The sequence below is a fragment of the Collinsella sp. AF15-51 genome (assembly GCF_003462845.1).
Classification (GTDB): Bacteria; Actinomycetota; Coriobacteriia; order Coriobacteriales; family Coriobacteriaceae; genus Collinsella.
In genome coordinates, this window is the sequence record NZ_QRYG01000005.1 from 1 (window position 1) to 57,671 (window position 57,671).

General features: G+C 60.1%; 46 protein-coding genes, 4 tRNA genes and 2 pseudogenes (1 of these 52 running past the window's edge). 8 read left to right on the forward strand and 44 right to left on the reverse strand.

The genetic code is table 11. The annotated features are described in order from the left end of the window. Positions 1 to 425: 425 nt before the first annotated feature. On the forward strand, positions 426 to 1,499 hold the full coding sequence (locus DWW51_RS03760; RefSeq protein WP_117773576.1) for a hypothetical protein: 1,074 nt from the start codon (positions 426 to 428) through the stop codon (positions 1,497 to 1,499). 33 nt (positions 1,500 to 1,532) lie between these two features. Then, positions 1,533 to 1,949: a hypothetical protein gene (locus tag DWW51_RS03765; protein WP_117773577.1), complete on the forward strand. Its 417-nt coding sequence runs from the start codon at positions 1,533 to 1,535 to the stop codon at positions 1,947 to 1,949. 1,001 nt (positions 1,950 to 2,950) lie between these two features. Here the strand turns inward: DWW51_RS03765 and DWW51_RS10475 are convergent. The 16 genes and pseudogenes from DWW51_RS10475 to DWW51_RS03850 form a co-directional block, all read right to left on the reverse strand. Further along, positions 2,951 to 3,055 (reverse strand): annotated as a pseudogene (locus DWW51_RS10475) (DapH/DapD/GlmU-related protein); the annotation flags it as partial. Positions 3,056 to 3,403: 348 nt separating this feature from the next. Continuing rightward, positions 3,404 to 4,558 carry a Coenzyme F420 hydrogenase/dehydrogenase, beta subunit C-terminal domain gene (locus DWW51_RS03780; protein WP_117773580.1) on the reverse strand — a complete coding sequence of 385 codons (1,155 nt, stop codon included), beginning with the start codon at positions 4,556 to 4,558 and terminating at the stop codon, positions 3,404 to 3,406. Beyond that, on the reverse strand, positions 4,539 to 5,882 hold the full coding sequence (locus tag DWW51_RS03785) for an O-antigen ligase (protein ID WP_117773581.1): 1,344 nt from the start codon (positions 5,880 to 5,882) through the stop codon (positions 4,539 to 4,541). The genes DWW51_RS03780 and DWW51_RS03785 overlap by 20 nt, the downstream gene beginning before the upstream one ends. Before the next feature lies 1 nt (position 5,883). Then, a complete protein-coding gene (locus DWW51_RS03790; protein WP_117773582.1) occupies positions 5,884 to 7,374 on the reverse strand; it encodes a lipopolysaccharide biosynthesis protein in 1,491 nt (496 codons plus the stop codon). 16 nt (positions 7,375 to 7,390) lie between these two features. After that, positions 7,391 to 8,476, reverse strand: coding sequence for a polysaccharide pyruvyl transferase family protein (locus DWW51_RS03795; protein WP_158549245.1), 1,086 nt, complete (start codon positions 8,474 to 8,476; stop codon positions 7,391 to 7,393). Positions 8,477 to 8,506: 30 nt separating this feature from the next. After that, a complete protein-coding gene (locus DWW51_RS03800) occupies positions 8,507 to 9,037 on the reverse strand; it encodes a serine O-acetyltransferase (RefSeq protein ID WP_197032159.1) in 531 nt (176 codons plus the stop codon). Between the two features lies 1 nt (position 9,038). Continuing rightward, positions 9,039 to 9,839, reverse strand: coding sequence for a glycosyltransferase family 32 protein (locus DWW51_RS03805; RefSeq protein ID WP_117773583.1), 801 nt, complete (start codon positions 9,837 to 9,839; stop codon positions 9,039 to 9,041). A 79-nt stretch (positions 9,840 to 9,918) separates the two neighbouring features. Continuing rightward, positions 9,919 to 10,974: a glycosyltransferase family 4 protein gene (locus DWW51_RS03810; protein ID WP_117773584.1), complete on the reverse strand. Its 1,056-nt coding sequence runs from the start codon at positions 10,972 to 10,974 to the stop codon at positions 9,919 to 9,921. Beyond that, on the reverse strand, positions 10,967 to 11,920 hold the full coding sequence (locus tag DWW51_RS03815; protein ID WP_117773585.1) for an ATP-grasp fold amidoligase family protein: 954 nt from the start codon (positions 11,918 to 11,920) through the stop codon (positions 10,967 to 10,969). The genes DWW51_RS03810 and DWW51_RS03815 overlap by 8 nt, the downstream gene beginning before the upstream one ends. Then, the gene (gene wecB, locus DWW51_RS03820; protein WP_117773586.1) at positions 11,920 to 13,017 is read right to left on the reverse strand and encodes a non-hydrolyzing UDP-N-acetylglucosamine 2-epimerase; all 1,098 of its coding nucleotides are present in this window, start codon (positions 13,015 to 13,017) and stop codon (positions 11,920 to 11,922) included. The genes DWW51_RS03815 and wecB overlap by 1 nt, the downstream gene beginning before the upstream one ends. Before the next feature lie 29 nt (positions 13,018 to 13,046). Next, positions 13,047 to 14,264, reverse strand: coding sequence for a nucleotide sugar dehydrogenase (locus DWW51_RS03825; protein WP_117773587.1), 1,218 nt, complete (start codon positions 14,262 to 14,264; stop codon positions 13,047 to 13,049). Positions 14,265 to 14,266: 2 nt separating this feature from the next. Continuing rightward, entirely contained in the window at positions 14,267 to 15,019 is a 753-nt protein-coding gene (locus DWW51_RS03830) for a WecB/TagA/CpsF family glycosyltransferase (protein WP_231501565.1), read from the reverse strand. Continuing rightward, complete coding sequence (locus tag DWW51_RS03835) at positions 15,019 to 15,753, reverse strand: sugar transferase (protein ID WP_231501566.1); 735 nt, start codon at positions 15,751 to 15,753, stop codon at positions 15,019 to 15,021. The genes DWW51_RS03830 and DWW51_RS03835 overlap by 1 nt, the downstream gene beginning before the upstream one ends. Positions 15,754 to 15,855: 102 nt before the next feature. Beyond that, positions 15,856 to 16,446 carry a hypothetical protein gene (locus DWW51_RS03840; RefSeq protein ID WP_117773590.1) on the reverse strand — a complete coding sequence of 197 codons (591 nt, stop codon included), beginning with the start codon at positions 16,444 to 16,446 and terminating at the stop codon, positions 15,856 to 15,858. Between the two features lie 326 nt (positions 16,447 to 16,772). Next, positions 16,773 to 18,536 carry a threonine--tRNA ligase gene (gene thrS / locus DWW51_RS03845; protein WP_117773591.1) on the reverse strand — a complete coding sequence of 588 codons (1,764 nt, stop codon included), beginning with the start codon at positions 18,534 to 18,536 and terminating at the stop codon, positions 16,773 to 16,775. A 227-nt stretch (positions 18,537 to 18,763) separates the two neighbouring features. Beyond that, positions 18,764 to 19,195, reverse strand: coding sequence for a zinc ribbon domain-containing protein (locus DWW51_RS03850; protein WP_035138069.1), 432 nt, complete (start codon positions 19,193 to 19,195; stop codon positions 18,764 to 18,766). A 404-nt stretch (positions 19,196 to 19,599) separates the two neighbouring features. On the opposite strand from DWW51_RS03850, the gene DWW51_RS03855 reads away from it, so the two are divergent. The 4 genes from DWW51_RS03855 to DWW51_RS03870 all read left to right on the forward strand — a co-directional run bounded on the left by DWW51_RS03855 (position 19,600) and on the right by DWW51_RS03870 (position 24,064). Further along, the gene (locus tag DWW51_RS03855) at positions 19,600 to 21,054 is read left to right on the forward strand and encodes an NAD(P)/FAD-dependent oxidoreductase (RefSeq protein ID WP_117773592.1); all 1,455 of its coding nucleotides are present in this window, start codon (positions 19,600 to 19,602) and stop codon (positions 21,052 to 21,054) included. A 16-nt stretch (positions 21,055 to 21,070) separates the two neighbouring features. After that, positions 21,071 to 22,408: an NAD(P)/FAD-dependent oxidoreductase gene (locus DWW51_RS03860; RefSeq protein ID WP_369832561.1), complete on the forward strand. Its 1,338-nt coding sequence runs from the start codon at positions 21,071 to 21,073 to the stop codon at positions 22,406 to 22,408. Positions 22,409 to 22,412: 4 nt separating this feature from the next. Further along, positions 22,413 to 22,811 (forward strand): DUF1667 domain-containing protein, encoded by a 399-nt coding sequence (locus DWW51_RS03865; protein ID WP_117773594.1) that lies wholly within the window; start codon positions 22,413 to 22,415, stop codon positions 22,809 to 22,811. Between the two features lie 164 nt (positions 22,812 to 22,975). Then, positions 22,976 to 24,064 (forward strand): Xaa-Pro peptidase family protein, encoded by a 1,089-nt coding sequence (locus tag DWW51_RS03870; RefSeq protein ID WP_117773595.1) that lies wholly within the window; start codon positions 22,976 to 22,978, stop codon positions 24,062 to 24,064. Positions 24,065 to 24,169: 105 nt separating this feature from the next. On the opposite strand, the gene DWW51_RS03875 is transcribed toward DWW51_RS03870, so the two are convergent. The 28 genes and pseudogenes from DWW51_RS03875 to glp form a co-directional block, all read right to left on the reverse strand. Then, a complete protein-coding gene (locus tag DWW51_RS03875; RefSeq protein WP_117773596.1) occupies positions 24,170 to 25,513 on the reverse strand; it encodes a folylpolyglutamate synthase/dihydrofolate synthase family protein in 1,344 nt (447 codons plus the stop codon). A 280-nt stretch (positions 25,514 to 25,793) separates the two neighbouring features. Beyond that, a complete protein-coding gene (locus tag DWW51_RS03880; RefSeq protein ID WP_117773597.1) occupies positions 25,794 to 28,490 on the reverse strand; it encodes a valine--tRNA ligase in 2,697 nt (898 codons plus the stop codon). Positions 28,491 to 28,777: 287 nt separating this feature from the next. Further along, on the reverse strand, positions 28,778 to 30,184 hold the full coding sequence (gene clpX / locus DWW51_RS03885) for an ATP-dependent Clp protease ATP-binding subunit ClpX (RefSeq protein WP_117773598.1): 1,407 nt from the start codon (positions 30,182 to 30,184) through the stop codon (positions 28,778 to 28,780). A gap of 1 nt (position 30,185) precedes the next feature. Continuing rightward, complete coding sequence (locus tag DWW51_RS03890) at positions 30,186 to 30,806, reverse strand: ATP-dependent Clp protease proteolytic subunit (RefSeq protein WP_022095182.1); 621 nt, start codon at positions 30,804 to 30,806, stop codon at positions 30,186 to 30,188. A gap of 162 nt (positions 30,807 to 30,968) precedes the next feature. Then, complete coding sequence (gene tig, locus DWW51_RS03895; RefSeq protein WP_231501567.1) at positions 30,969 to 32,270, reverse strand: trigger factor; 1,302 nt, start codon at positions 32,268 to 32,270, stop codon at positions 30,969 to 30,971. An 88-nt stretch (positions 32,271 to 32,358) separates the two neighbouring features. Continuing rightward, positions 32,359 to 32,442: transfer RNA gene (locus DWW51_RS03900), tRNA-Leu, on the reverse strand. A gap of 140 nt (positions 32,443 to 32,582) precedes the next feature. Beyond that, positions 32,583 to 34,793: a xanthine dehydrogenase family protein molybdopterin-binding subunit gene (locus DWW51_RS03905; protein ID WP_369832562.1), complete on the reverse strand. Its 2,211-nt coding sequence runs from the start codon at positions 34,791 to 34,793 to the stop codon at positions 32,583 to 32,585. A gap of 177 nt (positions 34,794 to 34,970) precedes the next feature. Beyond that, positions 34,971 to 35,414 (reverse strand): annotated as a pseudogene (locus DWW51_RS10480) ((2Fe-2S)-binding protein); the annotation flags it as partial. Continuing rightward, positions 35,414 to 36,316, reverse strand: a complete 903-nt coding sequence (locus tag DWW51_RS03910) for a xanthine dehydrogenase family protein subunit M (protein WP_197032160.1) — start codon at positions 36,314 to 36,316, stop codon at positions 35,414 to 35,416. The gene DWW51_RS03910 and the pseudogene DWW51_RS10480, both read right to left, overlap by 1 nt. A 132-nt stretch (positions 36,317 to 36,448) precedes the next feature. After that, the gene (gdhA, locus tag DWW51_RS03915; RefSeq protein ID WP_117773601.1) at positions 36,449 to 37,804 is read right to left on the reverse strand and encodes an NADP-specific glutamate dehydrogenase; all 1,356 of its coding nucleotides are present in this window, start codon (positions 37,802 to 37,804) and stop codon (positions 36,449 to 36,451) included. A 264-nt stretch (positions 37,805 to 38,068) separates the two neighbouring features. After that, positions 38,069 to 38,165 (reverse strand) — tRNA-Sec (locus DWW51_RS10225). 214 nt (positions 38,166 to 38,379) lie between these two features. Beyond that, entirely contained in the window at positions 38,380 to 40,350 is a 1,971-nt protein-coding gene (selB, locus tag DWW51_RS03920; protein ID WP_117773602.1) for a selenocysteine-specific translation elongation factor, read from the reverse strand. Then, the gene (gene selA, locus DWW51_RS03925; protein WP_197032161.1) at positions 40,347 to 41,804 is read right to left on the reverse strand and encodes an L-seryl-tRNA(Sec) selenium transferase; all 1,458 of its coding nucleotides are present in this window, start codon (positions 41,802 to 41,804) and stop codon (positions 40,347 to 40,349) included. The genes selB and selA overlap by 4 nt, the downstream gene beginning before the upstream one ends. A gap of 184 nt (positions 41,805 to 41,988) precedes the next feature. After that, entirely contained in the window at positions 41,989 to 42,825 is an 837-nt protein-coding gene (locus DWW51_RS03930; protein ID WP_117773604.1) for a formate/nitrite transporter family protein, read from the reverse strand. 116 nt (positions 42,826 to 42,941) lie between these two features. Then, a tRNA-Gly gene (locus tag DWW51_RS03935) sits at positions 42,942 to 43,015 on the reverse strand. A gap of 6 nt (positions 43,016 to 43,021) precedes the next feature. After that, a tRNA-Pro gene (locus tag DWW51_RS03940) sits at positions 43,022 to 43,098 on the reverse strand. Between the two features lie 91 nt (positions 43,099 to 43,189). Then, positions 43,190 to 44,548, reverse strand: coding sequence for a branched-chain amino acid transport system II carrier protein (gene brnQ / locus DWW51_RS03945; RefSeq protein ID WP_117773605.1), 1,359 nt, complete (start codon positions 44,546 to 44,548; stop codon positions 43,190 to 43,192). 66 nt (positions 44,549 to 44,614) lie between these two features. Further along, positions 44,615 to 45,754, reverse strand: a complete 1,140-nt coding sequence (locus tag DWW51_RS03950) for an aminotransferase class V-fold PLP-dependent enzyme (RefSeq protein ID WP_117773606.1) — start codon at positions 45,752 to 45,754, stop codon at positions 44,615 to 44,617. Next, entirely contained in the window at positions 45,751 to 46,002 is a 252-nt protein-coding gene (locus tag DWW51_RS03955; RefSeq protein WP_117773607.1) for a DUF3343 domain-containing protein, read from the reverse strand. Before DWW51_RS03955 ends, DWW51_RS03950 begins: the two co-directional genes overlap by 4 nt. Positions 46,003 to 46,021: 19 nt before the next feature. Beyond that, positions 46,022 to 46,648, reverse strand: coding sequence for a sulfurtransferase-like selenium metabolism protein YedF (gene yedF, locus DWW51_RS03960; RefSeq protein ID WP_117773608.1), 627 nt, complete (start codon positions 46,646 to 46,648; stop codon positions 46,022 to 46,024). Positions 46,649 to 46,709: 61 nt separating this feature from the next. After that, entirely contained in the window at positions 46,710 to 47,759 is a 1,050-nt protein-coding gene (selD, locus tag DWW51_RS03965; protein WP_117773609.1) for a selenide, water dikinase SelD, read from the reverse strand. 82 nt (positions 47,760 to 47,841) lie between these two features. After that, positions 47,842 to 48,606 (reverse strand): acyl-CoA dehydratase activase, encoded by a 765-nt coding sequence (locus DWW51_RS03970; RefSeq protein WP_117773610.1) that lies wholly within the window; start codon positions 48,604 to 48,606, stop codon positions 47,842 to 47,844. Between the two features lie 159 nt (positions 48,607 to 48,765). Next, complete coding sequence (locus DWW51_RS03975) at positions 48,766 to 49,932, reverse strand: double-cubane-cluster-containing anaerobic reductase (protein WP_197032163.1); 1,167 nt, start codon at positions 49,930 to 49,932, stop codon at positions 48,766 to 48,768. Between the two features lie 462 nt (positions 49,933 to 50,394). Then, positions 50,395 to 51,465, reverse strand: coding sequence for a sulfate/molybdate ABC transporter ATP-binding protein (locus DWW51_RS03980; protein WP_117757034.1), 1,071 nt, complete (start codon positions 51,463 to 51,465; stop codon positions 50,395 to 50,397). 3 nt (positions 51,466 to 51,468) lie between these two features. After that, positions 51,469 to 52,911, reverse strand: a complete 1,443-nt coding sequence (modB, locus tag DWW51_RS03985; RefSeq protein WP_231501568.1) for a molybdate ABC transporter permease subunit — start codon at positions 52,909 to 52,911, stop codon at positions 51,469 to 51,471. Between the two features lie 68 nt (positions 52,912 to 52,979). Then, a complete protein-coding gene (modA, locus tag DWW51_RS03990; protein ID WP_117773612.1) occupies positions 52,980 to 53,852 on the reverse strand; it encodes a molybdate ABC transporter substrate-binding protein in 873 nt (290 codons plus the stop codon). A 204-nt stretch (positions 53,853 to 54,056) separates the two neighbouring features. Then, a complete protein-coding gene (locus tag DWW51_RS03995; RefSeq protein ID WP_117773613.1) occupies positions 54,057 to 54,536 on the reverse strand; it encodes a molybdenum cofactor biosynthesis protein B in 480 nt (159 codons plus the stop codon). A 10-nt stretch (positions 54,537 to 54,546) separates the two neighbouring features. Further along, a complete protein-coding gene (gene glp, locus DWW51_RS04000) occupies positions 54,547 to 55,809 on the reverse strand; it encodes a gephyrin-like molybdotransferase Glp (protein ID WP_117773638.1) in 1,263 nt (420 codons plus the stop codon). 211 nt (positions 55,810 to 56,020) lie between these two features. On the opposite strand from glp, the gene DWW51_RS04005 reads away from it, so the two are divergent. Together DWW51_RS04005 and DWW51_RS04010 are read left to right on the forward strand one after the other, a co-directional pair. Next, a complete protein-coding gene (locus tag DWW51_RS04005; protein ID WP_197032164.1) occupies positions 56,021 to 57,442 on the forward strand; it encodes a chloride channel protein in 1,422 nt (473 codons plus the stop codon). A gap of 86 nt (positions 57,443 to 57,528) precedes the next feature. Beyond that, positions 57,529 to 57,671 carry the 5' portion of a diacylglycerol kinase family protein gene (locus DWW51_RS04010; protein ID WP_117773614.1) on the forward strand. 820 nt of this gene lie beyond the right edge of the window, so only the first 143 of its 963 coding nucleotides appear in the window; the start codon lies at positions 57,529 to 57,531; the stop codon falls past the right edge of the window.

Here is a 57,671-nt window from a genome sequence, read left to right on the forward strand (position 1 = left end):
TGATTGGTTATTGAGCGTTGGTCAAAATGGTTGTTTTTACAGTAGCGCTAACAGCCGGTCCCCCGCACATAAGCCGATCACCCCGGAAGCGGTTCGATCCGAAGCCGTTGAGGCGAACCTCAGGTCCCTTTTCTGCGAGCGCCCAGGGCGCCACACGCGTGCACAGACTGTCGGTTCGACGTAGAAGCCTCAGCCGTAGCAACGGATTGCCCAGCGAGAGATCGCCACGGGCGGATATTAAACTGCAAAGACGAGCGTCGGTAAGACACGCCGAGGTCGCCGCGGACGGGTTGATATAGGGAGAGGGCCTGACCCCATATCGTTGGGGCCAGGCCCGATTTTGCCTCTTGACAATGTCCTGCTCATATTAAATGCCGGTACGCTTGCAGAATCGTACCTGTTCCGATTACAGAAAAGGGGCCGTCATGCGTAAGCCTGCCTCCTGCGTCCTTTCCATCGCGCTCTCGCTCGTAATGACGGTTGGTTTTATCCCGTCACCCGCGCTTGCCGAAATCGCCAGTGCGCCAGAACCCGCCGCGCAAAGCGCCGGCAAACCTAACGAGAGCCCAGCCGAAACCACGTCGGGCCAAGCCCGGGCAAACGATCAAATCAGCGCCGCCTCCGGCACCAATGTAACGGCCAACGCAACGCAGCCGATCGACGCCAGCATGTTCAGTATCGAGGACACCGACATTCGCTACACGGGCAATCCCGTGATGCCCACCGTCACGTCGTCGACCGTGCCGAGCGACCAGTACACTGTCGCCTACGAGAACAACGTAGCCATCGGTCAGGCGACCGCCGTTGTGACCGCCGACGACCAGAACTACAGCGGCACCTGCGCGATCCCATTTGAAATCAAACCGGCGAACGCGGCCGCGAACTACCAGCACAGCACCACCGCGCAAAGCGGCGACATCACGCTCACCGTCCAATGGAACGACCCGAGGCTCGGCCAGGAGACCACGTTCCATGTGACTGCGACGGGCGGAAGCGGTGCGTACCAATTCCGCATGGACGCACCGACGTATATGGATCCCGACGGTAGCAGCGAAAGCGTTGCCGACCCCAGCCGTAACCAGTGGCAGCAATACACCGGCGAATGCACATCGCACGACTACCAGTTCGAAATGACCGCTAGCGGCACCTATTACCTGCGCTTTTACCTGATGGATAAGGCGGCCGGCGTGTACTATCTGCGCTCAAACGTGTTTGCGAGCGCGAACGACGACGCCTATCCGGCGGTCAGCGCCATCGTGAAGTCCGCAGTCGACAAATGCAGCGCCGATACCGACGGGTCCGACTACGCCCGCGCCCTGTGGCTCCACGACTGGACGCTCGACCAGCTGGAGTACGACCACAGCCTCAACTGGTGCTCGGCCGAAAGCGGCCTCACGCGCCACCAGGGCACCTGCGAGAGCTACCAGCGCATCTACTCCAAGCTCCTTGACGCCGCGGGCATCGCCAACGGCCGCATCACCGGCAACGGCCACACCTGAAACGCCGTAAAGATCGACGGCAAATGGTGCCAGATGGACCTAACCTGGGACGACACCAGCGACAACTGGTACGGAGACCTGGACCAGCGCCATCTGTACTTTGGCCTGACCGACGAGCTCATGGCAATCGCCCACTCCGACCACGCGGCAAACTACAAGAAGGACGGCTACGCCTACCGATCGACCGACCTGTCCAACAATTACTTTATGCGAAATGGCAAGGCCGATGAATGGGCAGAGAAATATGCCGACCGCATTCAACAGCACCTGGACGCCAAAGAAGAGAGCTTTTCCATTGATGCTGACAACCAGTCTTTCCCGCCTAGTATCTCGGGAATTCAGAATGGGATTGTTGCTTATGCGATGAATCAAATAGACCGGAAGACCGCTGGAAACAAAGACTATCTATCTGCCGAGTCGAAGGTCGAGATGACGTCGAGCAGCAGCTGAACCGCGGCAGGGGCTCGACACCTGCTCGGTGGATGCCGTCCCCCAGGCGGTGAAGGTGAGGGGGATCCAGCCCGAGGGGATGTAGGAATGCGATAGGAAAGTCATAGATGCGGGCGTGCTGGCTAAAATGGGTCGGCCGGGATTGGTCAATCTCGGCCGACTATATTTGGCTAAATTATTCCATCGCTAACACAGAAAGCTCGCTGATGTTTACTGGTGTTTCCGAAAACCCCAACAAATATGCGCGGCATGCTAGCCCGGTGCTTCTTTTGGACCCTATCGCCTGCTCCCAGAGAGGCTCCGCTACGCCCCCCCATCGCCCACCATGTGCAATCGCGCGCATGTCCATGGCAAACGCACCAATACCCATGGCGGTCATCGCAGAAGCCATGCGGCCTCAAGCAACAGCCGCGCAACAGGCACAAACTAAGACAGCAATAAGCGATACTGACAAGGCCGAAGGGACCACAAGCTCAAACACCACCGACTCAAGTGATTCCGCAGTAGATGTCAAAAGAGACAACAACGCCGCCCCCGTCAGCGCGACCAGCGCAACCGACAGCACCATCCCCCATTAGCTTCCTCATCGAGCAGCGCGCTGGGCGCCTCCTCGATGGTCTTCCTCGGAGGAGTCTTCATTTCCTTGCACAGCAGTTCCTCGTCGACCGTACGATGTTCGCAAATTCGGCACGTATCCCATTCGTCTGTGATTCGCTGCTTAGCCGCCAGAGACCACATGACAGAGCGCGGACCGTGCTCCGTCATGTGGTTGTCAATTTCCAAAAAACTTGACGTTACCAGTGATGCGGTTTCAAACCGGTAAAAAAGGGGTATCGACCCAAGCCGATACCCCTAATGCAAGCACGCTTTAATCCAATTAAGCCATTATCAATACTGCTTTATCGGATCAGCGTACATCGTGAATTGAAAGCCAATCCAGCAACCTATCGAAGCTCTCTGTAAACTAGATCCCGTTTTTCGTGAAATAGCATATTCGCGGGTACATCTTTAGAAACAACGCTATTCGCAGCGATGACCGCATTATCGCCAATGGCTACACCTTTAAGCACCACGACATTCGCGCCAAGCCAGACGTTGTCGCCAATATGCACGGGCGCTGTCGTAGTCGACTGGTCCCGATACATGATCCCATCCTGCGACATACCGTGGTCGAAGTCATACACATGGACGTTTGGACCAAATAGGCAGCCTCTACCAATCTCAATTCGTTCATGAGCAATTAGGACGCAACCGTAATTGAAAGACGTTCGTTCACCGACGCTAATAAAGCCTTTATCCGATACGCGACAATAAAACGGTCGCCTGAAAGCCTTCGTCATGGTTATCTGGCCAGGGAATCTTCCTGCAAGAAACGCCAACTTACCCCGGACATAAATCCAGGTCGCCACATGCTCAACAAAGTCCATTAAATTCAAGAGAAACGCCCCTAGTAACTATTTCCTTTTAATAAGCTGTTTCACAAGAGTCTTGAGAGATTTCACGAAGCCGTAGGCGCCAACAAACCGAGCAGTGCCCTCGAACCCCTTATGCTCATAAGCCTTCCAGAAACCATCAACGTTACCCTGCGGAGAGGACGACCTCTCCAGCATCGGATTACCGGGCAGCACCTCTTCAAGAGATATATCTGTTACGCCGGGCTCAAATACACCAGATGCGACAATACGCTCGGCTAGCTCACTATTAACCATAACAACAGAAAGTCCCTTATGATCATTAAAACCTTTGCGAACTCGATCGACGCCAAGAAAATCAGCAAGAGTAAAGTCGGAAACCCTGTTGACGTCGGTATAGGCGCAGTTATAACAGCTGGAATTTAAAGCGTTATTGCTATAGAACACATCTCGCCAAGTATTAGATTCAATCGTGTCATAGAGAGCAGTGCCGTCGTCCAAGAGAGCCTTCTCGACATGGACTCCCCAACCTCTGTCCTTGGGGCGATGAAAAAATTTGATGACCTTCTTTCCGGACTTTTTTTCCAAAAAGGAAATGTATTCGCGGAACATACGGTTACTAGGTGTGCCATGGCAAATTAAATCGCAGGTAACCAACTGTCCGGAATAGTTTTTCTTAGACAGAAAACTCCTAAGACCCGCAATTTGGCATGGGGTTCCGCTGTAGAGCACGTCAAGACCTTGTTTCAAGTCGTTATATGCTTCGACATATGAAGAGCCAACGAAGCCCTGTGAGTATTTTGAGCCTCGACAAGATTGCGCGTCGTCAACAGAGGCACAACGCCGCTGAACAACGCGGAAATCTTCATCGAAGCAAGCGCCGTAAACGACGCCGCCATTATTTAGGACGTAAGTAGCCAAGGTCCAAAACGCGGCACCCGAGGAACTTTTTGCGCGTTCGGCGTCGTCAGCCTGATAAGCCAATACCCGACGAGAGTTCATCTTCAGATCGTCGCTCGTCAAACCATTAGCCGGACATACCCTCTGGCACAAACCGCACTCAACACATTTTGATTCGTCAATCTTCGGACGGTAAAACCCATGAGAGTCTTCTACAATCTGAATCGCCGATCGAGGACACACAGACAGACACGCAGAGCACCCGGTACAGCGTTGACTATCTTTGCAGATATCCATGGAATCCCTCCCTATCGTTAAGAATCATCTTGTCTGAGCCGCAAATAGCAAACGCCGCCACACATGAAATGAAATACGGTATGTAGCACTGCGGATCGTATAAAGGGTTGCCTGAAAAGCAATAAATTAGAAAGAAAATCTGAACACCCAAACAGGCCCACAAGCAAAAGGAGTCCCCATAAGGACCTTCCTCTAAAAGAGATTCAGATCGATGCATGGCTGCAAGGATGGAGAGAAACGCAGGCACAACAAAAGCCGCAAGGCCAATCACACCCGTCTCGGCAAGCAACTGAAGGTATACGTTGTGAGCACTCATCGACGAAAAGCCAAGATTGCTGTACATTGCACCAAGGGAGGTAGTGGCAACATACTTGGAATAAGTCCCCCAACCACAACCAAGTAAGGGTTTTGCATAAAACATACTCCAAGCGCAATCGTACAAATAACTTCTGCCATTGCCCGTTTCATCATCTGAAAGCTCAATAAACCTCTCAAGAGTCGCCTGAACAGCGGGAACAAACGTAGCAAGAACGCCGACAGCTATTACAGCGATTGCAGCAACAACCAAGGTCTTGAGCATCGTCCCGGTAAGCTTCTTTCTATTTACGAACAGATACGAGATGACGATAGCAGCAACGGATGCAACCAAAGGACCCCGCTTAGTAGTCAGAAAAAGCGCAAGCAAGAGCATCAGGCTCAGCATCAAATCTTTAATCCGAACCTTTTCCCTGCTACCAGCAAGACCACAGGCCCAAGAGACGAGACCCAAACTCAAATAAATCGAATTAGTGCTGTAGTGCGCCGTGAAGCCAGAGCGATAGTCCCTAGCCATATAGCTACCTGAAAAGAAGGCAGATTTAACTGGCAGATAAAGTGCGGGGACTAGCCAGAAGACGATGGTGCAGAACGCATGAAATGCTGCAAAGGCGACAAGAACCCTAAGGCATGAAGTGACCCAGGATCGCTCGCCTGCCGCAACATACATGCACAGAAATAGAAGCGTATAAACTACGAGCAGGGTTAAATTAGCCACACCGTATATCAAACTATGAATAGAGAACAGCACAAAGAAAGGTGCCCAAGCCAGCTCAAGGCCAAATCTTTTGCAAGCAAATCTTCTGTTAGTCACAAAATGCAGGAGAAACGCCGTAGCAGATAGCAGGAGGCAGACATCGAGTGCAAGCGCAGAAGCAGCGAGCGATTGGCAGAAAAAGGCGTAAAAGAGCAGTGGAATGAACACCATGGACCCATCATTTAGGGAAAAGCGTCGCTCTAACTCAGAGCAAGACTCAACACCGGCCCTAGACGCGCTGAAATAATTCATCCTATTTAATCCTCATAAAACGACCAATAATCGAACTATAGCTAGGCCTGTCGAAGAAATAGAGCGTCGCGCATGCGGCGACTGCGCCCCAAATGACAAGACCGATGGCGACCGCAATCCATCCTGTCCAACTACCAGCGAAGCAAGACAGTAGATAGCCAGGCATGGCCACGAGAACGGTCTGTAATACATACACGCCAAACGACCAAAACGAACTCGAAAGAGAGTCCTTCGAGATTTTACGAGGCTCGTAGAGCAAAAGGTCAATCACGCGGTATAGATTGGATACGCAGGACGCAGCAATTGTGCCGACGACCCCAAAACGCATTGTGAGTGGGATACCCAAGACGATAATGATTGCAGCCTGCAAGCAGGTCTGCGCCCTAGTCTCACGGTACATGCCAGTAGCAATTACAAGTAGGCCCTGGGACGACTTGCCATGATAGAGAAAAACATTTAGGACGACGAGGAAACCGAGCAGGACATTGTGGTAATTTGCATCGTGAAACCCGCCTGCATACAAATCAACAAACGGCATAATCAATGAAAAAGCACATCCGCATGCCACAGCGGAGACTGCGTACACAAGCGCTCGATATGGCTTATAGGAAGACCGAAGACCCTCGTAGTCTCCCTCAGCAATCTGTCGACCAAAGAGCGCCTGAAGCCCTGTACCAAGGACATTCGGAATCATCTGTAGCCCCGTAGATACGAGCATATAAACAGCAAGAACGCTAACTTCACTCATGCTCCCACAGAGGAAGGTCGCCAAAAAAACGGGCGCGCCCGACTGAACGGCTCCCAAGATTTGGAGAAACAACGCATCCCATCTCTGGGGTAGCTGATAGTCACCGTAATCAACCTTGCAATTGAGCTTCGGATAATGGCGGCGTGTATACAGAGCGAGAATCAGGCTGCGCGCAAAAACCGCAGAGAGAGCCAACGCATAGACAGCGACAACAGGAGCATGGAGATAGGCAAACAAGAAAATGACGGCCGTGTTAACCAGCGTGAAGACCGTCGATGCGAGTTGAATGAGCCAGTTCTTTTGATCGGCGGTAAGGAAAACTTGGTACTTGGCGAGGGAAAAGAAATCCACGACGATCTTGGCACCCAACAGGAAGGTAAGCACCATGATCTCCCAAGGCGCAAGCGAACCTACCGAGACAAATATGGGATAAACGACCGAAAGGCCAACCAGCAAGACAAGAAACAACATGCCCGACTTCTGATAAAAGACCTTCGAGGCCGAAGCCACGACGTTAATCCCATCCCAGTCGCCCTTAGCAATAGGCTTATATAGAGCGAAGGTCGCCGCACCAGAAATACCAGCTTCGACAAGTGCGAAATAACCAATAAACTGAGTTAGAGAGGTCACCAGACCGTTAACCTCGGATCCATATACGCCAATAATCGCCCTTGGGACGAGGAAGCCGGCAACGATAGCGGTCAACTGGTAGACCAAGTTCCAAAAAGTATTCTTTGCAAACATAAGCCAGAAACGACACCTACAATCCAATGCAGCGAGCGATAAAGGCACGCGCTGTATCACGGTCATGTGAGAGGGTCTGGTTTGCATGACCATAGTCAACAGCCGAAGTAACGACCTCGTCTCGATACAGACAACCCTCAATTCCATAACGTGCGAGCAGGTCTGTAATCCTGACGTTACTCTGAACGGCGGAGTCCGACGTTTTAACGACAAACGACTTATTGAAATTCATGGAGAAGCAGGCGCCGTGGAAGGAGTCCGTGCAAACAAACGACGCCTCACTAACAAGCTTCAAGAAAGCAGCCGGACCGATACCCCTCACGTTAATCATGCCGGGGAATTTCTTCGTGTTGTAATGAATGCAGACGACAGGAACGCCGAGCTCGCTGGCGATCTTCCTAGCTCGATCCACGAGTTTTTGCTCAGAGTTAAGCGTATAAAGCAGAACATAGGATTGAGGTATCGTATCCAAGCCGTCATCTGAGGCTAACGCCGACCAGTCATCGCCCGTAAGAAGCAGGGTCGGATCAGGCATAAATACAGATTCGAGCCCCATCTCGCTAAGGACCTCCATAGAGCTCGGTTCCCTAACGGAAAGACCAGTGAACTTTGCCAGCCTGTCGGCCGCGCCTTCATCGCATGCCAAAATGGATTCCGCCGTCGCATCTCCCAGACTGGCAGCATAAGACGCGACCTTTGTAACTTCAGCGATGCCTTCACCCAAGAAGACTGGGTCATGCCCATTAACCCGAGGATTGAAAACCTGATCGCTGCCAATGAGGACGCAGTCGAGGCTCTTGGCTCTATCAATAAGAGCTTGCTTATCCAGCTTTCCCGTAGGGCTTAGATTGCGCTTAGCAAATCGACTGAACGAATTAAGCCTCTGGCGCTCAAAACCCCTGCGAAGGAAATAGCGAACGGCATCCGAAGGATTGAACGAGAAGCACGTACCCAACTCTCGATCATCGAGTTCCTTATTGCTGTAATTGAGCACTTCGCAGTCGCAGCCCAACGACATCACGGTCCTGCGCAGAGCACATGCTTGTAGCGAAGCACCATAATTTACGGTATTCGAAAATGTGAGGATGCCTATGCGTTTCAATATCTTACCGCCTAACTATTCGCAAGCTCGTTAAACCAAATTGATGATGTAACCTTCAGTAGCGTTATCGGTTTCGATAATCTTGCACGGGTTGCCAATGACTATCGAATGATCGGGAATATCCTGGTTAACAAAGGTATTGGAGGCAATAAAGACATCATTTCCAATGGTCACATTACCTGCAACCGTCGAGTTAATACCGAGATATACGCGGTCACCAATCGTAGGGACGCCCTTTCTATGGCCACGGTTTTCTTGGCCGATGGTGCATCCCTTATGGATGTTCACGTTACGGCCGAACTTCGCGCCGGCGTTTACAGTAATGCCGTAAGGGTGACCAATGTAGAAGCCTTCACCAATTTGAGTTGATGGCGAAATCTCGAGTCCACACTTCCTGGAAAGATGTTTCCTCGGAAGCGTGAAGAGGAGTTTTCGCAAACCCCCTGCCTGACACATCCTTAGATAGAAAACATAGCGGTAGCCAAAATCACCTAATAACCGGCCGAGCTTTACGCCTTGCGTACCGAAATAGTGATAAGTATCTTTAGCGAATACGTCCACTCTAACTTCTCTCTCCTCTAGCAATCTTTTCGCGAACAACGCCAAAGATTCTCTTAGTTCCTACAACCAAGCCACCGTCACTAAGCTCCATGAGAATTCGACCCAAAATCTGCGAAAGCCTTCGCCCAATGAAAGGGGAACACTTACGCACAACCTTCCGCTTGATGCGATATTTGGGCTCAACCCAGCTTCCCGAAGAGCGATGGATGCTGTAGGTTTCACGCTTGATGTGATAACCGCCGAAACCGTAAACGGGGTTGAACGCTTTGGAGTCCAAGGCAAGCCAGCCACCGAAATGCTGCTCTTTATTCACGCGTTCAAAGCCGATTTTTTGAAGCTCAGCAGTGAATACCTCATTCACCGTGATCTTGTCGAGAAAATCAGGATCACAGGAGAACTCCATCGACTCATATCGTTCCACGCATGCGCGAATTACAGGGTCATGAGGCTCAACAGCAACAATCAAGCCGGTGGTGGCAGTCAACGAGGATTCTTCGATTGCAGTGAAAGGAATGCTTTCCATGAGAGGCGATATGTCTCGTATGAGCTCGCTGCCGATATCCATATAGATGCCGCCGTACTCATACAAGACCTTAAAGCGAGCGTAGTCCGACACAAATGCCCAGAGGCCCGCCGCATACGCGCCCCTTGACCAAGAGCATGATGCGAAGTCGAAGTTATCCTCATTCCACTGCTTGACCTCAAACCCAGGCGCAAACTTCTCCCACGAAGCCAAGGACCTCACAGCGGTCTCAGAGAGCGGATTGCCTCCGAACCAGCAGTAATGAATAGTCTTATCCATCGTCACGCTCCTAAATGTGCAACTTGGAAATAAGAAACGGAGTCTGACGGGTCTCCAATATCGCCCAAGAAAGCGAGTCTCACCGGCAAATATCTTCGTAAACCATGCCAAGCCGGTTCATAAACGCCGTAAGGGAAAAGGCATCTTTTATGCGAGCTCGTCCCTGAATTCCAATCATTTCCTTGTAAGAGATATCGCTCATGAGATTCTCGAGCTTAGTGGCCAACGCATCAACATCATCAACTGGAAACATAATTCCGTCTACGCCGTCGGTAATGACTTGTGGAATACCCCCGACAGGAGTCGCAATGGTAGCAAGTCCGTACGACATTGCCTCAAGCACACTCATAGGCATGCCCTCATTCTTCGAAGGAAGGCAGAACATGCTACTGTTGCGAAAGGCTTCGTCTTTTTTTTCACCTTTAGCCCAGCCTATAAAGCTGCACCTGTCACCAATTCCAAGTTCATCCGCCAGTTGTTCATATGCTGGCACATCCCCGTCTCCGCCAAAGACAAAACGCGCATCGGGATGAGTCTTAAGAACGCGCTTAGCAGCGCGCAAAAGTAAATCCGGACTCTTGCGCGCATCAAGACGCCCCATGAACAAAACCGTATTGCACGAATAATCAATAGCGTTAACCTCAGGAACGTCAACGGCGTTATGCACCACCACGATACGATCCAAGGAACAGATGTGCCTTTTTAGAAGGAATTCCTTCCACTCCTCCGACAGAACGACCACCTTTGAGCAACATTCAAAGGAATGCGAGATATCGCGTCTCTCAGCCTCGCTACATTCTTCGTCAAACCAAACACCGAACTCGCTACCATGCAGATGGAGAAGAACGGGTTTGTTTCGAAAGAAGGCCGCCCTCATGAAGATCTTTTTTCGGCGATAGCTGCCACGAGACGCCATATGCACATGTACGAGATCGCACGCGTTGAGCCTACTGAGATATTTCATATAAGCCACAAGGGCAATGGAGAGCTTCTTGAACTTCCCGCCCTCAGCAGTTGTCGAAATGAATTCTATTGAACCTTCGTTACGATTCGACCACTTCATAATGTTGTTTTCGGCCGTGGAGATGCCACCCATAGCATCAAGACTCGGGCCAATCATCAACACTTTAGGCATTATCAGCACCTAAAGATCTTTTAGAAGAAGGGCAAGACCAATCGCAGTACTTTTCTAAATGGGAAACAGTTGGCAAAACAAACAAATCGCCAAGCTCTCGGTCAAGTCTATCGGGTTGCTCCTCTAGTGCATAGAAGGGATCGTATCCGCCTCCGGTATAGAAAGTCATCTCGCCAAAGTAAGGTTTACCGCTAATGTTGTACCAGTCAACCCGCACGTGAGGGAAACCATCAGAGAGTTTCTCGGAAAGCTCAAGCATAAGTTCGTAGTTCTCGGGCTTTACAGTAGGCTCATGCTCAGATACCTCATGGTCGATATCGCCACGCTGCTCCCATTCAGTAGAAAAGTACTGCATTTCATGATTAGTGAAACGATCGGCGTCCGTCTGAACAAGAGCTGCCTTACCGTCAAAACAATAGAATTTGTAATCAGTCGGAGTCGCTCTTCCAGGTTCATCAAGAAATGCTTCCGCCACAATGCGAGGCGTGATACCGAGATAAGCCCACTCCCTGCCCTGCCAATACCAGTTTCTATGCAAGGCAACATTCAGACGTTTCTTGGCCTCAACAAAATCAAAATTCGACTTATCCGTGCAAACAAATGTGCTCTGCGAGTCGTGAGTACATTTAAGCACAAACTTCTCCGGCAATTTATCGAGATCGATCTCTTCAGCTGCATTGAAAACACCGAAAAGTGGCACAAGATACTCGGACCCGATACGTTGTTCGACGAAAGAGCGCACGCCATATTTATCTGCGAGCTGAGTCAAAACTGGATTATGGTAGTTAAGCTTGTACCACTGCAGCTTCTCATTGAATGTCTTAGGACACTCGAAATCAGGCTCGTAATGAAGTTTGGCTTTGAAGTAGAGACGCATATATGCCTCATCAGGAATGAAGCGCAGGTTGTTTTTAAGAGAAAGAGTAAACCTCTTTTTTAGCTTCACTATTTACCTCCAATAACGTCCGCAATTCGCTCACTCGCATGTCCGTCACCGTAAGGATTCGACGCATGACTCATGACCTCGTACTCGGCCTGATCGCTGAGCAGGCGGCTGAACTCGCGGTAGATCACGTCCTCCTCGGTGCCGACGAGCTTCAGCGTGCCGGCCGCCACGCCCTCGGGGCGCTCCGTGGTGTCGCGCATGACGAGCACCGGCTTGCCCAGACTCGGGGCCTCCTCCTGGATACCGCCGGAATCGGTGAGGATGAGGTGGCTCGCGGCCATGAAGTTGTGGAAATCGAGCACCTCGAGCGGGTCGATGATGTGCAGGCGGTCGAAGCCGTCGAGCTCCTCGTGGGCGGCCTTGCGGACGAGCGGGTTCATGTGGATGGGGTAGATTGCCTTTGTGTCCGGATGCTCCTCCATCACGCGGCGGATGGCGCGGAACATGCGGTGCATGGGCTCACCCAAGTTCTCGCGGCGATGCGCCGTGATGAGGATGAGGCGGGAGCCCTCAGCCCAATCGAGCTCGGGGTGGGAGTAGCCCTCGCGCACGGTAGTGCGCAGTGCGTCGATGCCGGTGTTGCCGGTGACCCAGATCCCGGACTCGAGCTTGCCCTCGCCGAGCAGGTTCTGCTTGCTCGCCTCCGTGGGCGCGAAGTAGTACTCGCTCACGATGTCGACCGCCTGGCGGTTGAACTCCTCCGGCCAGGGGCTGTAGATGTCATGCGTGCGCAGGCCGGCCTCCACATGCCCCACGGGGATCTGCAGGTAGAAACACGCGAGCGCCGCGGCGAAGCTGGTCGTGGTGTCGCCGTGGACCAGGACCACGTCGGGCGTCTCGTCCTCGAGGACGGCCTTGAGCTTAAGCAGCACGTCGCACGTCACGTCGAACAGCGTCTGGCCCGGCTTCATGATCGCCAGGTCGTGGTCGGGAGTCACATCGAAGACGCGCAGAACCTGGTCCAGCATCTCGCGGTGCTGGCCGGTCACAGTCACAACGGTCTCGAACTCATCCGTACGCGCCTTGAGCTCGTTGACGAGCGGGCACATCTTGATTGCCTCCGGGCGGGTGCCGAAGACGAGCATTACCTTCTTCAAAACGATTTCTCCTGAAGAGTCACATGGTCTTACAGCTTGTAGACGTTCTCTCCGTCGCCGCAGACGTTGCGCGGGTCGATGAGGACGCGCTCGCCGAAGATGCCGGGGTTGTCCGTGACCTGGGAGTGGCCGACCATCACGATCACCATCTCCAGGCCTTCAAGGAACTCATCCATAGAGTGGACCTGGCCGGGAACCTCGTCGCGCTCGACCCACGGGTCGTAGACCTTGACGGAGCCGGCGCAGAGGTGCTCGGACATGGACTCGAGCATCTGCAGCGTCGGGGACTCGCGGACGTCGTCGACGTTCTCCTTGTAGGTGAGGCCGTAGATGCCGACCTTCGAGGCGTCCGTGATGCCGCGCTCGACCATGACCTCGTGGGCCCGGTGCATGACGTACTCGGGCATGGAGGCGTTTGTCTGCAGGGCGAGGCGGATGAAGTTGGCCGTCTCGGGGTAGTCGCCGACTAGGAACCACGGGTCGACCGGGATGCAGTGGCCGCCGACGCCCGGGCCGGGGTTGAGGATGTTCACGCGCGGGTGCTTGTTGGCGATGCGGATGACCTCGGCGACGTCCATGCCGCCGATGCGGCAGATCTTGGCGAGCTCGTTGGAGAAGGCGATGTTCACCGCGCGGAAGGTGTTCTCGACGACCTTGGTCATCTCGGCGGTGCGGATGTCGGTGACGGAGATCTCGCCCTGGCAGAAGCTGGCGTAGACCTTCGCCACGGCCTCGCCCACCTCGGGGTCGTCGGCGCCGATGGTGCGGTTGTTGTGCAGCAGCTCGTAGACCATGTTGCCCGGGATGATGCGCTCGGGGGCGTGGACGAGCCTGACGTCCTCGCGGCCGGCCTCTGTGAGCAGCGGGCGAACGAAGCGGTCGATGGTGTTGGGCGAGACGGTGGACTCGACGACGAGCACGGCGCCCTCGGGCGCGACCTCGAGGACGGTCTTGCAGGCCGCCACGACGTAGCACGGGTCGATCTTCTTGTCGAGCTTGTCGTAGGGAGTGGGGACCGAGACGATGTAGGTGTCGCAGACCTGGTAGTCGGTGGAGAACTTGATTCCGGACTTCAGGGCGTCGGCGAACAGCTCGTCCAGGCCCTCCTCCTTGAAGGTGGTCTTGCCGGCGTTGAGCGTGGCGACGAGCTCCTCGTTGTAGTCCGTGCCCACGACCTCCACGCCGTGGGATGCCATCATGAGGGCGGTGGGCAGGCCGATGTAGCCGAGACCGATAACGTTAACCATTGCTATTCACCTTTCTTAGCGAACTTGTATTCATACGTGAGGGCGACGAATTTTAGGTTGCCGATGATGTAGCGTTTCCACAGCCTTCCGGGCTCCTGGATGAAGCGGTAGAACCACTCCAGGCCGTGCTTCTGCATCCACGTCGGAGCTCGGTCGGTTACGCCGGCAACAACATCGAAGCTGCCGCCGACGCCCATGACGAAGGGGATTCCGATCTGGTCGATGTACTTGTGGACCCAGTACTCTTTCTTGGGAGAGGAGAAAGCGACGAACATCATGTCGGCTCCCGAGGCGGCCATATCGGATACGATCTGGGGCTCGTCCGCCTCGGTGAAGTAGCCGTTGCGATACCCTGCGATCTGGATGCCCGGGTACCTGTCCTCGAAAATCGCTTTGACCTTGGTGACCACTTCTTCCTTCGCCCCGAAGAGGTAGATGCGGTAGCCCTTCTCGGACGCCAGCCCGACAAGCCTCTGGAACAGGTCGATGCCCGTGACGCGTTCCCCGAGAGGAACCCCCAGCTTTTTCGCCGCCCAGACGATCGAGGCGCCGTCGGCGTTGATCAGGGGGCATTCGTTGACGATTGACGCGAGCTCGGGATCCGCCTCCATCAGGTTGACCTTGGAGGCGTTGATTACGACATGCTGGGTCGGTACGCCCCTCGCGATGATCTTCTCGATTTCATCCACCGTCTCGTCAAGCGAGATGGCGTTTACATACGTGTTCAGAATTGGATAACGATTGCCGGCTGACACTAGCACGCCCCGCTTCCCGTAATTACCTCGACGACAGTGAGTAGAACGATCTTGAGATCCGTGATGACGCCGCGCCTGGCTATGTACTCAAGGTCGCGCTGGACCATTCCGTCGAAACCCGTTGAATTGCGGTCGGTCACCTGCCACCAGCCGGTGATGCCGGGCTTGACGGCCAGACGCTGCAGATCAAATTCTGTGTACTCGGCCACCTCGTTAGGCAGCGGCGGGCGCGGGCCCACGACGGACATCTGCCCCAGGAACACGTTGACGAACTGCGGAAACTCGTCGATGGAATGCTTGCGGATGAACCTGCCGATCTTGGTGACGCGGGGGTCCTCCCTCATCTTGAACATGGCGCCGGCGATCTCGTTCTGCCCCTTGAGCTCGGCGAGGCGCTCGTCGGCGTCCCTGTACATGCTGCGGAACTTCCACATGCGGAAGGTGGACAGGCTGCCGTCGCGGTGGGTCTGGCCCACGCGAATTTGACTGTAGAACGGGTTGCCCTCGCTCTCCAGGCGGATTGCCGCGGCAAGCACCAGACTCGGCACGGCAATGACGGCCAGCACGCAGCCGCTGAACACGATGTCGAACGCGCGCTTGACGGCACGGTAGGCCAGGCGCGAGTTGTCCCAGTCCATGATGGATTGCACAGCCTTATATCGACCGGTGCATTCACGCTGGTCCATAGTCTGAGCAATCAGCGCTGCCCCCGCGGGCGCATTGCTCTCTGTCACTTCTTTATTAGCAGCCACAATAAAACTTACGTTCCTGTCCCCAGGAACCCCCCCCCATCTATGAATCCAAAAACCAAGTAATTTGCTAGTGCAACGTCTCCCCTACGTCTTGCTGGGAACGTCCAGCGCAAGCAACTCCCTAAAAGCGGAGTCACCTTCGCCCACGTCTACCAGGCACCAGCGCTTATGACGGTCGATCTTCTTTACACGGGCCTCTTGCCCCACCAAGGGACCCTGCTCTATGTGCAACACGCCATCTTCTATGCGCGCGACGCTGTTGCGCACCACGCCGTCGTCGTCCAGCACGCTGCGATACCAGTCCTGCGCATCGTCCGGCATGGGCATGTACGCCCGCTCCCTACTGCCGGCGATACGGCAGCCAAAGCTCAACTGGGCCAGGGCCCTATCGAGCGCAGCGGCATCGTGCGTGGCGACGAAGAAGTATTCCTTGTACATAGGTTTGGTTTGGAGCGACCAAGAGCCGTCCCGCTTAAACCAGAACTCCTTTTGCATCACAAAAGCGTCCTGCATAAGCTCGTGTGGGATAATGCAGCGGACCTTTTCGCAGGTCTCACGCTCTTTACCGTTGGGGGTGTGGACCAGATACCAGCGGACGCGGCCGTGCTGGCTGTTGGTGGTGGCGCCGTTAAATGCGCCAGGCAGCTGCTCTTGGCGCCGTGTCGTCTGTTCCATGTTCTCGCCCCCTCTTTTGGCTTTGCGATGCACGCAAATGCAGGGGCGTTTAGAACAGGCTTCTCGCTCGCAGCTAGGCGCAATCGCAAAAGTACAGGTTTTTATAGAGGGGTATGGAGATGTACCTACTAGCAGTACATTTTGCGTAATCTGGGCAAACGCTGATTAATTGCTCGTATAATATCGTCTGTCGAAAGATACAAAAACCTGTACCTTTTTGTGCAACAAAAAAGCCGCAGTATCAGCGGCTTTTTCTCGTTAGGGCATGAAAAAAGGCGACCGCCCTTTGTGGACGGTCGCCTTCGTTAATTGTTGTGAAGTTTGCCTTAGGCGCGAGTCTTGATCTCCTCAAGCACCTTCGCAACAAACTCGTCGACGCTCATCTGAACGGTCTCGTTGGAGCGATCGCGGACGGAGATGTTGCCGGCCTCGACCTCCTTCTCGCCCAGGATGAGCATGTAGGGCACGCGGTCGATGCTGCGGGCCTCGCGGATCTTGTAGCCGATCTTCTCGTCGCGGTCGTCGCAGACCACGCGGATGCCGGCCTCCTCAAGCTTGGCGCACACCTCGTGGGCGTAGTCGCGGCTCTTCTCAGAGACGGGAAGCGCCTTGACCTGCACGGGAGCCAGCCAGGTGGGGAACTTGCCAGCAAAGTGCTCAATCAGAATACCGATAAAGCGCTCGATGGAGCCAAAGCATACGCGGTGCAGCATGATGGGGCGCTTCTTGGTGCCGTCGGCGTCCACGTACTCCAGGTCAAAGTTGAGCGGCATCTGGAAGTCGAGCTGCACGGTACCGCACTGCCAGGTACGGCCGAGCGAGTCCTCCAGGTGGAAGTCGATCTTGGGACCGTAGAAGGCGCCGTCGCCCTCGTTGACCTCGTAGTCCATGCCCAGCTTCTCCAGAGCGGTGCGCAGGCCCTCCTCGGCGCGAGCCCAGTCCTCGTCAGAACCCATGGAGTCCTCGGGGCGGGTGGAAAGCTCAACATGGTACTTAAAGCCAAACTTCTGGTACACGGAGTCGATGAGGTTAACCACACCGACGATCTCGTCGGTCAGCTGGTCGGGACGCACAAACAGGTGGGCGTCGTCCTGGTTAAAGCAGCGCACGCGGAACAGGCCGTGCAGGGCGCCACGCAGCTCGTGGCGGTGCACCAGGCCAATCTCGCCGGCGCGGATGGGCAGCTCGCGATAGGAGTGCGGCTTGGAGGCGTACACCAGCACGCCGCCCGGGCAGTTCATGGGCTTAATGCAGTACTCTTCGTCGTCGATGACGGTGGAGTACATGTTGTCCTTGTAGTGGTCCCAGTGGCCCGAGGTCTTCCACAGCTGCTTGTTCATGATGAGCGGCGTGGAAATCTCCACGTAGCCCGCCTTGTGGTGGATCTCGCGCCAGTAGTCAAGCAGCGTGTTCTTAAGGACCATGCCGTTGGGCAGGAAGAACGGGAAGCCGGGGGCCTCGTCGCGCATCATAAAGAGGTCCATCTCGCGGCCGATCTTGCGGTGGTCGCGCTTCTTGGCCTCCTCCAACATGTGCATGTGCTCGTCGAGCTCTTCCTTGGTGGCAAAGGCGACGCCGTTGATGCGGGTGAGCATCTTGTTGTCCTTGTCGCCCTTCCAGTAGGCGCCCGAGACGCCGGTGAGCTTAAAGGCCTTCAGCGCCTTGGTGTAGCAGATGTGGGGGCCGACGCACATGTCGATGTAGTCGCCCTGCTGGTAGAAGGTGATGCGGGCGTCGTCGTCCAGGTCGCCGATATGCTCGACCTTGTACTTCTCGCCGCGCTCCTCCATAAGGGCGATGGCCTCGGCACGGGGCTTCTCGTACACGGTGAACTTGAGGTTCTCCTTGACGATCTTCTTCATCTCGGCCTCGATCGCAGGGAAGTCGTCCTCGCTGATCTTGACGCCCTCGGGCAGGTCGACGTCGTAGTAGAAGCCGTTGTCGGTCGCGGGGCCGTAGGCAAAGTCGGCCTGAGGGTACAGGCGCTTGATGGCCTGCGCCATGATGTGCGCGGCGGAGTGGCGGATGACGTGCGTGACCTCGTCCTGCGGGAGCTCGGCCACCGAACCGTCATTGTAGAGTGCCTTCATGGGTATGTTTTCTCCTCTCGGATGCCTGATGCAAGTGCGTGCGATGCGCTCGGCGTTTTTGACTTGCATCATTATAGGCAGGTTGCCTTGGTATACAAGCGCCCGCCGCACCTTAATGGCACGGCGGGCGATTTTCTACGCATGCTTCATCGTGTGGGGGCGGGGCTGCGGGGCGCGCGTGGCTTGCAGCGTGCCCGTGGCTTGCGGCCGGCCCGGCGATGGATGCGTTACTGAATGCGAGTTCGGCAGTAGGGGCAGACCTTCCAGTGCGCGTCGAGTGGGCGATGGCAGCTGGGGCACACGTTGCGAACCTGGGTGTCGCACACCGGGCAGACCACAAAGTCCTTCTCGATGGGGGCACCGCACTGCGGGCAGGTGCCGTACTGGGCAAGCTGGCGCTCGCGCAGGGCCATGTCCAGCTCCTGCTCCTCGCGGTCGGCCGCATAGGAGTGCGGGCGCAGGACCAAGTAGGCGATGAGGCCTACAAACGGGATGAGGGCGATGATGCCCCATGCCACGTAAGCGCTGGCGCCGCGGCGGCGAGCGTCGATAAACACATAGACGACCGACAGCACATAGAGGGCGATGATAAAGCCAACGAAGGCATAGACGACGCCCATAAGCTGCGGCGACATGAGCTCGGAGATGTACTTGGACATTACGGGTACCTTTCGGAATATTAACAGTCCGGTCAAGTTTACCACGGGGTTTGTTTATATGGGACCACGGCTAGGGGCGGCGCCGGCGCGGACACAAACATCTCAATCTGTAACAGGTGGGAGCGGAATCCGGGTCTAGGTGTTACAGATCGAGACACAGGGGTCCCTCCCCGACTTCAATCTCGATCTGTAACATCTTGGGCCCCAAACCCCTCTTACTGTTACAGATCGAGACGAACGGTTTCCATAGTTGTCGGCAGACGAGGTTGTCGACGTTACCGGGTCTCACCTCGTCTGCCGTTGGCGGGTGTTGCGGGGCTGTTCGCCGCATTGACGCCGCTCTGGGGACGCGCAGACCGTAGGATAGTCTTATTGACAGCCTGTCAACTTGTCTGGGAGGCGCTGTGACAGAAACGTTTGATATCGCGATTGTCGGCGCGGGCATCACCGGATGCGCCATCGCGCGGCAGCTCGCGCGCTATGACCTGTCCATTTGCGTGGTCGAGGCGGCTAACGATATTGCGCTGGGCGCGTCGAAGGCCAACGGCGGCCTGGTGCACGCCGGCTACGATCCGGCGCCGGGCACCGTAAAGGCGCAGGTCAACGCCCGTGGCTGCGAGTTGTACGGTACGTGGGCGCAGGAGCTGGGCTTTCTGTTCCGCCGCACCGGGTCGATGGTGCTGGGGTTTAACGACGAAGACCGGACGCATCTGGAGCAGCTGCGGTGCAACGGCCTTGCCAACGGTGTGCCCGAGCTGTCGATCGTCGGACCCGACCGCATCCACGAATTAGAGCCGCGCGCCAGTGCCCAGGCCACGTGCGCGCTATGGTGCCCTTCGACCGGTTACGTTGACCCGTTTGAGGTTGCCATCGCCGCGCTGGAGAACGCCGTGGCCAACGGGGTGACGTTTATGCGGTCTGCGCCGGTGGAAGCGATTGAAGTTGCGGGCTCGGGCGACGACGCGCGCTTTACGTTGGCGACGCCCGCCGGAGACGTGCGCTGCCGCTACCTGATCAACGCCGCGGGCAACGGCGCCGCCGACATCTCGCATATGGTGGGCGCCGAGGAGTTCCAGATGGTCTGGCGTCAGGGCAACATCGTGGTGCTGGATAAGGAACCGCGCACGCTCATGCCGCTCTACCCTGTTCCCACGCCAGTGTCCAAGGGCGTTATCGTCACGGGTACCGTACATGGCAACACCGTGATTACCGCGACGGCTGCCGTGCGCAAGCCAGGCGACACGCAGACCTACGCGACCGATGTCAACGCGCTCCTGACCGGTGTGCACAAGCTGGTGCCCGATCTGGACACGCGTCGCGTGGTGCGCGCGTTTGCCGGCGGACGTCCGGTCATTAAGGGAACGAACGACTTTCTTATTGGGCAGTCCGCCGTGGTGCCAGGCCTATTCCAGGCGGCGGGCATTCAGTCGCCGGGCGTGGCGAGCGCGCCAGCCATCGCAGAGCGCATGGAGCAGATCTTGCGCGATGCCGGTGTTGCCCTGCACGAGCGGCCCGACTGGGATCCCGTCCGCCGCGCGCCGGACGACTTCGACCGTGCGCCACTTGTGCGCAAGGAGGAGCTCATCAAGTCCGACCCTGCATGGGGACAGATCGTCTGCCGCTGCGAAACAGTGCCCGTGGCCGAGATTGTTGCCGCGATTCGACGCCGCCCAGGTGCGGTTTCGGTCGAGGGCGTCAAGCGCCGCTGCCGCGCCGGCATGGGCCGCTGCCAGAGCGGCTTTTGCCAGAGCCGCGTGGTGGCGATTCTAGCCCGCGAGCTGGGCTGCGACCCCAGCGAGGTGCTGCTGGAGGACACTGGCTCGTGGCTGGTTGAGGGACCGCTGAAGGGGGTGCGCTAGGATGGCAACGCTTGATATGCGCGACGAACGCGCAGAGGCAGGAGCCGTAGCGTCGGTGTCGACGCAGGCATTCGACGTGGTCGTTATCGGTGGCGGGCCCGCCGGCATGGCGGCCGCGCTTTCGGCGCATAAGGCCGGCGCGCGCGTGGCCATCGTGGAGCGCGAGCAGCACTTAGGCGGCATCCTGCGCCAGTGCATCCACCCCGGCTTTGGCCTTTCGCACTTTAAGCAGGAGCTCACCGGCCCCGAGTACGCACAGCGCTTTATCGACCAGGTGCGCGCGATCGACATCGCGCTGTTCTTGAATAGCATGGTGCTTGGGATTGATTCGGACGAGTCCACGGAAGACGCCGCGGCCCACACCGTCACGCTCATGAGCCCCACCGGCATGCTGCAGCTCACCGGGCGCGCGGTCGTCCTTGCCATGGGTTGCCGCGAGCGCACCCGTAGCGAGATCAAGATTCCCGGCAGCCGACCCGCCGGCGTGTTTACGGCCGGCCTGGCGCAGCGATACATCAATATCGAGAACCTCAAACCCGGCTCGCGCGCCGTCATTTTGGGCTCGGGTGACATCGGGCTCATCATGGCACGCCGCTGCACGCTCGAGGGGATTTCCGTCGAGGGCGTGTACGAGCTTATGCCGTACGCCAACGGTCTGCGCCGCAATGTTAAGAACTGCCTGGACGACTTTGGCATTCCGCTGCACCTGTCCACCACCGTCACGCGCGTGATCGGGCACGACCGCGTGGAAGCCGTCGAGGTGAGCCAGGTCGACGAGCGCCTAGCGCCCATTCCGGGGACCGAGCGCGTTGTTCCGTGTGACACACTGCTGCTTTCGGTGGGCCTGATTCCCGAGAACGAGCTTTCGGTTGCCGCGGGCGTAGAGCTTGACCCGCGCACGCGCGGCGCCGTGGTGGACCAGAGCCTGCTGACGGTCGTGCCGGGCATCTTTGCCTGCGGCAACGTGCTGCACGTGCACGACCTAGCCGACAACGTAACGAGCGAATCCGAGAGGGCTGGCGCAGCTGCAGCGGCGTACGCGCTGGGGACCGGCGCAGGCGCTGTTCCGGACTGCGAGTTCACCGTCTCCCCTGCCGGCATAGCGGGATACGCGCTGCCGGGACGCATTACGGCTGTGGCACTCACCAAGCTCAACTTCCGCGTGCGCCGACCGGTCGACGCCGCCCGCGTGCGCATTCTGGCAGGCGACGAGGAGCTGTTTGCAGGCAAGGTCCGCCCGTTTAAACCGAGCGTAATGGAGAGCTTCCCACTACCGGCAAAGGTAATTCAGCGCGCACTCGACCTGGGTGTTAACGAGATTGTCCTGTCCGTCGACCCCGTTGAGGAGGCGTAGAGTCATGAGCACAAACGCGATTGAAACGCTGCAGTTCAACTGCACCACCTGCCCATCCGAGTGCCTCCTGACCGTGGAGGTCGAGCGCAGCGCAGACGGCGCCGTGGTAGAGGTGCGCTCCGTAACCGGCAACAGCTGTCCGCGTGGCGATAAGTTCGCGCATCAGGAGCTCACCTGCCCCATGCGCGTGCTCACGACGACCGTGGCCGTCTCCGGCGGCGACGAAGCCCTGCTCCCCGTGCGCACGGCCGAAGCCATCCCGCTGGCACTCCACGCCCAAGCCATGGCCCTCATCCGAGGTCTAGTCGTCAACGCCCCCATCCGCATGGGCGACGTCGTGCTGGAAGATCTTCTCGGCACCAACATTGACCTAGTCGCCAGCATGGACATCGACCCCGCCTAAGCAGCTAATTTAGGACGGGGCTCTTTTGGCTACCTTACTTGCCCAATCATCCCAGATAAACCATGTCAAGGCCGAGGAGTGTCCCAAGGTGCCAGCATAAAAAGGAACGTCCCTATGTGCCGGGCTTGGGATACCATGGTGGCAGCCTAGCGAAAGGATGTTTCATGGCACATGTCGATGACCAGCGTGTGGCGCGCGTGCTCGATGCGCTCGAGGCTCAGCACCCCGGCGCGCAGCTCCTCGTAAACGACCCGTGGTCGATCTATTACCTGACCGGCTTTTATGCCGATATGTTCGAGCGTTTTTGTGGCGTGCTGCTCACGCGCGGTGCCGAGCCGGTGATTCTGGTCAACGCGCTGCATCAGCTGCCCGAGTACGACAATGCCCGCGTTGCCTACCACACCGATACTGATATCGTGACCGATGCCATCGCGCGCGAGGTCGATCCGACCAAACCGCTCGGCGTCGACACCGTCATGCGCTCCGGCTTTTTGATGCCGCTTATGGAGCGCCACGCCGCAAGCGAGTTTTTCCTGGGTGACTTTGCCGTCACCGCCGCACGCACCCACAAGGATGCCGCCGAGCAGGAGCTTATGCGCATGTCCTCGGCAGCCAACGACACCGTGATGGCCGACGCGATCAAGCTCGTCCACGAAGGCGTGACGGAGCGCGAGATTGCCGACCAGATGCTCGGCCTGTATCGCAAGCATGGCTGCGAGAGCTTTAGCTTTCCGCCCATCGTGAGCTTTGGCGCCAACGCCGGCGACCCGCACCACGAGCCCGACGACACCGTACTCAAGCGCGGCGACGTGGTGCTGTTCGACATCGGCGGGCGGCATCGCAACTATTGCTCGGACATGACGCGCACGTTCTTTTGGGGCGAGCCAGACGAAGAGACGGCGCGCATCCACGATATCGTGCGCCGCGCCAACGAGGCCGCCGAGGCTCTCATCGCACCGGGCGTGCGCATGTGCGACCTGGACCGTGCCGCGCGCGACGTGATTGAGGACGCGGGCTACGGCAAATACTTTACGCATCGCCTGGGTCACTCGATTGGCCTGCAGGACCACGAGCCGGGCGACGTCTCGCTGGTCAACGAGCAGGTCGTAGAGCCAGGCATGACGTTCTCAATCGAGCCGGGCATCTACCTCCCCGGGCGCACCGGCGTCCGCATCGAGGACTTGGCCCTGGTGACCGAGTCCGGCGTCGAGATTCTCAACGCCTACCCCCACGATCCGGTCCGCCTAGACTAGGCACGCCACCAAAGCTCCCCTAGAAGTTGCGGTGGAATACGGACTGTTTAAGGCTTCTAGCCCATAAAACAGTCCCTATTTCACCGCAACTGATGAGGGGATGGGTTAGCGCAGCAAGCCTGCCACTTCGCCGGCTAGGGTAATGGTGCCGGCTGCTACGAAGGGCTCGCCCGCGGCCTCGAAAGCTGCGAGGGCCTCGGATACGCTGGGGTACACGCCCGCGAGCTTGTCAGCGTCCACAAGGGCGGCGAGCTCCTCTGCCGGCAGGGCGCGATCGGAATCGGTCTGCGTCACGACCACACGGGGGAAGGCCGGAATCAGCACGTCGACGATGCCAGCCACGTCCTTGTCGGCCAGCGCGGCACACAGCAACGTGGGGCGGTTCTCCACGCACGGATCGATCTCGTCCAGCGCGCTCACAAAGTTCTCGCAGCTCTGAGGGTTATGGCAGGCGTCAATCAGCTTAAGCGGATCAGTTCCCAGCACATCAAATCGGCCCGGCGTGGGGCAGCCCATAAGCGACGCATCGAGCTTGTCATGATCGAGCTCGCGACCCAGATACCCCTCGCACAGCATAATCGCGCACGCGGCATTCTGCGGCTGATAGGCCGGCTTGACCATGCTCGACGTATAGATCGCACGCGGCGTGGTGCAGCTAAACTCAACCGTATTGCCCACGTGCTCCGGCACTTTGGTCGTGGCATGGTTCACTACGAGCGGCACAATGCCGCACTCGCGACAACGTGCATCCATCACGCGCTGAACACTTGCCTCATGCGTACCCTCGCCCAAAACAACCAGGCGCCCAGGCTTAATAACCGCAGCCTTCTCCACCGCAATGGCCTCGAGCGTATCTCCCAGAATGCGTGTATGGTCGAGCCCGATGCCCGTAATGGCAACGGCGACGGGATCGGTCGCACTCGTGGCGTCCCAGCGTCCGCCCATGCCGACCTCGAGCACAGCAACATCCACCGCGGCCTCGGCAAACACGACAAGTGCGGCAGCCGTCAGCAGATCAAACGGCGTGATGGCATAGGCACGCTCCCCCGCCGCCACACGACGGGCATTCACGCGATGTCCCGCCTCAACAGCGGCGGAAACGCCACGGGCAAAGGCCTCATCGCTCACGACGCGCCCATCGACCTCCATGCGCTCGGGATAGCGCACCAGCTGCGGCGACGTATACAGCGCGGTCTTTAACCCCTCACCACGCAAGATAGCAGCCGAAAAACGCGTGGTCGAAGTCTTGCCATTGGTACCGGCAACCTGAATGCAATCGAAATACTCATCCGGACGTCCCAGCTCATCGAGCATATCGACAACCGTCTCGAGCAGAGGACCAGCATCCCCAGAAATCCGCCCCGTATCAGCAGCAAGTCCCACAGCCTCATCAAACGAAAGCAGCTCAAACGAGAAAGGAACGACATACGACCCCGAACGCTTAGCCATAACCCAAAGTCCCCCATAACAGAAAAAGAGGCCCATCAAAAAGAATGAGCCCCTCACGTTGACAATATCAGCCTTTACCCGCTTGCAGCGAGATCAAGGCCACAACCCAGTGGCCCTAACACGCCAGATGCAAACAACAACGTAAACGAACTAGGAGCGGCCCGATGCTTTGCTCGCCGCAAGTTCCGCACGCAAAGGACAGCACTTAATGTGCTGTCCGTCTTGCGCAGGACTGTCCGCAGCGGAGAGCAAAGCATCGGGACGCGCCCCCGAGTGAACCTTACGAGAAGTCAGCAACCTGAGCAGTCAGCGCCGCCAGGATCTCCTTGAGCTCAGCTGCACGGTCCCTCTTCTTCTGCACCACCGCGGGCGCGGCCTTGGCCACAAAGCCCTCGTTGGCAAGGGTCTTCTCGCAGCCGGCAAGCTCCTTCTGAGCCGTGGCGATCTCCTTCTCCAGGCGCGCCTTCTCGGCCGAAAGATCAACCTTGCCCTCGAGCACCACAAAAACCTCGACGCCGCTGTCGACCACGGCAATGCTCGCAGCCGGCTTCTCAACGTCGGTACCCATGACCAGCGAAGCGGTGTTGGCCAGCGGCTCAATGGTCGAGCGCAGGCTCTCGAGCTTCTCAATGTCCTCGGAGCCGGCGCGCACGACCACGTCGAGCTCGGCCTTGGGGCTCAAGCGGTAACGCGAACGGGTAGCGCGGGCAGCAGACACGACGGTGCGGCACAGCTCAAACGCACGCTCGGCGTCCTCATCCACGTACTTAGCATAGTCGGCGGGCTCGGGCCACTTGGCGATCATGAGCGCCTCGGCGCGGTTCACGTTGCCCTCGGCGTCCAGATCGAGCACGCTCGCCGGCATGTTGTCCCAGATCTCCTCGGTGACAAACGGCATGAGCGGGTGCATCAGGCGAATGGAGGTGTCGAGCACAAAGATCAGGTTGCGCTGCGCCTGCAGACGACCCTCGCCCTTCAGGCGGGACTTGGTGACCTCGACGTACCAGTCGCAGACCTCGTTCCAGAAGAACTGCTGCACGCCACGGGCCATGTCGCCAAAGGTGTAGTTCTCAATGCCCTCGGTGACCATCTTCACGGCCTTGGCCAGGCGGCTGAACATCCAGGCGTCGGCCGGCGTCTCCACAACGGGCTCGCCGGGCGTATAGCCCTCCATGTTCATAAGCAGGAAGCGGCTGGCGTTCCAGATCTTGGTCACAAACGACTTGGCCTGGTCGGTACGCGGGCTGTCGATGAGCTTCTTGGTCTTCTTATCGATGTTCGCGTCGAACTTGACGTCCTGGTTGTTGGTGCACAGTGTGAGCAGGTTGTAACGCATGGCATCGGCACCGTACATGCCAATGAGGTCCATAGGGTCAACACCGTTGCCCTTGGACTTGGACATGCGGCTGCCGTCCTTGGCAAGGATCGTCGGGTAGATGACGACGTCCTTAAACGGCACCTCGTCCAGGAAGTACAGCGAGCTCATGACCATGCGGGCGACCCACAGCGCAATGATGTCACGCGCGGTGACGAGCGCCGTCGTGGGGTGATGGCCCTCGAGCAGCTCCGGCTTTTGCGGCCAGCCCTGCGTGGCGAAGGTCCACAGCTGCGAGCTGAACCAAGTGTCCAGCACGTTCTCGTCCTGATGCACGTGATGACCGCCGCACTTGGGGCACACGTCGGTGTCCTCGGTGAGGGCGTCCTCCCAGCCGCAGTCCTCGCAGTAGAACACGGGGATGCGGTGGCCCCACCACAGCTGACGGCTGATGCACCAGTCCTTGAGGTTCTCCATCCAGGTGGTGTAGGTCTGCGTCCAGCGCGCGGGGTGGAAGGTCACCTTGCCGGAGTTTACGGCGTCGAGCGCCGGCCCCTTGAGCTTGTCGACGGCCACAAACCACTGCTCGGACAGCCACGGCTCCAGGGCGGAGTCGCAACGGTAGCAGTGCATGACGGAGTGATCGAGGTCCTCGACGTGATCGAGCAGGTCGTGCTCCTCGAACCACTTGATGACGGCCTCGCGGCACTCGTCGCGGTTCATGCCGGTGAACTCGCCGTAACCCTCGACGACCACCGCGTGCTCGTCGAAGATGTTGATCTGCGGCAGGTCGTGCGCCTGACCCATGGCGTAGTCGTTGGGGTCGTGGGCCGGGGTGACCTTAACAAAGCCGGAGCCAAAGTTGGCATCGACGTGCCAATCCTCAAAGATGGGGATCTCGCGGTTGACAATCGGCAGCATGACGGTCTTGCCCACGAAGGCAGCCTTCTCGGGGTCCTTCGGGGAGACGGCGACACCCGTGTCGCCGAGCATGGTCTCGGGGCGCGTGGTGGCGACGACGATGTAGTCCTGGCCGTTGACCGGCTCGGTCAGCGGGTAGCGCAGGTGCCACAGATGGCCCTTCTCGTCCTTGTACTCAGCCTCGTCGTCCGAGATAGCGGTAGTGCAGTTGGGGCACCAGTTGACGATGCGCTTGCCGCGGTAGATCAGGCCGTCGTGGTACCAGTCGCAGAAGACCTTACGCACGGCCTGGGCATAGTCCTCGTCCATGGTGAAGCGCTCGTTGTCGAAGTCGACGGAGCAGCCCATGCGCTTAATCTGCTCGACGATGATGCCGCCGTACTCGTGAGTCCAGTCCCAGCAGGCGTCGACAAACTTATCGCGGCCGATCTCCAAGCGGCTGATGCCCTCGCTCTTGAGCTTCTTATCGACCTTGGTCTGCGTAGCGATACCGGCGTGGTCGGTGCCCAGCACCCAGCGCGTGGACTTGCCGCGCATACGGGCCATACGGATGATGGCGTCCTGGATGGAGTCGTCGGTAGCGTGACCCATATGGAGCTTGCCGGTCACGTTGGGAGGCGGAATGGTGACGGTGCAATCGCCCACGCCCTCACGGCGCTTGTAGTAGCCGCCGTCAAGCCACTTCTGCAGGATCGCCGGCTCATTGGTCGACGGATCGTAATTCTTGGGCATCTCTTCCATATATCTCTCCCTGTCCCGCCGGGGAGGAATGTCGGCCCGATTTTCGCTCGGTCAAGTCCTGGCTCGCTCGAAGAGCACATTTAGTGCTCTTCGGCTCGTGCGGGATCTACGAAAATCGGGCCGACATTCCTCCCCTTAGGTTTCGATTACTTCAGTCTGAATGGACTTTGCTGAGACTTTAAACAAACACACAGAATAACACAGGTAGTTAGGGTTATTGCGTATATATAAAATAGCCTCCGACCGCGGATGGTCGGAGGCTATTTGCAAGCACGTTTTTGGCTGGTTTACCCGTAGATGCGTTGGGGCTGTTCTTCGCCCTTAACCGCCGCTTCGGTCACGATGACCTTGGCGACACCCTCCTCGCTGGGGAGGTCGAACATCGTCTGCTGAAGCACGTCCTCGCAGATGGAACGCAGGCCGCGGGCGCCGGTCTTGCGGGCGAGCGCCATACGGGCGATCTCGTGAAGGGCCGCGGCCTCAAACTCAAGCTCAACGTCCTCGAGCTGGAACATCTTGCGGTACTGACGCACCACGGCGTTCTTGGGCTCGGTCAGAATCGACACCAGGTCGTCCTCGTCGAGCGCCTGCGTCTGGGTGACAACGGGCGTACGGCCCACGAACTCGGGGATCATGCCAAAGGCGTTGAGGTCCTGCGGGAGCACCTGACGCAGCAGGTCGTTCTCGTCGACCGAGGTGGGGCCGGCGATCTCGGAGTTAAAGCCCACGCCCTTGTTGCCCACGCGGTCGGCGATGATCTTGTCCAGACCCACAAAGGCACCGCCGCAGATAAACAGGATGTTAGTCGTGTCGATCTGCAGCAGCTCCTGCTGGGGATGCTTGCGGCCACCGGTAGGCGGAACGCTGGCCACCGTGCCCTCAAGAATCTTAAGCAGCGCCTGCTGCACACCCTCGCCCGAGACATCGCGGGTAATGGAGAGGTTCTCGGCCTTGCGGGCAATCTTGTCAATCTCGTCCACGTAGATAATGCCCACCTGAGCGCGCTCAATGTCGCCATCGGCAGCATTGATGAGCTTGAGCAGGATGTTCTCCACGTCCTCGCCAACGTAACCAGCCTCGGTGAGCGCGGTGGCATCGGCGATGGCAAACGGCACCTCGAGGATGCGCGCGAGCGTCTGGGCCAGCAGCGTCTTGCCGGTACCGGTGGGACCGAGCAGCAGGATGTTGGACTTGGCGAGCTCCACCTCGTCCATGTCATCGTCAAGCTGCGAGTCCAAACCGTCGTCAAAGGCCGAAAGCGCAGCACCGCCCTCGATGACGCGGCGGTAATGGTTGTACACGGCAACCGACATGGCGCGCTTGGCGTCCTCTTGGCCCATGACATAAGCCGAAAGCTCGTCATAGATCTCGTGCGGCGTCGGCACGTGCGTGATGACCTGGCGGTCGTCCTCGAGCTCAAAGCCCTCGGCCTCGGGGTCCACGGCGGGCTGGGATGCAGCCTGGCCGTGGTCGTTGAGAAAGCCCGGCAGCTTGCCGTTGCGAGCGGCGTCCATAAAGTCCGAAGCCAGCGACTCCTCCAGAATCTCGGAACAGGCGGCGACGCACTCGTCACAGATAAAGATGTTGGTCGGACCCTTTACGAGGCGACGGACCTGCCCCTGCTCTTTTCCGCAGAAGGAGCAGCGGATGGGGTTGCCATTCTCGTCAAAGTTGTCCTGCATGTTTCCTGCCATCCTAGGCGTCCTTCGCGGCGAGATCGCGCGAGGTGACGATACGGTCGATCAGGCCGTAGTCGAGGGCCTCGGCAGCGGTCAGGTAGTTGTCGCGCTCGGTATCGGCCTGGACCTTCTCGATGGGCTGGCCCGAGGCATCGGACAGGATCTGATTGAGCTCGCGGCGGGTCTTCTTGATCTCCTCGGCAACGATCTCGATCTCGGTCTGCTGGCCCTGGGCACCGCCGCTGGGCTGGTGAATCATGACCTTGGAGTGCGGCAGGCAGAAGCGCTTGCCCTTGGCGCCAGCCGAAAGCAGCACGGCGGCCATGGACGCAGCCATACCGACGCAGATGGTGGAGACCTGCGGCTTGATAAAGTTCATGGTGTCAAGAATCGCCAGGCCAGAGTAAACCTCGCCACCGGGCGAATTGATGTAGAGCGAGATATCCTTCTCGGCATCCTGGCTCTCAAGATGCAGCAGCTGGGCAACGACCAGGTTGGCGCTGACGGAGTTGATCTCCTCGCCCAAGAAGATGATGCGGTCGTTGAGCAGGCGCGAATAGATATCGTAGCTGCGCTCGCCGCGCGGCGTCTGCTCGATAACGTATGGCACGAGGGCGGAATCGAACTTAGCGATCATACGCATCTCCATTTCTCTTACGGACCAATAGTGGCTCTAGACAAACGTACGGTGCCCGCATGCTATGCATTGGCTGGCACCGTACGAAGCAACCGGATAACCGGCTTATAACTTTACCCCATCACGGGCACATACATGCGCTCGCGTGCAAGGTGGCGAGAATTACTCGGCGTCCTTGGCGGTCTCGTCGACCTCAGTCACCTTGGCGTTCTCGACCAGGTGATCGACGGCCTTGGAGCGACGGATGGACTCGCGGACGGCAGGCATGCGGCCATCGGCGATGAACTCGGCCTTGGAAGCCTCGACGTCCTTGACGCCAGCCTTCTCGAACTCGGCGTTGATGTCGTCCTCGGTGACCTCAATCTTGAGCTCACGGGCGAGAGCGTCGAGCGCCAGGGACTCACGGGCAACGTCGTTGGCCTGCTTGTGCAGGTCGCCGATGAACTGCTCCATGGTCAGGCCGGAAGCGGGCAGCCAGGTGTCCAGCGTCATGCCGCGGGCAGCGAGGTTGGACAGGAAGTTCTGGCCAAGCTCCTCAAAGACGGACTGCTCGTAGTCGGCGTCCATCTCGTCGAGCTGCAGGCGCTCGGCGAGAGCGGAGACGCAACGGTTCTCCTTCTCGGCCGGGAGGCGGGAAGCCTTGTCCTGCTCGATCTCGATCTTGATGGCGTCGCGCATAGCGTCGATGCTGTCGAAGCCAAAGTCAGACTTGACGAGCTCGTCGGTGAGCTCGGGGGTGTTGCGGACCTTGATGCCCTTGACGGTGACCTCGACGGTGTGGGTCTCGGCCTCCTCGCCCTCCTCGGCCTCGTCGGTCCAGGTGACGGACTTGACGTCGTCAACGTTGGCGCCGATCAGAGCCTCGTTGAACTCGGCGGGGTTGCTGTCGCTACCGGCGATGAGCATACGGCCCTCGGCGGCAAAGTTGTCGGCGTTCTCGACGGCCTTGAGGTCGACGGTAACGTAGTCCTCGGACTCGACAGCGCGGCCCTCGACGTCCTCGAAGGTGGCACGGTAGTTGAGGAGCATCTCGACCTGGTTGTTGATCTCGGACTCGGTGACCTCCGCAGGGGGCATCTCGATCTCGACAGCGTCGAAGGAGGAGAGCTCAGCGGCGGGACGCAGGGAGAACTCGACGGTGTAGGTGTAGTCCTCGTGATCCTTGGCGAGGTCGAGCTCCTTGTAGTCACCGCTCTTGGTGGGGACGATGTCCAGCTCGTTGAGGACGGCGGGCTCGTTGGCGGCGATCAGGTCGTTGGTGGCCTGAGCAAGGGTAGCCTCGGCGCCAAGAGCGGAATCGATGACCGGACGGGGAGCCTTGCCGGCACGGAAGCCCGGGAAGCGGTACTTCTTGGCGGTGTCCTTGTAGGCCTTCTTGATCGCGGCGTCGACGTCGGCGGCCGGGATGGTGACCGTAGCGGTGAGCTTGGCGTCCTTGACGTCAGAAGCGGTGATGTTCAACACGTTCCTCCTCATACTGCCCAGCTTATCTGAGGTGCTGGTACCTTTATGCAACAAAGAGTCGCGACGGCCGAAGCCGACGCAGATGCGTTGGTGCGGGCGAAAGGACTCGAACCTTCACGGGAATCCCACCAGAACCTAAATCTGGCGCGTCTACCAATTCCGCCACGCCCGCATGAGCGCACAGACTAGGAATGATAGCAGATACGAACGACAAGCGCACGCACACGTTTTACAGGCTCACGACCTCACCACGAGTGCGAAAGGCGGGGCGAGTTGCCCCGCCCCGCCCATTACGACTTGTTCGCCGACCCGCTACTCCCCCAGCAGGGCCTTCTCGGGCGTGATCGGCAGCGAGCGCACCTGGTGGCCGGTGGCGTGTGCCACGGCCGAGGCCACGGCGGCGAGCGGCGTGTTAATGACGACCTCGCCGATCGACTTGGCGCCAAACGGGCCCGTAGGCTCGTAGCTCGGCTCAAAGGCCACGCGAATACTGCCGATGTCCAGGCGCGTGGGCAGCTTGTAGCTCATAAAGTTGCCGGTGCGCAGGCGGCCGCGGTCGTCGTGCTCGACGATCTCGTAGAGCGCGTGGCCGATGCCCTGGGCAATGCCGCCCTCGGCCTGGACGCGCGCGAGTGCCTCGTTGATCACGGTGCCGCAGTCCACAGCCGCCGCGTAGTCCACCACAGTCACCTTGCCGGTGGCCTTGTCGACCTCGACCTCGGCAATGCCGGCCATAAACGGCGGAGGCGAAACGGGCAGGCAGGCAGAAGCATGCGAGGTGAGCGCGTCGCCGCCCGCGATGTTCTTGACGCACAGGTTGGCAAAGTCGCGCAGCGTGAGGTAGCGGTTCTGCTCGCGCGCGGCGCGCTCGTCGGACAGACGCACGTACTGGCCATCGAAAACCACGTCGGCGGCGTCCACATCCCACATCTGGGCGGCCTTGGCACAAATCTTCTCACGCAGCTCGGTCGCGGCGTTCTTGGCGGCAAGGCCCGTCACGTAGGTACCGGAGCTCGCGTACGAACCGGCGTCGAACGGCGACACGTCGGTGTCCACGCCGCGCACCACGATCAGCGAGCTCTCCACGCCCAGCTCCTCGGCGGCAATCTGCGCCAGGATCGTGTCGACGCCCATGCCGTTATCGGTGGCGCCGGTGCCGATGGTAATGAAGCCGTCCTCTTCCAGGCGCATGTCGATGCCGGCGATATCAACGTTGGAAATGCCCGAGCCCTGCATGGTGAGCGCACAGCCCAGAGCACGCACGCGGTCGCCCAGGTCCACAGCCAGCGGCTTGTCGCGCCAGCCGATCATGTCCATCGCGCGCAGCAGGCAGCGGTCGAGCGCGCAGGCGTTGAGCTTCTCGTTGTAGTACTGCGGCATGATCTCGCCCTCGCGCACGATGTTCTTAAGGCGCAGGTCGGCGGGGTCCATGTGCAGCATGTCGGCAAGCTCGTTGACGGCGCTCTCCACGGCAAACTGGCCCTGGGTGGCACCGTAGCCGCGATACGCGCCGCCGCGGTTGGTATTGGTGTAGACGGCGTCCCAGCTAAAGCGGCTCGCCTTCACGTGGTTGTAGATGGGCAGGCTCTTGTGGCCCGACAGGCCGATCGTCGTGGTAGCGTGCTCGCCGTACGCACCGGCGTTGGACAGCGTATGCAGATCGATGGCCGTGATGGTGCCGTCGTTCATGGCACCCAACTTGACGGTCATCTGCATCTGGTGGCGCGAGTTGCCCGCGGTGATGGTCTCCTCGCGGGTGTAGCAGCAGTAGCTCGGACGGCCGGTCTGCTGGGTCACGAACGCAACGAAGATCTCGCAGCAGCCCGTCTGCTTGGAGCCAAAGCCGCCGCCGATGCGCGGCTTAATGACCTGCACCTGCGACTGCGGAATGTCGAGCGACTGCGCGACCATGCGGCGCACGTGGAAGGGCACCTGCGTAGAGGTGGTCACCGAGATGCGGCCGAACGCGTCGGTCGTCGCGAAGGCGCGGAAGGTCTCCATGGGCGCAGTCTGCGTGGCCTGGCTGGTGTAGGTGCGCTCAAAGACGATGTCGCTCTGGGCGAAGGCCTCGTCAAGGTCGCCAAAGTCGCTCGTACCGCTGCACACCAGGTTGCGCGGGACATCGCCGCCCTGCGGGAACATAAAGGTCACGTCGCCCTCGGGGTGGACCACGATATCGTTATCGAGTGCCTGGGTAAAGTCGAGCAGGGGCTCGAGCACCTCATAGTCGACCTTGATGAGCTTGAGCGCCTTGTCGGCAGCCTCCTCGGTCTCGGCAGCGACGATCGCCACCTCCTCGTTTTGGTAGCGCACAAGGTTCTCGAGAATCAGGCGGTCGTAGGGACTCGGCTGCGGATAGCTCTGACCGGCGATAGTAAAGCGGCGCTTGGGCACGTCCTCGTAAGTGTAGACGCCCACGACGCCGGGCACCTTCAGGGCGCGCGACGTATCGATGGAGCGGATCTTGGCGCGGGCATAGGGGCTGCGCTTGAGTTTGACGATGAGCGCGCCGGCGGGCACCATATCGCCCGTGTAGACGGGACGGCCCTCGAGCAGCGCCTTCGAGTCCTTCTTGGGCTGCTTATGGGTGATCTGCTTGTACGAGACACCGTCGCAGCTGGTGTCGTTGACCGGCAGTTCGGGCATCTCAAAGCCCACCTGCACGCCGGACTCGTTGAGGAAGCGGACAATGGCGCGCAGTTGGCTCTCGTAGCCGCTGCAACGGCAGAGGTTGCCGGCGAGCTGGCGCGACAGCTCCTCGCGCGTGGCGACGAGGCTCGGGTCCTCCTTGGCGGCGCGGGCAAGCGCCAGCACGTTCATGATAAGGCCGGGGGCGCAAAAACCGCACTGCTCGGCGCCTTCGGCAGCCATCGCGAGGGCAAGCGCCTCGGACTCAGCCTTGAGACCCTCGAGCGTGGTGATGGTATGGCCCTCGACGCGCGCGGCGGGAACCGAGCAGCTCAGCACCGGGTCGCCGTCGAGCCACACCGTGCACAGGCCGCAGTTGGTGGTCTCGCAGGCGCAGCGCACTGACACGCAACCCTGCTCACGCAAAAGCGCAAGGAGCATAGTGTCGGGGGCAATCTGAACCTTGACCTTGCGGCCGTTGAGCGTAAAGGAAAGATCGATGAGTTTGGCAGCCATTAGCGCACCTCGCTAGAATCGACACCGGGCACACGGCGGCAGGAATACTCGTCCGTGGCAAACTTAGGGACCTGCACGGTCTCGAGCTCGCGGGCAAGCGCGGCCGAAAGCTCGATGCCGGCGGCGCGGCGCACGGCCTGGACGGCGAGCGGGGCCGAGATGCGACGGCGGTAGTCGGCCGAGCCCCACAGGTTGGTTCCGTAGCTCAGGGCACGCACGGATGCAGCAAGGGCGCGAAGCTCGTCCTCGGAAGGCTGCTCGTTGGTAAGGCCGCACGCCACGCCCTGCAGCAGGGTCGCGCGCAGCGGGCGGGCGCCCACGGTGACGTGCCAAGTGTTGTTCCACCAGGCGGCGGTGACGTTTAAGGAGGGGAAGTCGGTCGCGGCCTTGCGCACGGCCTCGTAGCTCGCACGGTAGTCGTGCTTAACGACCACGACGTGCTCGATCACGTCGCGCACGTAACCCATCCGCACGAACTCGGCGAGCGGCACGCGGCCGGCGCCCGTCAGCTCAACATACGAATCGAGCGCCAGGAACGCCGAGAGAACGTCCGAGAAGCCAAAGCGGCCGTAGATGCTGCCGCCCACCGTGGCGGTATTGCGCAGCTGCACGCCCACGATGTCGTGGACGGCGAACTCAAAGACATTGTTGACAAGCGCGTTGAGCCCGGCATGACGCTCGAGCTGGCGCAGGGTGCACATGGCACCGATGCGAAACTCGGTCTCGGTCTCCTCGATCTGATCGAGTCCGCAGGCCGAAAGGTCAATCGCCGTCGCCACGCGACGCGAACCCAGACGCATCCAGATGCCGCCGCCCACAATCTTGTTGTTGCGGTTCTTCTGTAAGAGCTCATAGGCTTCGGCCGCGTTTCCAACACGGACGTAGGTACCGAACTTGAGCACGTTCTCCCCCATCTCTTCACTTGTCCAGTGTCCTCTAGTGTACCAAACGAGGGCGCACGGCCCTCACCACCATAGAAAAAGGCTCCCGGCACAAATGCTGGGAGCCTCATCAGTTGCTATGTCGAGCTGGATTTAGCAGACGCCCTGGGCGAGCATGGCGTCGGCGACCTTCAGGAAGCCGGCGATGTTGGCGCCCATGACAAAGTTGCCCTCCTCGCCGTACTCCTTGGCGGTGTCGTCCACGTTGTGGAACATGCCGCGCATGAGCTGCTCGAGCTTGCCGTCGACCTCCTCGAAGGTCCAGGACAGGTGCTCGGCGTTCTGGCTCATCTCCAGGCCGGACACGAGCACACCACCGGCGTTGGCAGCCTTGCCGGGCATAAAGGCGACGCCGTTCTCCTGGAAGTAAGTCGTGGCCTCGATGGTCGTGGGCATGTTCGCGCCCTCGCCGACCACCTTGCAGCCGTTGGCGACGAGCGCCTGGGCGTCCTCGAGCAGCAGCGTATTCTCACGAGCGCAGGGCAGCGCGATGTCGCAGGGCAGCTGCCACACGCCACGACCGTCGCCCTCGTGCCACACGGCACCGGGCTTCTCGTCAACGTACATGGCGAGCGTGACGCCCTTGTCGTGGCCGGAGCGCTTCTTGTTGTAGACGTGCTCGAGCACGGAGTAGTCGATGCCGTCGGGATCCTCGACCCAGCCGTGGGTGTCGGAGCAGGCCAGCACCTTGCCGCCGAGCTGCGCAACCTTCTGGACGGCGTAGATAGCGACGTTGCCGGAGCCGTGAACGACGACGTTCTTGCCCTCGAAGGAGTCGCCGCGGCTCTTGAGGTACTCGTCCACAAAGTAGACCAGGCCGTAGCCGGTGGCCTCGGTACGGGCGAGCGAGCCGCCAAAGGAGAGGCCCTTGCCGGTAAGGACGCCGGTCCACTCGTTGGTCAGGCGCTTGTACTGACCGAACATGTAGGCAACCTCGCGGCCACCAACGCCCAGGTCGCCGGCGGGAACGTCGGTGTTGGGGCCAATGTGGCGATAGAGTTCGGTCATGAAGGACTGGCAGAAGTGCATGATCTCGTTGTTGGACTTGCCCTTGGGGTCAAAGTCGGAGCCGCCCTTGCCGCCGCCCATGGGAAGGGTGGTCAGGCTGTTCTTGAGGATCTGCTCCAGGCCCAGGAACTTGAGCATGCCCAGGGTGACCGTCGGGTTAAAGCGCAGGCCGCCCTTGTAGGGTCCGATGGCAGAGTTGAACTCGACACGATAGCCGCGGTTGACCTGAACCTTGCCCTGGTCATCGACCCAGGGGACACGGAACATAACGATGCGCTCGGGCTCGACGAGGCGCTCAAGCAGGGCGGCCTCCTCGTACTCGGGATGGGCGTCGAGCGCCGGCTGGATGGTGCCGAGGATCTCGGTCGCGGCCTGGATGAACTCAGGCTGCTCGGGATAGCGGGCCTTGAGCTCGTCGAGAACTTTCTGCGTGTAGCTCATGCTTCCTCCAATGATGGGAAACGAAAAATGTTGATCGCGGCACCCCATGCGCCGCGAACTTTATCGTTTATGGATAATATCGCACTGTTGCGGGAAAATTTCGCATAAGCCGACGAGCAGATGTTTCGTTTTGATTACGATGCAGGTAGAAGCGTTTTTGAGCACCCGACGTACAAATCGCGTGTTTCGAAGCTGTTTCGTCCGCATGTTCCAAACCACCACATTGGGGACAGGCACCTTTGTGGTGGTTTTGGCGAGATGCGTTGGCGGGAACGTATGTGAATCGAACACATCCAAGACGTTTTGCACGCCTCGCAACGGTTTTGAGGACCGCGGGGCCCACCGGAGCCCATCCGTTCCCAAGCGTGGCGGTATTTTACCAAACGAACAGGGTCGCGCCACGAAAACGGCCCATCTACTACGTTTAACCTGCAGGGGTTGACCATACCCGCTTTTTCGTAACATCGGCAAGTCGTCTACCTGCGGTTTTGTTTTTGCGGTTTTTGAAATGGTCGAGGGTAGTCACTTAAACGTAGTAGATAGGCCGGTTTTGTGGCGAGCGGCGATTCGGAGCCCTAGCGCAGGGATCTGAGACCGCCGGCCTCCTTGTTGAGCGTCGTAAAACGCACCGCATCCAGGTGCTCCAAGATGCTAATGGCTCGTTTGCGCGACACGCCTAAGGCCTCGCGCAGCACACTCGTCGTGGCAACGCCGCCAGCAGCCTCGATAGCCGCGGCGACGACCTCACGCGCATGGGCCTCGGCGGCGGCAGACAAGGCAACGTCGCGTTCGATCTTAACGATCGCGCGGTTGAGCGAAAGCTCGCGCAGGGCACGCGTCATGGTGTCGCGATCGAGCTGCAGACGCTCACCCACCTCGGGCAGCGTCGCCGCACCGAGACCCGCCTCGTCGAGGGCGGCCACGATGCGCTGGCTCGCCTCGCGCACCACACGTATCGCCGCAGCGGCAGAGTGCGGGTCGAACACCTCGGCACCGTCGACGGTGCACACGCCGCGCGCACAGCCCTCGAGAACGAGCGCGGACGCAATGTCTTCGCCCGCTGTCGGCCAGGCGGCATGCGCGACCTCGCCCGGCGTGAAACCCGTCTGCTTGGGCGCGGCCCCGTGCATGGCGGCCAACGTGACGGAGAGCGTGGCGAGGGCGGCATCGAGCACAGCGGGGGCGGCATAGAGCTCCTCGGTCGAGCGCTCGGCATGAAGCGCCACGGCGTCACCCGAGGAAACCGCCCCGTGCAGGAGCGCAGCCGCCTCGGCACCCGAAAGATCGAGAGCACGGGCTGCGGCCGCGGCAGGCACGGGCAGGCGCTGCAGCCCCAACCATGCGGCAACGGCGGCGGCGCGGTCGTCGGCATCCAGGGCCCCGAGCAGCGCGCACTCGCCCGCGGAGAGGACGCGCGAGCGGCGACACCGCGAAAGAAGAACACGACCGCCGCCGATAAGCACCACCGGCGAGAACGCGAGCACAATGAGGCCGTCGCCCGATCGCACGGGAAGGCGCTCCTCCAGACGGACCTGCACGATGCGGGTCTCGCCAGCCTCAATAGGACCCTCACCCTCCATGAGCATGATACGGCCGAGGACCTCTGCCGTGCCCACCATCACGTGGACGCGCGTGCCGGACTCGAAGGGCACGGGCTTGGCGCCCTCGCGCCCCAGATAGGTGAAGCGCGCGATAAGCCTGAGCGTCGAGCCCTCGGCACCAGACCCGCAGAGGACCTCGCCGCGCGGAAGGTCGCCCGCGCCGTCGCCCACGATGTTGAGCGCCACGCGCTGTCCGGGCAACGCCCGAGGAGTATCGCCATGCACCTGAATCCCGCGAACGCGGCAGCGCACGCCCGCGGGACTCGAAACGAGCTCATCGCCCACCGCCACGGGGGCATCGTGAAGCGTGCCCGTGACGACCGTCCCGGATCCCTTGATGGTGAAGCAGCGGTCGATGGGCAGGCGCGGGGCCAGACAGGGGCGCACCGGGCGGGATGCGGCATCGGCCAGGAAAGAGTCGATAGCGGTATCGAGGGCAAGGCGAACGTCCTCGATACCCGCACCCGTGCGAGAGGAAACGGGCACCACGGGCGCATTGGCAAAGACGGTATCGCCGAGGAAATCCATCACGTCAAGCTCGGCGAGCTCCGCCGTCTCGTCATCGGCCAGATCGCGCATCGTAAGCGCAACGACCATTTGCGTCACACCCAACAGCTCCAGTACGCGAACATGCTCGCGGGTCTGCGGCATCACGCCCTCAACGGCAGAAACCACCAGCAACGCAACGTCCACGCCGGTGGCACCCTGTACCATCGCGCGCAGGTAGTGCGCATGCCCGGGCACGTCGACCAGGCCGACAAGCTTGCCGCTGGGAAGCTCGAGCTCGCCAAAGCCGAGCTCCGTAGTCATGCCTCGGCGTCGCTCGACCTCCAGACGGTCGGGATTTTTGCCGGTCAGCGCCTCGATAAGGGCCGACTTTCCGTGGTCGACGTGTCCTGCTGTTCCAACGACAACGGGACACTCGACAAGCTTACGCGCAGTCATCGACGCAAACCCGCCCGCACGGTATCCGCCAACGCAGACGCACACAGGTCAAGGTCGGTGTCGTGCAAAAGCGTGCGAACGTCAAACAGCACCTGGTCGTGGCGCACGCGTGTCACAACCGGCGTATCGGGCTCCTGTACCATAGCGCGCTTTAGGCCATCGGCGGATAGACGCCCATCGACGGGACAGACGGCAACGCAAAATGTAGGGAGCTCGACAGTCGGCAGCGATCCGCCGCCGGGAGTAGAGGCGCCCTCGACAACCTGCAGCTCCACGGCCTCCTCGCACTGAGCCTCGCGAAGCTTGCGCAGCATGCGGTCGTGCAGGCGCTTGGCCTGGCGCTCGAGCGGAGCCGGCGCGCCGGAAAGCATGTTGAGTACCGGGATCTCCCGATGCGCCGCGTCGGGACCGGTCACATACAGTCGCAAAGTGGCCTCGAGCGCCGCGAGCGTGAGCTTGCCAGGGCGAAGCGCGCGCATAAGAGGATGCGAGGCACAGGCGGCGATTACTTGGGCGCTGCCGAGAATAATGCCTGCCTGCGAGGCGCCGAGCAGCTTGTCACCCGAGCACGAGACGACGTCAACGCAGGCGCAAAGCGAGGCGGACGTGGGCTTCTCCCCCGCATCGGCGAGCACCCCGTCTGCAAGCAAAGCGCCCGAGCCCTGATCCTCGTACAGCAACAGCCCGTGCTCATGCGCCAGCGCGGAAAGCTCCGCCGCGGAAACCTCCTCGTGGAAGCCCTCGATACGGTAATTAGAAGGATGAACTTTCAAGATCATCGCCGTGTTGGGCGTAATGGCGCTTCGATAATCGTCCAGATGTGTGCGGTTGGTAGAGCCAACCTCGACAAGCTTGGCACCCGAAGCCGCCATGATGTCGGGGATGCGGAAGCTGCCGCCCACCTCGACAAGCTCGCCGCGGCTCACGATGACCTCTTTGCCAGCCGCGTGCGCGGCAAGCACCAGCAGCACCGCGGCGGCATTGTTGTTGACAACCAAGGCGTCCTGCGCCCCCGTGAGCGTGCGCAGCAGGCGTGCGGCATGCTCCTTGCGGCCCCCGCGAGCGCAGATTGAGACGTCATACTCAAGCGTGCTGTAGCCTCGGGCGACATCGGTCACCGCCTGCACCGCCGCGGGAGCGAGCGGAGCGCGGCCCAGATTGGTGTGAATCACAACGCCCGTCGCGTTGACGGCAGGGCGCAGGGTCGGCAGCGACAGGCGATGGGTCCGCTGCTCAATTGCCAAGGCGAGCTCGCGCTTGTTCCTTGCAGGGGCGCCGGAGCGAATCGCCGCGCGCTCGGCATCGAGCTCGGCGTCAATCGCCTCGCGTACCATCGTGTCGCCTGCATCGCCAGCAGCCTTCATGACCGGCCACTCGGCAAGCAACTCGTGAACGGCGGGAATGGAACGCAGGCGGCCGCGCACCTCGGCAGACATGGATTCGCAGTCGCTCATGAAAAGCCTTTCGACATGTTCAATAAATAGCTGGTCCCCCGCGATCGTCATCGGGCAAAAAAATACCGGCGCGCACGCAAAAGGGACAGATCCATTATGGCAGCTCGTGACAAGACGTCGAAGCGCCTCGTCCAAAACCTGCCAAATAAACCTGTCCCTCTTTGGTCGGTTATGTCTTGGGTCCTTAGGCCTCCCTGTTGGCGTAGATAAACCAGTAGCCCAGCGCCACGATCAGGGCGCCACCCACGATATTGCCCAGCGTGGCGACCGTAAGGTTGAGCGCCAACCCGGCAGCATTGAGGGCATCGGCGCCGGCGACATCGGCTCCATAGCCGCAGGAGTGCATCAAAATGCCCATAGGCAAAAAGTACATGTTGGCAACGCAGTGCTCAAAACCGCAGGCCACAAAGGCGGCAATGGGCAGCAGAATGCCCACGACCTTATCGACCACGGTCTTGCCGGCGGTACCGATCCATACGGCCAGGCACACAAAGATGTTGCACAGAATGCCGCGGAAGAAGATGGTGACGGCGCCGATCGTAACCTTACCGGCGGCGACACTCACCATGGTGTTGGCGACGACCTCGCCGTTGAGTTTGTAAATGGCTGCCATGTAAATCAAAAAGACAACGAACAGGGCGCCGGCAAAGTTGCCGATCCACACAATAGCCCAAGCCTTGAGCATCTGGACGAGCGTGATCTTTTTGCTCTTAAGCGCGCAGACCATAAGCGAGTTGCCGGTAAACAGTTCCGCGCCGCAAATGAGCACGAGCACCAGTCCCAGGCAAAAAGCAAGACCGCCCACGAAGCGCTGGGCGCCCCAGCAAAGCGTGGGATCGCTCAGAAAGACCGTGAAGAACAGGCCGCCGAAGGCGATGAACGCGCCGGCGAACATGGCGAGCAAAAAGGCCTTCGAGACCGGCAGGTTGGCCTTGGTAACGCCTGCGGCCTCGGTCTTCGCCTCGATCGCGGCGGGCGCCAGGCAATCGGAGGTGGGATATTCTGCCTTGAAATCTGCCATGTCAGTCACTTCTTTCCTAATCAGCAGGGACGAGCATTGCCAATGCAAAGGCCCCGCGTCGGACGGTCAAAACAAAACAGGTCAGAAGTAAACGTACCTCTGACCTGCAAATTACTTGGAGCGGGCGACGGGAATCGAACCCGCGTCATCAGCTTGGAAGGCTGGGGTTCTACCATTGAACTACGCCCGCAAGATATGGTCGGGACGACAGGATTTGAACCTGCGACATCCTGCTCCCAAAGCAGGCGCGCTACCAAACTGCGCCACGTCCCGAAGGTGTTGAGCAGCTAAGGTCTAAACCTTGCGTGTCCCAAAGCGAAGGAAATTATAGGGGAGACTCCCCGCCTGTGCAAGCGACGATACCCTAGCTCCTCGAATGTGCGACAAACCGGCTGTGGAGCAGGCCAATCACAAACGCCACCACGGCAACCGGCACCCATGCGGCTCCAATGTCGGCCAGCGGCAGCGCATCGAACGGCAGCCACACGCCTGCAAAGAACGCGTCGCGGATCGAGGTGATCACGCTCTGCACCGCGACAACGCCGCCGACCCAGACCCACACCTGCGGATGCGCGTCGCAAAAACCGTGCACTAGACCCATAAGCACCAGAACAATTGCAACAGGGTACAGGGCGTTGAGCATGGGCACCGAGAACATGAGGATCACGTCGAGGCCCACGTTTGAGAGCACGCACGAAAACGCCGCGAACACAAAGGCGAGTATCGCAAAGGGACGGCGCATGGCCTCCTCGGAAGCCTCTGCTCCCCCTTCGACCACATACGTCTCGCAGAAGTAACGCGAGCAGCAGCTGATGAGGCCGATGCATACGTTCATGCAGGCGAGGAAGAAGATCGCAAAGACCACGACCGTGCCGGCAAGGCCAAAGTGCATGGAGGCCGAGCGGGCGAGGATGGCGGCTCCGTTGGTGGCATCGGGCATCACGGTGCTCAGCTGCGTGCCGGCAAGCGCCAGACCGCAGTAGATGATGGCCATGAGCACACCAGCGATCACGCCGGAGCGCGAAATCTCGAAGGCCACGCGCTTGTCGTCGGTAACGCCCAGCTCGTGGATGGTCTCGGCGATGATGATGCCAAAGGCGAGCGACGCGAGCAGGTCCATGGTCTGATAGCCGGTCAAAAAGCCCTGCACGGCGGCACCGGCATCGTAAGGAGCCTGCGGCGCGGCAGCGGAACCCAGCGGCGAGACCACGGCAGCGCCCACGACCAATACGATAAGGGCGATGAGCGCGGGGCCCGTAATGCGGCCGAGCACGCGCGTAATGACACCCGGGCGCAGCGTGAGCACAAAGGCGACGGCAAAGAAGGCGACGGCAAACACCAGGCGGGCCGTGCCGAGCGAGACACCCTCGGGCAGCAGCGGCACCAGCATCTCGAAGGCCGTGGAGCTCGTGCGCGGAATGGCCAGACACGGACCGATAGCCAGATACACCGCCGCGACAAAAAACTCGCCAAACTTGGGGTGCACACGACCGGCAAGCTCGCGCGCCGTTCCGGCAAGTGCCACGGCAATAAAGCCCATGACGGGAAGGCCGATGGCGGCAATCAGAAAGCCGAGCATGGCGAGCGGCGTGGCAGAGCCCGCCTGCAGCGCCAGCAGCGGCGGAATAATGAGGTTGCCGGCGCCAAAGAGCATCGAGAACAGGGCGATGCCGACGGTGAGGACATGGTCGGAGCGCAGACCGCGCGGGGCGGATGATGCCATAGGACCACCTTTCGGGTCGAAACAAAACGGGACGGGCAAAAGACCCGTCCCGCAAGTATATACGCTTTAGCAGGCTAAATCGTGCAGAGCGTCAATCGCGGTGTCGACTTCCTCGTCCGTGTTGAAATACCCAAACGAGAAGCGGACGACACCCTGGCGCTCGGTATCTAACGCACGGTGCATGAGTGGGGCGCAATGGGCACCGGGGCGCGTCGCAATCCCCCACCCTTGCATGAGCGTGTCCGAAATCTCGGCAGAGTCGATATCGCCCACGTTGAGCGACACGATCGCCGAGCGCGCGGGTTGGTTAAACGCACCGTAGAGCGCAATGCCGGGGATTTCGCGAGCACCGGCGAGGAAGCGCTCCGCAAGCGAACGCTCATGCGCCGCAATCGCCTCGACCCCGCCTTGTGCCTCGATAAAGTCGAGACCGGCAGAAAGGCCCGCGATGCCGTGGCCGTTGAGCGTGCCCGCCTCAAGGCGCGTGGGCCACTCAAGCGGCTGCAGCGCATCGAAACTGTGCACGCCCGTGCCGCCCATGGCCCACGGCGCCACGTCAATGCCCTCCGCCACGGCCAGCCCGCCGGTGCCTTGGGGTCCCATGAGCCCCTTGTGGCCGGTAAAGCACACGACGTCGAGCCCCATGGCTTGCATATCGATATGCGCCGTACCGGCAGACTGAGAGGCATCGACGATCACCAACGCGCCGGCCGCATGGGCGATGGCAGCCACACGCGAAACGTCGACCGCGTTGCCGGTCACATTGGAAGCATGCGTCACCACCACGGCACGCGTACCGGGCGTGACCAACCGCTCGAGCTCGTCGTAGTCGAGCGCGCCGTTCGCGTCGCAGCCCGCATGCTCAACCGTCACACCCTGCTCCGTCGCCAAGCGATTGAGCGGACGCAGCACCGAGTTGTGCTCAAGCACCGTCGTGACCACGCGGTCACCGGGACGCACCACGCCATTGATGGCGGTGTTGAGCGCCGCCGTGGAGTTGGGCGTAAAGCACACATGGTCCGCCCTCGGGCAGCCCAAAAGGCGCGCGAGCTTGGTACGGCAAGCGTGAATCGTACGAGCGGCATCGAGGGCACCCGACGTGGCACCGCGCCCGGCATTGCCGAGCGAGCACATCGCCTGCGTCACGGCATCGATGACCGTCTGAGGCTTGTGCATGGTCGTCGCCGCGTTATCCAGGTAGATCATCGCACGACCTCCCACATATCAATCACGGTATAGCCCTCGGTAGGAACGCCTGCCGCGGTAAGCTCGCTGCGCAGCAGCTCCTCATCGGCAGGCAACGCCTTCCACGCCAGGCCGCAGCCGGCAGCGACCTCCCCGGGCACGGGAATCGTTCGCCCGGGAAGGCCACGCTCAACGCACAGGGACTCGCAACCCATGGCGGCCGCCGTGGTGGGAAACGTGATGACAAGCGCCGGGCGCTTCTCCCTCATGGCAACTCCAACCAATACGCTACGGACGCACGACGCGCACGGCCTGTTCCATCTTCTCCACGATCACGTACATGTTCGTGACCTCACCCACCGCGAGCTGATCCTTAATGCCAAAGTGATCGAGGCAGGTGCCGCAGGTGAGAATCTCGACACCCTGCTCCGCCAGGCCCTTCAGGTCATCGAGCACCGGCGAGCCCTCGACGGTGAGCTTGGCGCCGCCGTTGTAGAACAGCATGGTCGCGGGCAGCTCCTCCTGCTGCGTCACGGCAAAGATAAACGCCTTCATGAGCTTGTGGCCCAGCTCGTCGTCGCCACGGCCCATGCAGTCGGTGTAGACGGAAATGACGAGCCTACCCTTGCCGGCGCTGGCATCACAGGAGGCAGCGCCATCCTGCTCGGGATCGGCCATGGCAACGGCGCCAGAGGTCGCCACGGTCACGTGCCACTCGGCGTCAGAAACCTTCTCGACCGAGGCCGTGCAGCCCTTCTCCTGCGCCATCTTGGAGATGTTCTTGACGGCGGTCTCGTTGTCGACCGAGGTCACGACGGCGCCCTCGCCATCGAGCTGCTTCAGAGCTTTGAGCGTCTTGACGACGGGCAGCGGGCAGGCATCGCCCATGGCATTGACTTCAATCTTGGTAGACATGGCAAATTCCTTTCGAAAGAGCCGTTCTAGAGAACGGCAAACAGTTACATAAACGTGCGGGCTAGCGAACAACGCGGACGGCAGGACCGCCCGGCTCCGCCTCGCACACGCGCCCGACAACGGCCGCGATGCGCCCCTCGGCATGCAGGCGACGCGCAAGCTCATCCACATCGGCAGCAGGCGCCGCGATGAGCAAACCACCCGAGGTCTGCGGATCGTACAGCGCATCCAACATGCCTGGCTCCAGGTCCTCGTCGGCAGCCACGCGCGGGCCAAAGAAGTCCTGGTTGCGGTAGGAGCCAGCGGGGATAATGCCAAGACGCGCCATGTCGAGCACCTGGTCAAAGAGCGGCACCGCCCCCGACGCAAGCTCAATCTGCACGCCCGAGCCCTCGGCCATCTCGCACGCATGCCCAATCAGGCCAAAGCCCGTAATGTCGGTGCAGCCGTGAAGTTCGAGCCCCTCGGCCAAACGGATCGGGGCCTCGTTGAGGGTGCGCATAGAATCAAACATCCGGCTGGCCTCGTCCTGCTCGATGAGCTCGCCCTTAATGGCCGTGGTGATAATGCCCGAGCCGATCGCCTTGGTCAGCAGTAGGACATCGCCCACGCGCGCACCGCTGTTGGCGAGCATGCGGTCGAGCGCGACAAAGCCGCTCACGGACAGGCCGTACTTGGGCTCGTCGTCGTTGATAGTGTGGCCACCCGCGATGGAGCAGCCCGCCTCGACGCACTTGTCGGCGCCACCCGCCAGAATCTGGCCAGCAGCCTCAACACCCAGGCAGCTGGGTATGCAGAGCAGGTTCATGGCATGACTCGGCCGCCCGCCCATAGCGTAGATGTCCGACAGCGAGTTGGCCGCGGCGATCTGGCCAAACAGAAACGGGTCATCGACCATCGGCGGGAAGAAGTCGATGGACTGCACGAGGCCCAAGTTGTCGCCAACGCGAAAGACGCTCGCATCGTCGGAGGTATCGAACCCCACGAGCAGGTTGTCGTTATGCACATTGGGTAAGTCGCCCAGGACCTGGGCGAGGGCTCCAGGAGCCAACTTAGCGGCTCAACCAGAGGCAGCGGTCATCTGCGTGAGCTTGATGAAATCGTCAGCCATCGATCCCTCCTCTCATAGGTCAATCTTTTCCTCCCAGTATACGCATGGTGGCGCCGAGAGCGGGCGATTTATCGCAAGCCCCCTACGCGAGCGCCTGTGCGCGAATGGCCGCACCGATAGCGCCGGCAAAGCGCGCCTGGGGCGAGGTCTCTACCGGCGAGCCCAACAGTGCGCCCAGACGCTCGACGACATAGGCGTTTTCGCACAGACCACCGGTCAGATAGTACGGGGCGCCCGCCGCCTGCCCGGCCATAGTGGCCACGCGCGACACGACGCTTTCGATCACACCGCGGGCGATGTTCTCGCGCGGCTCACCGCGACCGATCAGGCTGATGACCTCGCTTTCGGCGAACACCGTGCACATGCTGCTGATCTTGGTAGGTTCGCCGGAACGCGCCAGGTCGGCCATCTGCTGTTGAGAAATACCTAGGCGGTCGGCCATGATCTCCAAAAAGCGCCCCGTGCCGGCAGCGCATTTATCGTTCATGGCAAATTTAGCCACGCGGCCGCCTTTAAGCTGGATGACCTTGGTGTCCTGACCGCCCACATCGATCACGGTGCCATGGTCGCCAAACAGACGCACGGCACCGGTGCCGTGGCAGGTAATCTCGGTAACGACTTTATGCGCATAGGGCACGGCGACACGGCCGTAGCCGGTGGCGACCACACGAACATCCTTGGCGCACACGTCATAGCCGGCCGCTGCCAGTGCCTCGCGCAGCCGCTCGGAAGCATCGACCGATGAGAACCCGGTTGGCTGCACGCACGTCCACGCCACCGAACCCTCACCATCGACTACAGCGGCCTTAGCCGCCGTAGACCCGATATCGATCCCGATCCCTATCATGGCTCTCTCCTAATCGGCAAACTAATCAAACGATCAGACACCACTGCAACAACGGCCCTCTGGCGTCTGAGGTGCCCGAGATTCCGAGCGACAAGCCCGACGAAGCGTACTCAAGGTACGCGAGGAGGGTTGGAGCCGGAAGGTCGGGTGCCTCAGACGTCAGAGGGTCTCGATAAAGGCGGCGATACGGGTCTCGATTTGGCCCATGTCGCCATTGCTGTAGTCGGTCTCGATCTTCATGTACGGAATACCCGCACCCTCGACGGCCTCCTGCATGCGGGCACTCTCCACGTTAAAGGTGTGGCACGCCTGGAGCACGTTCTCCACTACGCCATCGATGTGATACTTCTCGCACATGGCCAGCGTATTTTCCATACGGCCGTCGTTGGGCGTCATGACCGAGCAGTTGATATCCAGGTAGCGGTCGGCGATGGCGCGAAGGATGTCGGGAGCCTCCGGGTCGATCATCATGGCCGCCGTGCGCTCGCCCGAGCAGTCGTCCATGCACACGACCACACCGCCGTTGGACTCGATGGTGCGACCGATCTTGTTGATCACGCCGCCCACCGGGCAGCCGGTGATCAGAATGCGCTTGGCATCCGCCGCGACCGGGCGCTCGCCCGCGTCGTAGGCCTCGCGCAGCTTGGCGACCTTTTGCTCCAGCTGCTGCGTATAGGCCTCGATATCAAAGCTGAACGTACCGGCAAACATGGTGCTCATCAGGTCGACGCCGCTCATGGCCGCCGGCTGGTTGGCCTGCAGTGCAAACATCTCGAGCTGGGCCGCACGCAAGCGGTTGCGACGACGGACGGCAGCGCGCAGGTCATCGTCGGTAATCGTGATGCCGTAGAAGCCCTCGAGCTCCTCCTTGAGCAGGCCGCACTCCTCGTACCAGCCTTCACGCTCGTAGGCACGATCGCGACCCTGCGGAAGATGCAGAATGTGCGTGCGCTTGAGCTCCCCCAGCAGCTCGTACATCTTCTTCTTGCCGTCGCAGGTGGTCTCACCGATGATCATGTCGCTGAAGTACGTAAACGGGCACTTTTGCGAGTAGGCAAAGCCGTAGGTCGACTTGATGAGCGGGCAGAGGTTTGCCGGCAGCACCTTCTCGGCCTCGCGGATCACCTCATCGGACGTACCGCACAGAGCGACACTTGCGGCCCCCGCGGCATCGATAATCTCGAGCGGCGTATAGCTGCACAGATACCCGATCAGGCGATTACCGGCCTGCTTGTAATCCTTGACGCGAATAAACGCGGCCTTGCGCTGCTCGTTGAACTCCTCAAACGTGCTGGGCAACTTGACCTCTTCGATTGCTTCAGCCATGACGGTTCCCCTCTCGAACCAAAAACGGATAACAGCGGTATCGATGCACGACGGGCGGCGATTGCCCGGCCGTGCTCAAAACCGGATTTTTAGGGAACCTACTTTGCGGTCGATTATTTAGTTGTGCGTCGTCTCTCCCGGAGCCGTGAACATACCTGCTCATATGCGGCTCCGAGCCATATACAGGGCGCGCGCCGCAATACGACACGAATATGTCATCTGCGGCATCGACGCACCCTCCTATTTCTTATCGAAGGCAATTATACCGGCGGTCGTCGTCCAGACGAACACCGCCGACACACGTACGACAGCATCGGAGCACAAGATGTCTAATGCCCGAACCTACCCTCTGATAATTATTTATCATATTGATAAGGTTTTGTCAGTCTAGATTCGGCAAACGGTCGCGCTTCTAGGCGACCGAGGCCCCGCATGTGACAAAGGGACTGTCCCTTTGTCACATTATCGACAAACCAGATGAATTCTCTTGGCATCGAAGTGCATGCGCAGGGTCTCGTCGGCCTGCGGCAGCTCGTCGGAAGCCACGCTCACCTTGTTGACCTTCCACTGCAGACGCGTGGGCGCATCGACACGTGGCACATCCAACAGCACCAGCCGCTCAAAGCGCGAATCGCTCACCCGGGCCACGTGTAAGTCGTAGCTGTTACGACCCCGCTCGGCACGGTTGTCAACATGGAAGTAACTTGCGCGAATCCCCAGGTACGCCACATCATCAGGAACCTCGCGACCCACATTAAAGGTCATGCCCCAGTCGAGAGCCTCAACTTCTTCGTCGCCGATCTTGCACGCCCGGCTTGTGTTCTTGCAGCCCGTCAAGCGCAGCGCGGCCAAGGTTTGCGGCCGGCGGACCACATCTTCGACGGAGCCGATCTCCTCCACATGCCCGTTATGCATCACGCAAATGCGCTGGCACAGGCGACACGCTTCGTCGATATCGTGGCTCACGTAGAGCACGGTGCGGTTGCACACGTCGAACAGGTCGAGCATGTTCTGCTCGAGCGCGCTCTTAAGGTAGGCATCGAGCGCGCTCATGGGCTCGTCGAACATAAAAATGCCCGGGTGTGCCGCCACCATGCGCGCAAGCGCCACGCGCTGCTGCTGACCACCCGAGAGGCGTGCGGGATAGCGGTCGGCAAAATCGGCCAGACCAAAAATGCCCAGATAGCGCTCGGCGAGCTTTTTGCGTGCAGCGACGTCACCCGCATCCTGTACGCCGGCGCACACGTTATCGGCCACCGTCATATTGGGAAACAGCTGATAGTTTTGGAACAGCAGGGCGCATTTACGCTCCTGGGGCGATAGGTTGATGCCCGCCGCCGAATCAAAAAAGGTCACGCCGTTGACGACGATCTTGCCCTCGTCGGGCGTCTCCACACCGGCAATGCAGCGTAGCGTACAGCTCTTGCCGCACCCCGAGGCGCCCAGCAGCGCCACGCGCTCCTCTCCAGCCTCAAGCTGCATATCGAGCGTAAACCCGGGATAGCGCTTTTTGATATCCAGAACGATCGACATGGCCTATCGACCTCCCTGCAGAGTGGCATCATCGCGCATGAGCTCGGCCAGCGCCTCGCGATCGATACGCAGGGCATCGCCGCCCACCGGGTCGAGCGAATCGTCCGTATCGGCGAGTTCTTTGGCCCGCTTGCGCTCCGCACGGGAAAGGCCCCGCTCGCGATACTTTTGCGAATGCGCGGTGTACATGTTGATAAACAGGATGACCAGGAAACTAAACACGATCACGACGACGACCCAAAAGAGGGCCACCGAGGTGTTGCCGCCCATCCACTCAAAGTAGATGGCGATAGGGATGGTCTGGGTAATGCCGGCGTAGTTGCCCGCAAAGAACAGGGTGCAGCCAAACTCGCCCATGGCACGCGCGAAGGCAAGCACCGCGCCGGCGGCAATCGAGGGCCAGCCAAGCGGCATCATAAGCTTGGCAAAGATACGGCGCTCGGACCATCCCAGGGTTCGCGCGGCATCGAGCATCTGCGTGTCAAGGCTCTCAAAGGCACCGAGCGCCGTACGGTAGACCAGGGGAAACGACACCACCACGGCAGATATCACCGCCGCAGGCCACGTAAAGACGATCGAGACGCCGTGCGCGATGAGCCACTGGCCCACCCCGGTCGAGCGGCCAAATAGCATGAGGAGCAGAAAGCCGCAGACCGTGGGCGGCAGCACCATAGGGATCGTAAAGACCGAATCGAGCAGGCCCTTGATGCGACTCGAGGTACCCATAGTCTTCCACGCGGCGAACAGGCCCAGCGCAAAGGAAATCAGCAGGGCAAGGCCGCTCGTTTTTATGGACACCCAAAGCGGGCGATAGTCGATGTCGCCCAAAAAGGAGGCCAGAGAGGTCAAGGGACCCTGCTCATCCCGCAACACGACAGACGATGCTTCTACCATTTGAGCGCTATCAAGCCAGCGCGCGCCGCCCTTGGCATCACCCGAGGCCGATGCAATCACCACATAGCGGTCCCCATCCGCACCGCGTTCGTCAAAGCCATAGGTATACCCGCCGGCATCAAACGTTGTTTCCGCCGTGACATACCAAGGAAGATCCACGTCCCCCAGCTGCGCACCTCCCATGCAGTTTGCGCTGTCGAGCTCACAGACGAGGGCCTTGAGGCCCGATACGCACTCGTTGTCCTGCGGATCCAATCCATACTTCTCGACCGCCTTGGGCGATATCCACACCACAACGCGATCGGCAGCAGGCGCCACTACAAGGTCCACGTCCTCGTCAACGGGAAACCGGTAGCCCTCAGGCTGGCCCTCCATGGCACGAGCGGTCCCCTTGGCCAACCGCTCAAAACCCTCGATCCCATAGGAAAGCCCATGAGCGGTCGCAGCAACCTGGGCCCCGTCCTCGGCGTCCCCAGCAAACGCAAATCCCGGCACCCAGCAAAGCGCGAAGGTCAAAGCACAGGCGACAAGCATGCGGAATCTATTAAGCACAAAAAGCTCCAAGAGAATACAAGGACGGAGTTAAACACAAAACGATGGAATTATCGCGCCAAGCCGCACTACGCGGAAAGCTCAAAGCCGTATTTGGCCCAAATCTTCTGGGCCTTCTTGTTGGACAGGCAAAAGTCGATAAACGCCTTGGCCTCGTCGGCATGTTCGGAGCCATCGGCGACAGCGCCCGGATACACGATGGGCTTATGCGAGTCCTCGGGACACACAAAGGCCTCCTCGATGCCGTCGTAGCGGTAGATGTCGGAGCTGTAGACAAAGCCAGCCACGCAGTCGCCTGTAGAGACGTAAGACGCAGCCGTGCCGACCTTGTCGGCCAGGGCCACCTTGTCGGCGATCTCGGGGGCGTACTCGCCGTCGTCGCCCTCGGTGCCGGTGTAGAGGCCCACGGAGGCCAGGGCCTGGTTGGCGTACTTGCCGGCGGGAACGGTCTTGGCGTCGCCAATGGCGATCTTGCCGTCCAGATTCGCGACGTCGGCGATGGCCTCGACCTTGGTGTCGGAGCCCTCAGCGCGAATGATCACGAGGTCGTTGACGAACATATCCTCACGGGTGTCGGCGTCGACGAGCTCGGCGGCCTCGGCGTCATCCATGGTGCCCTTGGAGGCTGTGATGAGCACGTCAACGGCGGCACCGGCGCGCATCTGCTCGACGAGGTCGCCGGAGGCCTTGAACTGCGTGTCGGCAAAGGCGGTGCCGGTCTGGTCGGTATAAAGCTCCTGAACCTCGGGCAGAGCCTTCTCGAGCGAGTTGGCGGCAAAGACCTGCAGCTCGACAGCTTTCTTGGAAGATGCCTTAGCAGAACCGGCATCGGATCCGGCCGGCTCGGACGTATTGTTGCCCGAGCAGCCGGCAAGACCAAGGCCGGCAGCGGCGACAGCAGAAAGCGAGACGAATCCGCGGCGAGAAACCATATCGAACATGTTCAACCCTTTCGGACCTTGTGCCCGGGTACCCCACCGCGAGCTTTATTCTGTAATTAGATTATACTTTCGTGCGAATAATATCAGTGATAAAGATTTCTCGCCTGATAATTTTCTTTTACCAATAACCACGAGACGGCCCGCGCTGTCGATGCATAAAAAGGCGGAGCGACTCGCAAGGTCGCTCCGCCGCAGGTAGTGCGCTTATTTGGTGTGCCCGCCGCCCGCCGTCATCTGGGCCGCATGCTCCAGCTGGTCGCTCACGGCCTCCCAGCTTTCGCGGGCCGCTTTCGTGGATCCCGGAAAGTTGATGACAAGCGTATACCCACGCTGCATGCACACGGCGCGCGAGAGCATGGTGCGGCGCGTCTTGGTCATGGAGTACGCACGGATCGCCTCGGCAATACCCGGCACATCGCGATCGCAGACGGTACGCGTCGCCTCGGGCGTCACATCGCGCATCGAAAGCCCCGTGCCGCCGCAGGTGAGCACGACATTGGCGTGGCACTCATCGGCGGCTTCCACAATGGCATCACCGATCTCGCTGACGTCGTCGCGCACGACCACATGCGAGGCGACCGTCCAGCCCTGCGCCTCGATAAGTTCCTCGAGTGCGGCTCCAGCCTCGTCCTGGGCAAGGTCCCGCGTATCCGAACACGTCACGATCGATATCTTCAGCTCCATAGCATTCCTCCTACAACACGGCGTCCTCAGGCAGGTCGACACGCACAACATCCACGACGTCGCCCGCCTTGAGCTCGCACGGACCTTCGTCAATACGCAGCAGGCAGTTGGCCCGCTGCATCGTGCCGAGCAACGCCGAATTCTGCGTCTTGGCCTCGGTCACCAACAGCTCACCGGTCTCGGGGTCGCGCAAAACCGTGGCGCGATCGAAGAAGCGGCGATGCTGTCGCTTTTTCACGCCGTGCGTGAGCATCGCCTGCTGCACGGGACGCGCCCCCTCGGCAAAACCGCGCATCTTGCGGATCGCCGGGCGGGCGAGCATCTCAAAGCCCACATACGCCGCCGCGGGATTGCCCGAAAGCCCCAGATACGGCTTGCCGCCGAGCAGCCCAAACGTGATGGCCTTGCCCGGACGCATCGAGATGCGGTCAAACAGCACCTCGCCCTCGCGCTGGACCAGCGCCGTCACGTAGTCGTAGTCGCCTGCCGAGGCGCCACCGCTCGTAATGACAAAATCGCACTCCTGCACGGCACGATGCACCAGCTCGGCAATCGCCCGCTCATCATCGGGCGCAATGCCGTAGAACACGGGCTCGGCGCCGGCATCGAGCGCCTCGGCCATCAACGCCGACGAGTTGGAGTCGCGAATCTGACCGCGCGCCGGTACCTTACTCGGCGTGACCAGTTCCGTCCCCAGCGAGATAATGCCCACGCGCGGAGCGGCATGCACCTTCACGCTCGCATACCCGGCGCTCGCCAGCAAGCCGGCGCCCGCCGGTGCCACAACCTCGCCGACACGCATCACGATATCGCCGGCATGCGCCTCCTCGGCGGCAGAGCGAACGTTCTCCCCTACCTTGGCAGGCGCCGAGAACCTCACACGCGAGCCCTCGTTGCCGTCGCCATCGAGCACGTCGACGATCTCGTATTTCACCACGGCATCGGCACCTTCGGGTACCGGCGCGCCCGTCATGATGCGGACCGTCTCACCCGCGCCGATTGCGCCCTCAAACACATGGCCCGCGGCCTCGTGTCCGATAACGTCGAGCGTCACCGGCGCCTCGCCAGATGCCTGCGCCAAGTCCGACGAGCGCACGGCATATCCGTCCATAGCGCTGTTGGCAAACGGCGAGATGTCGATATCGGCCACCGCGTCCTCGGCCAAGGGAAGACCGACGGCCTGCCACACGGGAATCTCGACAACTTCGGTGCGATTCACGTGCGACAAGACGATCGCCTGTGCGTCCTCCAACGGAATGAGTTTCTCAGCCATATGCACCTCTAGCATGCTGCGGCGCGCAACAAAAGCGCCGATTCTTTATGTTTCTCTCAGTATAATCCCTCGACGCGCGACCGCGACTTGGCCTGTACCCGCAAATACATCTGTCGGCCGCAAGCCGCGAAACAAAACCAAAACCAACCTGCCGGTTTGTCACGTATGGCACGTTCTATAATGCTCGTGTTGCAACCCAAAAGAGGAACGTATGGCTTATACCGACAAACCCGAAAGCGCAAACGAGGCGCAGGATCATTCCCAGTCGCTCGACGACGGCGGCTTTTTCTCCCTGAACGACGTCATCATGGCAGGCAGGCAACAGCTCACCCGCTCCGAGCATCTCTTGGCTGCCAACACGCGCCGCAACGCCCGCAACCTACTCGCGAGCGCCAAGTTGCTCGCGCTCGTCGTCATCGTCTCGCTCGCCATGGGCGTTGCCGCTTGGGCGTTTTTGGCCTCGCTGAATATCGCGACCGACTATCGCGAGCACCACGCGTGGGTCTACGCCTTGCTTCCTGTTGTGGGCGTTGCCACCGCATGGGTGTACAAAAACCACGGCCTTGCCGCCAAACGCGGTAACAACCTGGTCATCGACTCCGCTCTGAGCACACGTCTCATCCATATGCGCATGGCCGTCCTTACCTTCGTCTGCTCCACGCTCACGCACCTAACGGGCGGATCTGCCGGTCGCGAGGGGGCCGCGGTGCAGATTGGCGGCACCATCGCCAGCAACATCTCGAACCTCGCCCACCTCAAAAAACATGACCACCACGACCTCATGCTCGCCGGCATCTCGTCGGCCTTTGGCGCCGTATTCGGCTCGCCCCTTGCTGGAGCTTTCTTTGGCATGGAGATGTGCTTTATCGGCAAGATCGACTACACCGCGGGCATCTACTGCCTGGTCGCCTCGTTTACCGGCTACTTTACGTCGCTTGCCTTGGGAACCGAGTACGAGGCGAATGTCATCGCCAGCGTTCCCAACATGACACCACGGACGGTTGTCATCGTTGTTATCAGCGCCATTATCTTCGGCCTGACGGCACGCCTCTTTGCCTGGTCGGTTCGAACCGTCAAAAGCCTGTACGGTCGCTTTATCACCAATTACCTCGTCCGCGCACTCATAGGCGCACTCGTGGTTTTGACCGCCTATGCCCTCCTCGACGCCTGGGACTACGCCGGCCTTTCCACGTGGCTTTCCGGCGCAGGATTTGCAGGTAACACCACCCTGGCGGACGCAGCCATCAAGTTGGTCGTCACAGCGCTTACCCTGGGCGCGGGCTTCCAAGGCGGCGAGGTCACGCCCCTGTTTGGCATCGGTGCGGCACTCGGTGGCTGGATCGGTTGCCTTACCGGGCTTGAACCCAGTTTTCTGGCGGCTCTCGGCATGCTCGGCGTGTTCTGCGCCGGCCTCAACGTGCCCATCACCACCTGCATGATGGCCATCGACCTGTTCCACGGCACGGCCGCCGGGTTCTTTGTCATCGTGGCCTTTATCAGCTACCTAACCGGCGGACACCGCGGCGTGTACCCTGCCCAGCGCATCATCTCACCCAAGCGCCGTTCGCTTATTGTGGATGAGGGAGGTACGGTAGCGGATGCTATCGAGCGCCACAACGACCTGATAGAGTAGATGTAATAATCGCCGTGCAGCCACAATCGGGGGTAATTCGACCTGAGCGCGACCGCACTGTCATGTCACACGCCGGGAGTCGCCCCATGCACGCAACTGATTTTGGTCGCACGCTCATCATCGCCAACCCAGCCGCCCAGTCGGGTGCGGCACGCGAAGTTGCCGAGCGCCTGCAACGCTTTTTGGACATGACTGCACGCGCATCCCAGTTTGACCTGGTGTTGACCGA

Excerpts from the sequence above, each read along its gene's own strand:
- DWW51_RS03980 (WP_117757034.1), bottom strand. The coding sequence starts at position 51,465 with ATGTCGATCGTTCTGGATATCAAAAAGCGCTATCCCGGGTTTACGCTC.
- clpX (WP_117773598.1), bottom strand. The coding sequence starts at position 30,184 with ATGGCAGGAAACATGCAGGACAACTTTGACGAGAATGGCAACCCCATC.
- DWW51_RS03975 (WP_197032163.1), bottom strand. The coding sequence starts at position 49,932 with ATGGCTGAAGCAATCGAAGAGGTCAAGTTGCCCAGCACGTTTGAGGAG.
- DWW51_RS03865 (WP_117773594.1), top strand. The coding sequence starts at position 22,413 with ATGAGCACAAACGCGATTGAAACGCTGCAGTTCAACTGCACCACCTGC.
- DWW51_RS03825 (WP_117773587.1), bottom strand. The coding sequence starts at position 14,264 with ATGGTTAACGTTATCGGTCTCGGCTACATCGGCCTGCCCACCGCCCTC.
- gdhA (WP_117773601.1), bottom strand. The coding sequence starts at position 37,804 with ATGAGCTACACGCAGAAAGTTCTCGACGAGCTCAAGGCCCGCTATCCC.
- selB (WP_117773602.1), bottom strand. The coding sequence starts at position 40,350 with ATGACTGCGCGTAAGCTTGTCGAGTGTCCCGTTGTCGTTGGAACAGCA.
- DWW51_RS03890 (WP_022095182.1), bottom strand. The coding sequence starts at position 30,806 with ATGATCGCTAAGTTCGATTCCGCCCTCGTGCCATACGTTATCGAGCAG.
- DWW51_RS03810 (WP_117773584.1), bottom strand. The coding sequence starts at position 10,974 with ATGCCTAAAGTGTTGATGATTGGCCCGAGTCTTGATGCTATGGGTGGC.
- thrS (WP_117773591.1), bottom strand. The coding sequence starts at position 18,536 with ATGAAGGCACTCTACAATGACGGTTCGGTGGCCGAGCTCCCGCAGGAC.
- DWW51_RS03870 (WP_117773595.1), top strand. The coding sequence starts at position 22,976 with ATGGCACATGTCGATGACCAGCGTGTGGCGCGCGTGCTCGATGCGCTC.
- DWW51_RS04005 (WP_197032164.1), top strand. The coding sequence starts at position 56,021 with ATGGCTTATACCGACAAACCCGAAAGCGCAAACGAGGCGCAGGATCAT.
- brnQ (WP_117773605.1), bottom strand. The coding sequence starts at position 44,548 with ATGGCATCATCCGCCCCGCGCGGTCTGCGCTCCGACCATGTCCTCACC.
- glp (WP_117773638.1), bottom strand. The coding sequence starts at position 55,809 with ATGGCTGAGAAACTCATTCCGTTGGAGGACGCACAGGCGATCGTCTTG.
- DWW51_RS03780 (WP_117773580.1), bottom strand. The coding sequence starts at position 4,558 with ATGGATATCTGCAAAGATAGTCAACGCTGTACCGGGTGCTCTGCGTGT.
- DWW51_RS03840 (WP_117773590.1), bottom strand. The coding sequence starts at position 16,446 with ATGGAACAGACGACACGGCGCCAAGAGCAGCTGCCTGGCGCATTTAAC.
- DWW51_RS03905 (WP_369832562.1), bottom strand. The coding sequence starts at position 34,793 with ATGGTGCCCGCCGGCGCGCTCATCGTCAAACTCAAGCGCAGCCCCTAT.
- modA (WP_117773612.1), bottom strand. The coding sequence starts at position 53,852 with ATGTTCGATATGGTTTCTCGCCGCGGATTCGTCTCGCTTTCTGCTGTC.
- DWW51_RS03875 (WP_117773596.1), bottom strand. The coding sequence starts at position 25,513 with ATGGCTAAGCGTTCGGGGTCGTATGTCGTTCCTTTCTCGTTTGAGCTG.
- DWW51_RS03765 (WP_117773577.1), top strand. The coding sequence starts at position 1,533 with ATGGACCTAACCTGGGACGACACCAGCGACAACTGGTACGGAGACCTG.
- DWW51_RS03970 (WP_117773610.1), bottom strand. The coding sequence starts at position 48,606 with ATGATAGGGATCGGGATCGATATCGGGTCTACGGCGGCTAAGGCCGCT.
- DWW51_RS03785 (WP_117773581.1), bottom strand. The coding sequence starts at position 5,882 with ATGAATTATTTCAGCGCGTCTAGGGCCGGTGTTGAGTCTTGCTCTGAG.
- DWW51_RS03805 (WP_117773583.1), bottom strand. The coding sequence starts at position 9,839 with ATGGATAAGACTATTCATTACTGCTGGTTCGGAGGCAATCCGCTCTCT.
- DWW51_RS03850 (WP_035138069.1), bottom strand. The coding sequence starts at position 19,195 with ATGTCCAAGTACATCTCCGAGCTCATGTCGCCGCAGCTTATGGGCGTC.
- DWW51_RS03880 (WP_117773597.1), bottom strand. The coding sequence starts at position 28,490 with ATGGAAGAGATGCCCAAGAATTACGATCCGTCGACCAATGAGCCGGCG.
- yedF (WP_117773608.1), bottom strand. The coding sequence starts at position 46,648 with ATGTCTACCAAGATTGAAGTCAATGCCATGGGCGATGCCTGCCCGCTG.
- selA (WP_197032161.1), bottom strand. The coding sequence starts at position 41,804 with ATGAGCGACTGCGAATCCATGTCTGCCGAGGTGCGCGGCCGCCTGCGT.
- DWW51_RS03955 (WP_117773607.1), bottom strand. The coding sequence starts at position 46,002 with ATGAGGGAGAAGCGCCCGGCGCTTGTCATCACGTTTCCCACCACGGCG.
- DWW51_RS03790 (WP_117773582.1), bottom strand. The coding sequence starts at position 7,374 with ATGTTTGCAAAGAATACTTTTTGGAACTTGGTCTACCAGTTGACCGCT.
- DWW51_RS03760 (WP_117773576.1), top strand. The coding sequence starts at position 426 with ATGCGTAAGCCTGCCTCCTGCGTCCTTTCCATCGCGCTCTCGCTCGTA.
- DWW51_RS03930 (WP_117773604.1), bottom strand. The coding sequence starts at position 42,825 with ATGGCAGATTTCAAGGCAGAATATCCCACCTCCGATTGCCTGGCGCCC.
- DWW51_RS03995 (WP_117773613.1), bottom strand. The coding sequence starts at position 54,536 with ATGGAGCTGAAGATATCGATCGTGACGTGTTCGGATACGCGGGACCTT.
- DWW51_RS03860 (WP_369832561.1), top strand. The coding sequence starts at position 21,071 with ATGCGCGACGAACGCGCAGAGGCAGGAGCCGTAGCGTCGGTGTCGACG.
- DWW51_RS03950 (WP_117773606.1), bottom strand. The coding sequence starts at position 45,754 with ATGATCTACCTGGATAACGCGGCGACGACCATGCACAAGCCTCAGACG.